Origin of the sequence: Paraburkholderia sp. GAS199, assembly GCF_050436585.1 — a bacterium.
Lineage (GTDB): Bacteria > Pseudomonadota > Gammaproteobacteria > Burkholderiales > Burkholderiaceae > Paraburkholderia.
In genome coordinates this window covers 57,672-113,612 of record NZ_JBNDMM010000011.1, presented here as the reverse complement: position 1 = coordinate 113,612, position 55,941 = coordinate 57,672, and the positions used below count along the sequence as shown (strand labels likewise).

Genomic DNA, 55,941 nt, shown 5'->3' with positions numbered 1-55,941 from the left:
GCTTGCGTGGTCCGATATCGCCTGGTTGCGCAAACACTGGCACGGTCCGGTGCTCATCAAGGGCGTGCTCAGTGTCGACGACGCGCTTCTCGCGCAACGCCACGGCGCCGACGGCATCGTGCTGAGCAACCACGGCGGCCGTCAGCTGGAAGGCGCGCATGCGCCCATCGAAGTCCTGCCGGCCGTCGTCGACGCAGTCGGCCGGTCGCTCGACGTGTATCTGGACTCCGGCGTGCGGCGCGGCGCGGATATCGTCAAGGCGGTCGCGCTCGGCGCGCGCGGCGTGCTGCTCGGCCGCGCGCCCCTGTATGGCGTGGCGGCGCGCGGTCAGGCCGGTGTCCATCACGTGTTGCGGCTGTTGCTGGATGAAATCGTCACGACCATGACGCTGCTCGGTAGCTGCGATCTCGCCACGCTGCCGCAACGGATCGCCGGCACGCGGCCCGGCACGGCGCGCAATGCCGGCACGCCGGTCGACGCAGTGCCGGCCGTCGGCTCCGAACCAACCCTTACCGCCCGTCCCGGGTTCGTCCATTCATGAATCTCATCGAAGCCCTGCGCGACATCGTCGGCCCCGCCGGACTCATCGACCTCGCCGATGCCGAGCCCTTGCTCACCGACTGGCGCGGCCGCTACCACGGCAAGGCGCGCGCGATCGTTCGCCCGGCCAGCACGGCGCAGGTGGCCGGCGTGCTCGCGCTGTGCGCCGAACACGATATCCCTGTCGTGCCGCAAGGCGGCAACACAGGACTCGTTGGCGGCGCGACGCCTTCGGAAGACGGCACGGCCGTCGTGCTGTGTCTCACGCGCATGAACGGCGTGCGCAAAGTCGATACCGGCAACGACACCGTCACCGTCGAAGCAGGCTGCACCTTGCAGCAGATTCAGGAACTGGCGGCATCGGTCGATCGTCTGTTTCCGCTCTCGCTGGCGAGCGAAGGCTCGTGCCAGATCGGCGGCAACATCTCGACGAATGCGGGCGGCACCGCCGTGCTGCGCTACGGCAACATGCGCGCGCTGGTGCTCGGAATCGAAGCGGTGTTGCCGGATGGCCGCGTGTGGAACGGTCTGCGTGGTCTGCGAAAAGACAACACCGGCTACGACCTCAAACAATTGTTCATTGGCGCGGAAGGCACGCTCGGCGTGATCACGGCCGCGGTGCTCAAGCTGTTTCCGGCGCTGCGTTCGCATGCGACGGCATGGGTCGCGCTCGATTCCGCCGACGCCGCGATTACGTTGCTGTCGCGCTGCCGCGCGGTGTGCGGCGACGCGCTGACGTCGTTCGAACTGATGTCGCGCAGTCAGCTGGACGTCGTGTACCAGGAAGTGCCCGATACGCGCGATCCGCTCGACGGCGCCACGCCGTGGGTGCTGCTGATCGAACTCGCCGATCCGTCGCATTCGGCGCCGCTGCAGACCATGCTCGAAAACGTGATCGGCGCCGCGCTCGAAGACGGTCTCGCACTCGATGCCGCCTTGCCGTCGAGCGAGTCGCAGGCCGCGGCGCTGTGGCATATCCGCCATATCGTCTCGGAAGCGAACGTGCGTTTCGGCCATAGCGTGACGCAAGATATCTCGCTGCCGATTTCGCAGATTCCGCAGTGCCTCGCGCAAACCGAAGCGAGGCTGCTCTCGGCCGGTCTGGTCGACGGTGCGCGGTTTCTCTATGTCGGGCACGTCGGTGACGGCAACATCCATTCGATCGTGCTGTTCCCGCACGACGTCTGGGCGAAGGTCGATGACCGCGAGGCGCGCATCGAAGCGATCGGCAAGATCGTCAACGACACCACGGTTGAATTCGGCGGCAGCATCACCGCGGAACACGGCATCGGTCGCGCGCATCGCGCCGAACTCGCGCACTACCGGCGCGGCGTCGAACTCGACATGATGCGCGCCGTGAAGCAGGCGCTCGACCCGAAAGGCCGGATGAATCCCGGCAAGCTGCTGTAAGCGGCGGCGCTGCGCGCTTCGTTTGCACTCTGCTGGCCTTTCATTCTGGCCAGCACTCTCTACAGGACTTTTTCGATGGCTCTCGACCATTCCGCCCTCACGGGCATGTTCCCGGCGTTTCCCACTCCCTTCGACGCAAACGGACGCGTCGATGTCGAACGGTTGCGCGTGCTCGTCGAGTCGCTGATCGCCGACGGTGCGTCCGGACTCGTGCCGGTCGGCGGCACGGGTGAATACACGGCGTTGTCGCCGGTCGAACGTACCCTCGTGGTGCGGACCACCGTCGAAGCTGCGCGTGGCCGCGTGCCGGTGGTCGCGGGTGTGGTCTCGCCCGGCTATGCCGAAGCGCTCGACACCGGCAAGGCTTTCGTGGATGCCGGCGCCGACGGCCTGCTGCTCGTCACGCCGTTCTACGTCACGCCGACCGACGCCGGCCTGCGCGCCTATTTCGAGCGTTATCGCAAGGAAGCGGGCGCACCGCTGCTGCTCTACGACATCCCCGCGCGCACGCGTTACGCGACGCCGCCCGCCGTGATTGCCGCGATGGCGAAGGACGACGGCACGATCATCGGCATGAAAGCCTGCAGCGCCGATCTCACTGCATTCGCGCGCACGGTCGAACTGACCGGTGAGCATTTTGCGGCGATGAGCGGTGACGATCTGCTTTACGTGCAACACATTCTGCTCGGCGGCACGGGCGGCATTCTGACTTCCGCGAGCCTGCTGCCGAAAGCGTGGGCGCGCATTCACGCCAGTGCGACAGCCGGCGATGCGGCGCAGGCCGTGCGCGACCATCGACTGCTCGCGCCCCTGCTCGATGCCCTGTTCAGCGAAACCAATCCGGGACCGGCGAAGAAAGCGTTCGAACTGATCGGCGCGAAACTTGGTCCGGTGCGTCTGCCGCTGCTCGAACCGATGCCGGCCACCGTCGAGCGTGTCGCGGCGGCGCTGAAGCAGTTGCCGGACGGCTGGATCTGAGCCTCGCTTTCTGCCGGATGATGCATTGCGCTGACCGCCGCGCGATGCACGCGCCGCTCACCCGCCGTTCACGCAGACTGGCTCTCGCTATCGAACGCCTGGCGGGCCATGGTGACCGCCGCGTGGTTGCTTTCGGCCCATTTGATCAGCACATGGAGCGCGTCGAACATGGAATGACCGAGTTCCGTCAGACTATATTCGACGCCCGGCGGCTTGGTCGGAAATACCCGGCGATTGACGTATCCGTCGCGTTGCAATTCCTGGAGCGTCTGCGTCAGCATGCGCTGCGAGATGTCGGGCACGAGGCGGCGAAGTTCGCCGAACCGGTACGGCTGCTCCGCCAGCGCGGTCATGAGCAAGGAACTCCACCTTCCGCTGATGACGTCGATCACGTCGCGCACCGGGCAGTTGATAAACGCGCCATATTTGCTCTTGGCCTCTTCGAGCTTGGCGCCGAACGCGCTCGCTGTGGCCTGGGTGGTTCCCATCGGGTAACTATCTCCTGAAAAACTGCCTTCTTTACGAAGGGTCGCGAAGGCCTGATGATCGAGTCACTCTCAATTTGAGAGTAACACTCGGAATGAGGCTTGTGTATGAACGACAGAATTCTCGTGACCGGCGCAGCCGGCCAACTCGGTCGACTCGTCATCAAACATCTGCTCGCGCGCGGCGTCGCGCATGAGCGCATCGTGGCCGGCAGCCGCAGTCCCGGAAAGCTGGACGACCTCGCCGCCGCGGGTGTCGAGGTGCGCAAAGTGGACTTCGACGACTCGCCCGGCCTGAGCGACGCGTTCAAGGGCATCGGCACCGTGCTGATCGTTTCGACGGACGCGCTGGACGGAGCCGACCGGCGGCTGAACCAGCATCGCAACGCCGTCGCGGCCGCTGCTGCTGCCGGCGTCGGACGGATTGCGTACACGTCGCTGCCGAATCCGGAAAGTTCGCTGCTGAGTTTCGCGCCGGACCATCTCGGCACCGAGCAGGCCATCAAGGCCACCGGCCTGCCCTATGCGATCTTCCGCAACAGCTGGTATCACGAGAACCTGCTGCGCGTGCTGCCCGACGCGCTGAAGCGCGGTCAATGGTATTCGTCGGCCAGAGGCGGGAGAACGTCTTATGTCGGACGCGAGGACATTGCCGAAGCGATCGCCGCAGCATTGTCGACGCCGGGCGACGCGAGCCAGATTTACACGCTGACGGGTTCGGAGGCGCTATCCAATGCCGCGATCGCCGAACTCGCCTATGAGGCGACCGGCAAAGCGCTGAAGGTTGTTCCCGTGACCGACGGGCAATTCGCCACGGCGCTGCATGACGCGGGCGTGCCGGGCGTGTTCGTCGATGTGCTGGTGTCGGCCGAAGCGGAGACGCGGGCCGGGAATCTGTCCATCGTGACGGATCATGTCGAATTCCTGACCGGCCACGCGCCGAAGCCGCTCGGTCAATATCTCAAGGAAATCAGTTCCGTGCTGGTGAAGTGATTCACCGCTGAACCCTGATGACGCTCGGTGAGCCTCGGTGAGGCCGATACTGTGCGCGTCTGACCCAACCCGTCGGCGCGCACTTGACTAGAACGCGCCGCCGCGCGTCTCTTCATCGGGCCGGTAATTGCGGTTAGTTTGATCCGGGTTACGGTTGACCAATGGACGCGCGTAAAGCGGATGACGCAAACTGCGGACTTCGTGTTCGAGCCTGAAGCAATCTGCGCCGCTCACGGGATCGATGAGTCTGTCGAAACGGTATTGGTGCGCTTCCTCGCTGTACGCCAGACCATGCTCGGCCAGCCGCGCGTACGGCGCGGAGAAATTGGCCACGTAAATCTGGATATGATGGCCATCGTATTCGCGAGCCGCGTCGGGTGTTTCAGCGTAGATCAGTTGCTGATGCGTGCCGACCGCGATCACCGCTTGCCGCGAACCGTCGCGCTCCCGGACCGCCACGCTCGCATCCAGCATGTGATGGTAGAACGCTGCGATGGAGTCGGCGCATCCCGTGGGGACGTCGAGTTTCACGTACGCCATGCCGAGGTCGATGCCCGACCACGGCTCGCCCGCCGTCGATGCGCCCGCTTCGAGACAGTCGTAGCGATTGCCCCACGGGCACGTGACTTCGACGAAGTCGTCGTGCTCGATCCATCCAAACAGCGTGTTATCGAGCACCGGTTTTACTGCACGCAGCCGTGCGAGCAGGGACTCGCGCTTACCGACGATCAGACCCACGCGTCCACGCAAACGCTGCGCTTTGCCGTGCGGCAAATGAATTTGCGAGCGGCCGATGTTGATCCACATGTTGTTCACGCCGGTCATGAGATAAGGATCGCGCGTGAGCCCTAGCCCGCTGACATAAAACGCCGTTGCGAGACGCTGGTCCGGTATCGTGAGGTTGACGTGTTCGAGCAGAACCAGATTGCCCGTGTCCTCACGCGTGTAATCAAAATGCGCCATCTGAGTGCCTTGCAGGAGTTCGCGGATTATTCACGGATTGAATGGCGGGAGTTCGAACGGCGCGGTCGAATCACCGGCGGCCCATCGCGCTGTCGATCTCCGGCAATTCGATACGTTTGATATCGCCGAGAATGAAAATGTACGAGGCGGCGCCCAGCAACGCCACCATGCTGATGAACACCAGACCCCAGTAAAACGAGCCGGTCAGCGCAAGGATAGCGCCAATCACGATTGGCGTGACGATCCCGGCGATGTTCGCGGTGAAGTTGAAAATGCCACCCGTGAGGCCCATCAGCCGCTTGGGCGCAATGTCGGGAATGATGGACCAGCCGAGGCCGCCCATGCCTTGCCCGAAAAATGCCACGGACAATACCGCGATCACCGCCACGTCGCTTTTCATATAGATCGCGGCGACGATGCTCGACGAGAGCAGCAGGCCGGCGATGATAGGCAGCTTGCGCGCGAGGTTGATGCGTCCCGTGCGCCGCAGCAGCAGATCGGAGAGCCAGCCGCCGAACAACACGCCCACCGAAGCACCGACGAACGGCAGAACCGCGAAGAATCCCACCTTGAGCCACGTCATGTGGCGCTCGCTCACGAGATACGTGGGGAACCACGTCAGGAAGAAGACCACGGTCGAGTTGCCGGCGAACTGGCCGATCGCCGCGCCCCAGATTTCACGACGGCGCAGCAGGCTTCGCACGTCGTGCCACGAGAACGGCCGCTGCGCATCGGCCGCCGAAGAAAGACCGCCGCCTGCGCCGATGTAATCGCGCTCCGCGTCGTTCATCCGGCGGGATTCGTGAGGCTCGTGATAGCTCAGCCACCAGACGAGCGCAAAGCCGATCCCCACCGCGCCGACGATCACGAACATCGCGCGCCAGCCGAATTCCGCGATGATCCAGAACAGCAGCGGGCTGAACACGGCAAGACCGATGTACTGTCCGACCTGATAGATACTCGTCGCTCGCGCCCGCTCACGCTGCGGAAACCAGTGACCGACGACACGGCTGTTGGCCGAAAAGCACGGCGACTCGGCGACACCCAGCCCCAGACGATAGATGAGCAGCGACACCAGCCCGCCCGACAAGCCGTTGAGGATGATGAAAGTCGACCAGCTCGCGACGGCCAGGAAGTACGTTTTTCGTGCGCCGATGCGGTCGAGCAGCAAGCCGGCGGGAATCTGCGAGAGCGTATAGGTCCACGAGAACGCGGAGAAAACGATGCCCATCACGCCAGCGGATAAACCCAGGTCTTTGCTGAGGCTCGGCGCCGCGATGCCGAGTACGGTGCGGTCCAGATAGTTGATGATGGTGCCGACGGCCAGAAGGGCGAGAATCGTGAACCGGGTGCGGGAGCGGCGAGCCGAGGCGAGCGACACGTCCTCGACCGACGCCAGCGTTGCTTCTGTCTTCATGTTTGTCTCCGAAAGGATGCGGACGTCTTGATGCGTCTTTCACGATGGCGATCAGGCAGGCGCGCGGCGTTCGCCGGTTCGCGACTGACTGGCGCTTGATCTGCCAGGCCGTTATTCAAACCGCTCTTTAAACGATCTCCCAGTTGCCGGAACGGATGCTTCGCGCAATGGCTTCGAGGGTCGCGATCGTGTCGATCGACTCCTGTTCCGTGCTACCGGTCCAAAGCTCCGGACCGAGCGCTACGGCACGCGCGAAACTCTCCGCTTCGGCGAGAAACCCGTTGCCGCCGGCGAGTTCGATCGTTTCGCGCACTGTCGAGGACGGGATCCCGCGACGCAGATGGATGTGCGGCGGCCCGGCGTCGGGCGGGCTGTTCAGGAAGGTGGTTTCGAGCACGCCTTCCGAGCCGGCGATGATGGCGTGGCGATGGTAGGCCGTGTTGAAGCTGCAGGCGATCTGCGCGAGCAATCCGCTGGGAAACTCGAGATTGGCGACGACGGTGAGGTCGACCTTCGTTTCCGACCAGCGTGCCGTGGCGTTGACACGCGCCGGTTTCTCGCCGGCCACCATGCGCACCATGCTCGTGGCGTAGCTGCCCGCGTCGAGCAAGGCGCCGCCGCCCCGTTCGGGATCGAGCCGGATATTCGCGGGATCGCTGAACTTCACGCCGAAGCACGCGTACATCGTTTGCACGCGTCCGATGGCGCCTTCGTCGAGCAGGCGGCGCAACGCGAGCGTCTGTTCCTGCGCGCGATACGGGTAGGCTTCCGCGAGAAAACGTCGGTTGCGCCGGGCGGCGTCGAACATGGCGAGCGTGTCGGCCTTCGACACCGCGATCGGCTTTTCACATAGCACGTGCTTGCCGGCGTCGAGCGCCTTGATGACCCACTCGGCGTGCAAGGTGTTGGGCAGCGGGACGTAGACCGCGTCGATCGCGGAATCGTCCAGCAGTGCTTCGTACGAACCGTGCACGCGCGGCACGCCGACTTCGTCCGCGAACTGCCGGGCTTTTTCCAGATCGCGGCTCGCGACGGCGACGACGTCGATCAACGCCGACGGTCCCACACCCGCGATAAACGAGCGGGCGATTTTCGCGGCGCCAAGTACGCCAAAGCGCAGAGGTTTCATGTGTCGATAGTCCTGTGTAGGGGCGTCGCTGATCGTTGCGACGCCTGTGTGGTCGAGCGGTGACGGATGCACGGCGCCAGTCGATCCGGCCGAAGATCGAAGCTCGATTTCTCGGCGGAGGATCGTAAGAAGCCGCGTTTTACGGGTAAAACGTTTGAAGGATCAGTTCGATGCGTTCAGCGCTGGCGAGCCGCCGGGGTGACGGTCGACGTTGCCTTCGATACGCGTGAATGACGCGCTCGTTGCGGCTTGCGGGACGGCCGCGTGGCGGAAAGCAGGTTTCATGGTGTCTCCAACATAGTCTCGTGGACTGCGGTTCTCGTGCGTCTGTTGAGAACGTCGTCTGGCCATGTGTGGATACTAGGCAGTTGCGGTCCGGGTGTCGTATGCCAAGTTTCAGGCACCCTATAACCTTTGGTTAAGCGCTCGCTGTGCGGCGGTTGACTAGACGACGCCGCGTTCGCGGAAACGCTGCACGAATTGCGCAGGCGTGCTGCCGAACGCGCGCCTGAACATCACGGTGAAGGTCCGCACGTCCGCGTAACCCAGGTCCTGTGCAACCTGAGCGACGGCATGTCCCACCGACAGCCGCGACATCGCCTCGGCCAGCCGCAACTGCTCGCGCCACTGCCCGAAGCTCATACCCGTTTCCTGGCGAAACAGCCGCGCCACCGTGCGCGAACTGGCGCCGACGCGGTCGGCCCAGCGCTCCAGCGTGTCGTTGCTGGCCGGTTGTGCAATCAGGCTTTCGCAGATGTTGCGCAGGCGCGTATTGACGGGCAACGGCAGACGCGCGGCGTGCGGCCCCTCCTCGGCGTCCTGCAGCAGACGCAGCACCAGCGGCACGATCAGCGCCGCCCGGCTTTCGCCGGCTTCGTCGGAACCGGCATCGAACAGACCGAGAATGGACGCGCGCAGCAGGTCGCCCACCGGAATCACGCGGCATTCATGGTCTTGCGGTGAGAGCGAATCCGGCTCGATGTAGAGCGTGCGCATCGACACCTGGCCGACCATATGTAATTCATGCTCGATCTGTGAACCGATCAGCAAGGCGTTGCCCGGCGTAAGCATCCACAGACCAAGCGGCGTCACTGCCCGCACGATACCGCTGGTGGCGTACACCAGCTGCGCGCGATGGTGCACGTGAGCGATTTCGTGCGTGCCATCGGGGTAGTCGATGGCCTGCGCGATCACCTTTCTGGCGGCGAAACCTTCGCCGAAAGTCTGCAGCCTGGGTTTGCTCATGACCGGATCAGATATCGGTTTAGCGGTTGAGTGCATCAAACGGACATTTATGTCCAATTTAATGTCGAAGTTGTCCTGACTGACGACGCGATCCCGGATTATAGTTGCACACGCCCGATCCGAGGGCCGCATGTTCCGAAGCATCCCCACTCGATAAAAAACCCGTTTCGATAGCCATCAAGAGCTAGCAAACGGCACTTCAACATTTAGTGCGAATCATTTGCACTACCATTCGCAGTCAATTTGGGGAATTTCACATGAGTACCGGGGTGCGCGGATCGACCGCGTTTAGCTTGCTGTTATGTCTGCTGAGCGGAAGCTCGGCCGTGTATGCCCAGACCGCGCCGGACGCCGCCGCGAGCGGTGCCGCCGCGTCGTCCACCTTGCCGGCCGTCAAGGTGTCGGGCGCGCGCGACGATTCGCGGGTCGGTTCCGCTGAAGGCATCGTGCCGGTGAGTGCAGCGACGGCGACCAAAACCGACACGCCGCTGATCGAGACGCCGCAGTCGGTGTCCGTAGTGACGCGCGACCAGATCACGATGCAAGGCGCGAACAACGTGGCCGAAGCCTTGCGCTACACCGCCAGTGTGATCTCGGAACAGCAAGGCGATTCGACTGCCGCGGCGCCCTATCTCTACAGCCGTGGCTTCCTGCTCGAACAGTATCTGGACGGCGTGCGCCTGCCGAGCACGTCCGCTTTCGGCTACGCCGTGCCGAGCTTCGACGCGTACGGACTCGAACGCATCGACGTGCTGCATGGGCCGTCATCGGTGCTGTACGGACAGGCCAACCCCGGCGGCATTGCGAACCTGGTCAGCAAACGCCCGACCGCCGAGCCGCTCCACGAGATTTTCGCAACCACCGGCAGCCATGACCGCGCTGAGTTCGGCTTCGACATGGGCGGTGCGCTGACTTCCGACGGCAAGCTGACGTATCGCCTGACCGGCCTCGCTTCCGACGCGAAGACCCAGGTGAACGGCGTCAAGCAGTCGACGCTCTACATCGCGCCGGCCGTCACGTGGAAGCCCGACGAGAACACCACCTTCACGGTGCTCGCGAAATACCAGCGCGACCCGGATGTCGGCTATTACAACTACGTGCCGGCGAGCGGCAGCGTGCTGTTCAATCCGAACGGCCAGATTTCGAGCCATACGAACGTCGGCGACCCGGATTACGATCACCACACGCGCACGCAATATTCGCTCGGCTACGAGTTCGAGCATCGTTTCAACCAGACGTGGACGGTCCGTCAGAACCTGCGCTATACCGTGGTCAGCGACGACCTCGCGAACGTGTTCCCCTACCCGAACGGCTATGTCACGGGCTCGACCAGCACGGTCAACCGCTACTCGTTCACCAACCAGGAAACGGCCAAATTCTTCACGGTCGACAACCAGGCTCAGGCGAAATTCTCGACCGGTCCGCTCGCGCATACCGTGCTGTTCGGCTTCGACTTCCAGCGCGTGCTGTACAACGAAACGGTCGGCTCGAATTTCGTTCAGCCGAGCCTGAATCTCTTTGCGCCGGTCTATCTGCCGATCGCGGGCACCACCACCACGTCCGACGACATGGACCGCATGTCGCAATTCGGCGCCTATGCGCAAGACCAGATCGCGTACGGCAAATGGCGCTTCCTGGTGGGCGTGCGCGAAGACTGGGCGCGCTCCGAGGACAACAATCCGATCCAGGGTTACGACATCCGCCAGTCGGATCGCGCGTTCACGTGGCGCACCGGTCTCGTGTATCTGTTCGATAACGGCATCGCGCCGTACGCGAGCTACGCGAAGTCGTTCAATCCGCAGATCGGCGCAACGTTCAGCGGCACGCCGCTGCGTCCCACCACGGCCGATCAGTACGAAATCGGCGTGAAGTATCAGCCGCCCGGCTTCAACAGCTTCGTCACGGCGGCGCTGTTCGACCTGACCGAGCGCAACGTGTCGAGCTCGGACCCGGAAAACTTCGGCTACAGCGTGCAGATCGGCCAGGTGCGTGCGCGTGGCGTCGAACTCGAAGGCCATGCTGCGTTAACCGACAGCCTCGACCTGATCGCGTCGTACACGTATCTGAGCAGCGTATCGACGCAGACCAACCTGACCGGCACGACCGTCGACGGCTCGACGGTATCGCTGCAAGGCCTGCAAACGTGGGGCATTCCGCGCAACGTGGCGTCGGCGTGGCTCGATTACACGCTGCACGCAGGCACGTTCCGCGGACTGAGCTTCGGCGGCGGCGTGCGTTACGTGGGCGCGAGCTACGACCAGACGAACACGATCCACGTCGGCTCGCGCACGCTGGTCGATGCGGCCGTCCGCTACGACACCGGCAAGCACTGGCTGTTCTCGCTGAACGGCAAGAACCTGTTCAACCGCACCTACGTGGCGTCCTGCCAGACCATCGGCAACTGTCACTTCGGCGACCGCGTCGAAGTGCTGGCGTCGGCCCGTTACCGCTGGTGAGGCAGACAGGAGGATGAGCGCGTTGACCGACATACCCCGCCCGCTCTGCGTCGAGCCATCGCCTGAACGGACTCGTCACGGCGCCGGACCCGCCTCGCCCGCCGCGTTGTACCGGCTCGACGGTGCGTGTTTCGAAGCCGACGGGCGGACTCTGCTGCAACCGCTCACCCTCGATCTGCAGGCGAGCCGCATGATCGCGCTGATCGGCCATAACGGCTCGGGCAAGAGCACCCTGCTCAAACTGCTGGCTAATCAGCAACGGCCGTCGCGCGGCACGGTGCGCCTGAACGGCGTCGATCTCGCCGGCTGGCCGGCGCGCGACTTCGCGCGGCAGGTCGCGTATCTGCCGCAACATCCGCCCACCAGCACCGGCATGACCGTGCGCGAACTGGTCGCGCTGGGCCGCTATCCGTGGCATGGCGCGCTCGGCCGTTTGCGTCCCGCGGATCACGCGAAGATCGACGACGCGCTGCGTCTGACCGATACCGCGCGGTTCGAATCGCAACTGGCCGATCATCTGTCGGGCGGCGAGCGGCAACGCGTGTGGCTCGCCATGCTGGTCGCGCAGGGCGCATCGTGTCTGCTGCTCGACGAGCCGACTTCCGCGCTCGACATCGCCCATCAGATCGACGTGCTGCGCCTGCTGCGCCGCCTCACCGACGACCACGCGCTGACCGTGGTCATCGTTCTGCACGATATCAACCTCGCCGCGCGTTTCTGCGACGAACTGATCGCACTCCACACCGGGCGTCTGCTGACGCGCGGCTCGCCCGCCGACGTCATGCAAAGCGACGTGCTCGAATCGATCTACGGCATTCCGATGGACATCGTCATGCATCCGCAAAGCGGTGCCCGGCTAGGCGTGGCACGCTGACATGCGCCGCCGCGATTTTCTTCGAACCGCCGCGCTGGCACCGTTGGCCGTCACGCTGGACAGCGCGTACGCGGTCACCGCGAGCCCTCGCCTAGGCCCGGGCCCGGCCGGTCAGCTGCCACGGCTCGCCGTGCTCGACTGGGGCCTCGTCGAAACCCTGCTGGCGATCGGCGTCGTGCCGGTTGGCGTCAGCGAAATCGCGGCCTATAACGACAGCGTCGTCAGTCCGCGGGTGCCCGCGCACGTCACTGATGTCGGGCTGCGTCTCGCGCCGAGCCTCGAACTTTTGCAGCAGCTCGCACCCGATCTGATCCTCATCAATTCGAGCCAGGAATCGCAGCGCGAGATGCTCGAACGGATCGCGCCGGTGCGCGCGTTCGCTGTCTACACGGAGGCGGGCGCGCCACTGCAGCACTCGCGCCAGGTCACACAGCAACTGGCCGAACTGTGCGGCCGCGCGAATGCCGGCGAGGCGCTGATCGACGCAACGGAGCGCACGCTTGCCGCGAGCCGCGCGCGGATCGCCGCATCGCGTATCTCCCCGAAGCGGCCGCTCTATCTGATCCGTTTTTTCGACGGACGGCATATCGGTGTCTACGGTGCGCGCAGTCTGTTTCAGGACGTGATGGACGCACTCGACGTCGAGAATGCGTGGCACGGTCCCACCGACTATTGGGGCATCGGCGTCGCCGGACTCGAAAAGCTCGCGGCCATACCTTCGGCGAGGCTGCTGGTTTTCGATCCGCTGCCGGTCGGTGTCGCGCGCACGCTGGCGTCGAACCGTCTATGGCATGCGCTGCCTGCGGTTGCCGAGGGACGCGTGGCCACGCTGCCGCCGTTCTGGGGCTTCGGCATGCTGCCTTCCGCCATCCGCTTCGCCAATGCGCTCGGCGACGCACTCACGCGCGACGGCGCGCCGGCCAACGCGGCGCAAGTCTCCGTATCGATGCCAACGCCCATGCCAACGCCCGTGCCAACGCCAATTCGCCGATGACCATCGCCCGCTCCTTTCCGCGGCCCGTCACGCTGCGCGCGTGGCTGCCCGCCGCGCTCGCTCTGCTCGCGCTCGTCGCGGCGGCGATGCTGAGCATCGACAGTCTGTCGGCCATCTTGCCGCGCTCGCTGTGGTGGCACGCGCTGTGGTCGCCGGACGCCAACGACATCGAACAGATCGTCGCGCACGACAGCTGGCTGCCGCGTCTCGTCTGCAGCTGGCTGTGCGGCGCGATTCTCGGACTGGCCGGTACGATCTTCCAGCAGGTGCTGCGCAATCCGCTTGCCGAACCCATGACGCTCGGCGTATCGGCCGGTGCGCAACTCGCGCTGACCGTCGCGACCTTGTGGGCGCCCGTCCTGCTCGCCGGCGGCGCGCAATGGATCGCGCTCGGCGGCGCGTTGCTGACGGCGGCGATCGTCTTCGGCCTGTCGTGGCGCAGCGGACTCGCGCCCGTCACCGTCGCGGTCGCCGGGCTGGTCGTCACGCTTTACTGCGGATCGATCGGCGTCGCGCTGCAACTGTTCTACGCGCCCTATCTGCGCGGCCTGTTCATCTGGGGCGGCGGTTCGCTGGTCCAGCAGGACTGGAGCAACGTGACAATGCTCGCCTCGCGTCTCGTGGCCGGTGCCGCGCTCGCGTTCCTGCTGCTGCGCCCGATGGCGCTGTTCGGTCTCGACGACGTCAACGCGCGCAGTCTCGGCCTGTCGCTGCGACGCATGCGGCTCGCCGCGCTCACGCTCGCGGTGGTGTTGAGCGCGGCCGTGGTCAGCGCGGTCGGCGTGATCGGCTTCGTCGGACTGGCCGCGCCCGCGCTGGCGCAGATGGCCGGCGCGCGCCGTCTGTCGCAGCGTCTGATCGCCGCGCCGATGTGCGGCGCGCTGATCCTCTGGCTCACCGATCAGGCCGTGCAGCAGCTTTCCGGCGTGATGGGCGATCTGATTCCGACCGGCGCGGCCACGGCGCTGTTCGGCGCGCCCCTGATGCTGATGCTGCTCGCCCGCATGCATCGCGCGTCGCGGCTGCCCGGCGGGAACGGCGACGCTGTGCGTCCGAATCCGCCGACGCCGTCTTCGCTGCGGCGCCGCTTCATCGGCATCGCAATCGTCACGCTTGCCGCGCTCGTGCTCGCGCTCGATTTTGGCCACGGTCCGCAGGGCTGGCATTTCAGCAGTCTCGATGAGCTGTCTCGCGTGGCCATCTGGCGGGCGCCGCGCGCACTGGCCGCGCTGGCCGCCGGCGCGATGCTCGCGGTGGCGGGCACGCTGATGCAGCGCGTGACCGGCAATCCGCTGGCGAGTCCCGAAGTGCTTGGCGTGAGCGCGGGCGCGGCGCTGGGTCTGATCGTCATCGTGATCGGCTTAGGGAACGAGGCAAACGCGGCAGGCCACATCGCGCGTCTCGCTGCCAGCGGAACGGGCGCCATGATCGCGCTGCTCGCGATCCTCTGGTTCTCGCAGCGTTCGCGCTTCGCGCCCGATCGTGTGCTGCTGGCGGGCATTGCGATCGGCGCGCTGTTTCAGGCCGTGGTCGCGGTCACCATCGCGAGCGGCGGCGAACGCGCCACGACTTTGCTGCAATGGCTCGCCGGTTCCACCTACACGATCACGCCGGCCGACGCGGCGATCGCGCTCGTCCTGTGCGTCGTGTTGTGTTCATCGACACCGCTCGTCGGCCGCTGGCTGCAGATCCTGCCGCTCGGCCAGACGCCGGCGCGTGCGCTCGGCGTGTCCACGCGCGGCGCGCGTCTCGCGGTGCTGCTGCTGATCGCGCTGCTGAGCGCGGCGGCCACGCTGGTGGTCGGCCCGTTGTCGTTCGTCGGTTTGACCGCGCCGCATTTCGCGCGGCTTCTCGGCGCGCGCCGGCCGCTGCAGCAGGTGCTGCTGGCCGCGCCGATCGGCGCGTTGATCGTGGTGGTCGCCGACTGGCTCGGCCGCGCGCTGCTGATGCCGCGCGAGTTGCCCGCCGGTCTCGTCGCCACGCTGATCGGCGCGCCCTATCTGATGTGGCTGCTCGGCCGTCGCCGCTAGCGAGAATTTTCGCGACCGCCTTGGAACCTATAACTTCAAATCCCCAGGAGAACACGATGTTTGCGGAACTGCTCAGGTTGCTCCGGCGACTATGGCCGATTACCGTCCTCGCCACCACGATGGGCGCGGCGAGCGGTCTGGCCACCGCCGCGCTGCTGGCGGTCACGAATCGCACGCTGCATGACGGCGCGGCGGCGCTGCCCACGCTCATGTGGAGTTTCGCCGGTCTGTGCGTGCTGACGCTCGCGGGCGAAGTGGTCTCGGACATCGGCAACAACCTGGTCGGCCAGCGGGTGATCGCCATGCTGCGCAAGAACCTCTCCGAAAAAATCATGGTCGCGCCGATCAGCCAGATCGAGCAGTTCCGCAGCCATCGTCTGATCACCGCGCTGAATCAGGACATCGATACGATCAGCTCGTTTTCCTTCATGTTTTCGAGTCTCGCCATCGCGGTTGCGACGATCGCCGGCTGTCTCGTCTATCTGCTGATGCTGTCGCCGCGGATGCTGGCGATTGCGCTCATCGCGATCGCACTCGGCTCGTTCGTCCAGGCGCGCGCGCGGCGTGTCGGCTTGCGCCGTTTCGGCGCGGCGCGCGAAGCGGAAGATCGCTTGCAGAAACACTATCGATCCATCACGGACGGCGCCAAGGAGCTGCGTCTGAACGGCCCGCGCCGCAGCTTCGTGTTCCAGCACGAACTCGCCGGTACGATCGACGCGATCAGCCGCTTGCGGGTGCGTGCCGCCAATGTCTTCGTGACCGCGAATGCGTTCGGGTCGCTGCTGTTTTTCGTCGTCGTCGGGCTGATGCTGAGTCTGGAGGGCGGCTCGCTGGGCGCGGATCGTGCGGTCATCACCGGCTTCGTGCTGGTGCTGCTCTACATGAAAGGCCCGATCCAGGAGATCGTCGGCGCACTGCCTTCGATTGGCCGCGCACAGGTGGCTTTTCAGCGCATCGCCGAATTGTCGGCGCGCTTTTCGAACGGCGAGCCGTCGCTCGTCGCGGATCGCGCCGCCGTGTCTTCGCGCCCGCTTGCCGAGGTGTTCGACAGCATCGCGCTGGCTGGCGCGCACTATCGTTTCGACACGCCGCGCGACGACGCGTCCGCCGAAGACAAACACAGCGGCTTCGAACTCGGACCGCTCAGCCTGACTGTCGAACGAGGCGAGACGCTGTTCATCGTCGGCGAAAACGGCTGCGGCAAGACCACCTTGATCAAGCTGCTGCTCGGTCTTTACCGGCCCGACGCAGGCCAATTGCTGCTCAACGGCGAAGCCGTGAGCGACGAACGTCTGGACGACTATCGCCAGCTGTTTTCCGCCGTGTTCTCCGATTACTACCTGTTCGACACGCTCGTGCCCGGCGAGGCGGCGCTGCTGGCCGACGCGCAAAAATACTTGGAGCGCCTCGACATCGCGCACAAGGTATCGATTCGCGACGGCGCGTTTTCGACCACCGATCTGTCGACCGGCCAGCGCAAGCGGCTGGCCCTCGTTCACGCGTATCTGGAACGGCGGCCGGTGATCGTGCTCGACGAATGGGCGGCCGACCAGGACCCGACTTTCCGGCGCATCTTCTACGACGAAATTCTTCCCGACCTGAAACGCCAGGGTAAGACGCTGATCGTGATTTCGCACGACGACCGCTATTTCAGCGCCGCCGACCGCTATATCCGTCTGGAAGAAGGTCTCATCATCGAAGAAGTGCGGCCCGTGCGCGTGGCGGTCAACAGTCGACGCTGATTGCGCGCCATGCCGGCAGCGTGGTAGTGCCGATACCGGTATGACGTGACCACTGCCTCGCGCGCCGGGATCGAAGTAGGATCGTATGCACTTGCCTTGCAACGCCTACTTCATACAAAGAAACATGGACCACGCCGCCGGAAAGGTCGCCGAGCCGACACCCCCCGATACCGAATCTTTCGCGTACTGGCGACGCAACCTGCTGGTCTGCGTCTGCGGCTCGTTCACCACCATCGTCGCGATGACGCTGTTCCTGCCGATCCTGCCGCTGTACGTCGAGCAGCTCGGCGTCAGCGACCCGGCTGCAGTGGTCCAGTGGTCCGGCATTGCATTCGGCGCGACTTTTTTCACCGCCGCGCTGACCGCGCCGCTGTGGGGCAAACTGGCCGACCGTTACGGACGCAAGCTCATGCTCGTGCGCGCGAGCCTCGGCATGGCGATCGTCATGTCGATGATGGGCTCGGCCCACAACGTCTGGGAACTCGTGGGCCTTCGATTGCTCGCGGGGCTGCTCGGCGGCTACGCGTCCGGCTCGATGGTGCTCGTCGCCACGCAGACGCCGAAGGCGCGTTGCGGCTGGGCGCTCGGCGTGCTGGCGTCCGGCATCATGGCGGGCAATGTCGCGGGACCGCTGATCGGCGGCACCCTGTCTTCGCTGATCGGCGTGCGCGCGATGTTTCATGCGGCGGCGGCCGTCATTTTTCTGTCTTTCCTTGCCACGGTTTTTCTCATCAAGCGCGATCCGCCGGCCGATAAGCGCAGCGCGTCGGCCGACGGCTGGAGCGCGATTCCCGACGCGCGGCCCGTGTTCGCGATGCTGGTGACCGGCATGCTGCTGATGCTCGCCAATATGTCGATCGAGCCGATCATCAGCGTTTATGTCTCGCAACTGGTGCCGGCGCGCGCGGTTGCTTTCATCTCCGGCATCGTGATGTCGGGCGCGGCGCTCGGCAGCATTCTGTCGGCCTCGCCGCTGGGCAAACTCGCCGACCGCATCGGACACTGGAAAATCATCATCGCGAGTCTGAGCGTGTGCGCACTGCTGCTCGTGCCGCAGGCGTTCGTCACGCAAGGCTGGCAACTGATCGTGCTTCGCTTCCTGATGGGACTCGCGCTCGGCGGCCTGTTGCCGTGCATCACCAGTGTGATTCGCCACTCGGTGCCGCCGCGCACCGCCGGGCTGGTGCTCGGCTATTCCACTTCGTCCCAGTACGCCGGTCAGGTGATCGGACCGCTGGTCGGCGGGTTCGTCGGCGGTCATATCGGCATGCGCTCCGTGTTTCTCGCGACGGCGCTGCTGATGGCGCTCGGTGCAATCGGCAATTTCGCGGTGCGCGCGCGAGCCCAGGTGCCGCGAGTGAAAGCCGCGGGGGAATCGCCGCGCTCGTGAGCGCAGCGGCGGCTCACAGTCGCCATGCGGTTGTGGGAGAATCGTCACTCGACCCGACATACAAGGCGAGGACATCGATGGATTTGCCCACTCCTAGCCTCACGTCGCCGATCATCCGGCAAGACGGTGAGATGTGGTTTTCCGCCTATGGTTTCGGCTGGGGATACTGCGCCTTTGCAGTGCCCGCGGAAATTGTCTGCACGGAACTCGGCGCGGCAAACCAGACACAGAATCAGCTGATGCTTGCTTTTGAGTTGGGCAGGCGCCGGCTTTCAATGGCCGTGCAGGACACGTCGATTCCGGAGAGCGGAGAGCGCATTGCTTTGTCGCTGGCGGAGCGTTGATGTTGCGTCGAGGTTGCGTTGAAGTCCCGGTGGCACTCCAGCGCCGGCAGTATCAGGCGATACCGCTGCGCTTTGCGTAAAGCACACAGCGCGCCTTTCACCGCAGTTATCCCGCCGTAATTTGGCGGACACCTCGCGGCAATCTGGCGATGTGATAATGATGCGTCGTTCCCGTTTCGCGCAGCTCGAGTAGCTGCAGCCGGATGCGCTGCAATCCGACACTGCGCGAACGGCAACGACTTTTTTGCTGTTGCGCGATTTTCTAGGCGGCCTGCCGTGCCATTGCATGCGCAACCGAACGGCGCCGGTCTTTCTCCGCTGCATCGAAATCGGCTGCCTGAAGCTGCACGGTCTCGCCGCTGCCCCGCACGTATTGTCGACACGCACCGCTAAAGATGTCGCTCGACCGCGCGTAGAAAAGTTCGAGTTGCCGGGCGTCCGACGCGCCACGTTCAAGACCAAATAAAGTCTCGAGCAATTTGCGCGGCACATAAAACCGCTGCTGGGCGTTATCCACGGATAGTTGAAAAACTACGCCGTCGCTCGTGTGCGGAACTGCCGCCCAAATGAGGGAACATTTACTCATAGAGCCCCCGAAAAGCATCATTTTAAAAAAGACAATCTGGTTTATTCATGTTCTCACACAGAAATTCGAGGTCAACAATTTTTTTCAATTCTGTGACAACAAACAACTTCATGCGAGACGCATGCTTATATTGCACGGCAACAAAATCGTTATAAACTGGGATGGTGGTTTTAAGCGCTCTCGCGCTCGAGCCGCCATTCGACCGGAGTAAGTCCATGATGACTTCTCAGACTGCATCCACGCAGACCCTTCCCTTGCTGCATGTTTTCGAGCAGGCAGGTGGCTGGCATTGGGGAATTACGATTCCCCGACTGTTAGGCGGCGGATTCAAGGTCATCGCGTACAGCGAGCGCACTTTCCCTCAGGAAGATGCTGCACGCCTCGACGGACATCTCGCGCTGGCACGACTCGACGTCGCCGATCCGTCCTGCTTGCCGATGTCGGTCCCGGCTTCGGCACTGCAATAAGCATCTGACGCACAAGACGCCTTGCCGCGCGCGAGCGGACTTCATCTCATCATCATTCAGACGGGCGTCGGCTTTCAGGTAGTTTTCTTCCGCCAGACCGGAGCGGGAACGGCGCATCAAGTCGATAGAAAGCGGTGGCAACGGGCGCCGTAGCGTCATGACGTAACATGCGACGCCGCATGTCATATAAAATTTTCCACATCGGCCTGCGCTCATCGCGCGATAGCAATTCAACTGATTTCGAGTCTTAACGGGATGTCTGAAAACACGGCAAACCCCGGCCGCTCGGCTGAGGCGATCGAACAGGATTTTGCGGAACTCATGGCCGCAAGACTGCCGCACGATGCGGCGCGCGACAAATTCGAGCGGCTGTGGGACGAGACGAACGCGCTGGCCGCGAAGACCGTCCACACGTTCGACGGCCAGCCGTATCTCTCGCTGCTGAAGCGCATGCATCAGACATTCGAAAGCCGCTATTCCAACGGCGCGTTCATGAATGGACATGGCAAGCGGCGTTCTTAGTCTGCCGTCAGGTTCACTACGATGACTGCCGGCCATACCCGCTGAGCGAGCCTCGCCCGCCTTAGCTCGCCATCGCCCGAACCCGCTTCGACGCCGCGCGCATCTGCCGACACTTCTGTTTTTGCAGCCACTGCAGGCTGTCCTGCAGAATGCCCGCCGGCACCGCCTCGAATGACGAGTTGCGAATCAACGTCTCGCTGGCCGCGAGGTCGTTGAATTGTCCCAGTTCATTCTGCATGGCCGCCAGCGCCTTGATGTCGCGATTGCGCCCATCTTCGACGACCGGTTGGAAGAATTCGAGCAGATACCTCAGCTTCTTGCCCGCTTTCCGTACGTCGTGGAGCGCTTCCTCGTGCGGAGTCTTGCTGCGCGTGGCGCGCCTGCTGCGCTTGTCGAGTGCGCGCTGCGCAAGACGAATGCGCTCTTCGGCAAAGGCCTCGACGGGCAGACCGTCGCCCTGTAGTTGCAGTGTGGTTTGCGCGCGCAGCAGGACGCCGCTCAGAAACGCCTCGATGTTCGTGCTGCCGAACGCCGTGTGGCTGTCGGCCACCGCCTGCTCACGCTTCTTGCCGATTGCCGCGACGAGTGGTTCGATCGATGCGCCCGACGCCTGCGCGCCTTGCAGTAACTCGCCGGCAATGTCCCAGTCGCGGATTGCGCCCGCTGCAGCGGCAAGGCGCTTGAATTCATCGACGGCTTCGGCGGTTGCCTCTTCTCCGAGGTAGGGCGCGTAGGCCCAGTAGAGCGCGCGAAGTTTGCGGAAGGCCACGCGAAGTTGATGGAAACTCTCGGCGCCAGTGCTCGCGGACAATTCGTTCGCCCTTTGCACGGCCTCGGCGATAACCGGCGCGGCCAGCGACGAAAACGTATCCGCAATCGACTTCGTGCCATCAAGCGATGAATCGGCGAGCCGCCGGTCGGCTTTCAAGCGAGCGCTTGGCCGAGGTAAAGGCCAGTCACCATCCAGATCCATTTGAGCCTCAGGTCCAACTAAAAATTGCCTCGCAAGACCTTATCACAACAAATTTTACCGACCTCCATTTAGATGACGATTTGATGAAGGATTCAGAAAATTGTGGCGCGTGCATCGCGCCTCGGGTCGGCCCCGTTGCAGGGGAACGCCGCGCAGATTAGTATGCTTAGCTACTTTGCACACCGTCCGATAAAGCGGCGCACCGAGCGCGCTGCGCAATAGCTTGAGCTTAAGTGGGAGTTCGGTTTGAAAAAGCGCGCCACCGTCATCTGCCGCAGAGGCAAGCGAATCCTGCTTGTCACGCGCACGCACGCAAAATGGGCTTTACCTGGCGGTATCCTGAAACGCGGTGAACATCTCTCCGACGCGGCGCTTCGTGAACTGAAAGAAGAAACGCAGCTTTCCGGTAAATCGGCGAAGTATCTCTTCGACCTGCGCGGCAAACAGAAACACCATCACGTTTTCTCGTGCGAAATTCCGACTCGCGCGAAGGCTCGCCCGAGCAACGAAATCGCAAAATGCCGCTGGGTTCATCTCGACGACATCCGTCGTCTCATGACGAGCGGACCGACCACCGATATCGTCAAGCTGATGAATCAGCGCCGCAGAAAGTAAGCGGTTTTCTCTCCCCAGTGTGGTGTCCGGTTTCGCCTGGACGATGGGCGAAAAGCGCTTGCGCGTGACCACCGGAATGTCACGAACACCACCGTCATTCCGGCCTCTCCTACGACGTTCATTCCGCGCCGTCGCCTCGATACAACGCAGAATGGCTGCGCGCGCGATCCGCGTGAAAAGGTCCATAACGCTGAGCCTTTTTCGACAGGACTTCCCCTGAATTGCTTCGACTTGATGACAGATTAAGGCCGTGAAACGTAACGGACCTATTCGGCGGCGCAATGACATGATGCGATCAACGGCTTCTTATACTCGCGTCACTGTTTCCCGCCTGTATCGTCATCCGCTGGAGTCAATCCATGAAGAAAGTCCCTGTCCTGCTCGCCCTCTCCGGGGTATTCGCCGCTTCGGCCGCTCATGCACAAAGTTCGGTCACGCTATACGGCCTGATCGATGCCGGCCTGATGTACACCAACAACGTCAAGACATCGGCCACTGCGCACGGCAGTCTGTTTCAGGCCACCAGCGGCACCATCAACGGTAGCCGCTTCGGCCTGCGTGGCGCCGAGGATCTCGGCGGCGGCCTGAAAGCCATCTTCGTGCTGGAAGACGGCTTCAATGTGCAAAACGGCAAGTTCGGCCAGAACGGCCGGATGTTCGGACGCCAGGCGTTCGTCGGTCTGAGCGGCAGCGACTACGGCACGGTCACGCTGGGTCGTCAGTACGATTCGCTGGTCGACTTCGTGGCGCCGCTGTCGGGCACGGCCGGCACGTTCGGCGATACGGGCTTTGCTCACCCGTTCGACAACGACAACCTGAACCACACGCTGCGGATGAGCAACTCGGTCAAGTACATGAGCAGCAACTTCTCGGGCCTGAAGTTCGGTGGCCTCTACGCGTTCTCCAACAACACCGACTTCGCGCAGAATCGCGCGTATAGCGCGGGCGCGAGCTTCGAGTACGGGCCGTTCAAGGTGGCTGCCGGCTACCTGCAGATCAACGGCAACGGCGCGGTTCCGCAGGCGAACGCCAGCGGTGCGATCGACCTCGGCGAACCACCGACGCAGACGGCCGGCTTCCGCTTCGGCGCGGATGTCCAGCGGACGATCGGCGCGGGTCTGAACTACTCCATCGGACCTGCGGTCGTCGGCTTCGTCTATACGAACAGCTTCTTCGAGGGCACGCAATCGTTCAATCTGAACAACGGCTCGCAGCGCTTCAACAACTATGAACTGAATGCCAAGTACTCGCTGACACCGGCGGTGTCGCTGGGTATCACGGACACCTACACCGACGCCCATCTGTCGGGCGCGTTCAACGCGGCCGGTACGCAATACGGCAAGGACCCGAAATACAATCAGGTGAACCTGCAGGCGGTCTACGCGTTCTCCAAACGCACCGACGTCTACGCCGAAGCCATGTATCAGCATGCCATCGGCCAGAACGTCGTGGCCTTTATCAACACGTCGGGTGGCGCGTCGTCGACGGCAAATCAGGTGGTCGCCACGGTCGGCATGCGTACGCGTTTCTAAGGCGTACGACGCACCGCGCCGATATCCGGTGAGCGGTGCACACTCCGATGAGGCGGCAGGACAACGAATCTGCCGCCTCGCTTTCACACGGCGGCGATGCTCAGAACCGCGTGCGAATCCCCGTCGTCAACTCCAGCTGATTTTTCGCGCCGTAGGTCGTTGCCACGACATAGCCGTTGTGCAGCTTCATGTAGTCGCCGGCCACGTACACTTCGGTCCGCTTGGACAGGTGATAGAACACCGACCCGTACAAGGTTTCCTTGTAGCCGCTGCCGGTGCCCGTGTCCGGATTGAAGCCGAGGTTGGCATTGGCGATGCTGCCGTTGTCGTCGAAGGCGGCGTTCGAGGTGTGCATCTGCTGATAGCCGATTTCATAATCGAGCGGCCCTTTCGGCGCCAGCTTGAACGACACGGTCCACGCATTGTCGCGACGCTCGCCGAGCGCGCCCTGGTCGCCGGTATAGTGGAAGTAACCGGCGTTCACGCGGAAAATGCTATACGTGTAGTTGCCGCCCACCGAATACGCCTTGTTGGTGAAGCCGTTGTTGTTCACGTGGTTGTAGAACGACGAGACATTGAACGGTCCACCGTTATAGCCGAGCGCAGCGGTGTACGTGGCGTTGTTGCCGAAGCTCGTCTTGTTGCCGAAGGCGTAGCCCGCCGCCGCAAAAACGCCGTTATTCCACAGCTTCTTCCACGCGACACTGTTCTGGTAGCGGGTGCCGGTTGCGCTGCCCGAATAGAAAATCAACTGCTTGAAGTTGTTCGTGTTGGTCCAGCCGCCCTCTTCCGTCGTCAATGAAGCGCTCGTGTACGGGTCGCCGTAAATCGCGGCGGCGTCGCGCCCAACCGTGTTCTGGAAGCCCGCGGTGAATTTGCCGAACGTGCCGCTCTCGATACCCACCCACGCATCGCGGTCGAAAATCTGTCCCGGATCTTCCATGGCGCCGTCGCTCACGCGGTACTCGGCTTCGAGCTTGAAGATCGCCTTCAGGCCGCCGCCCAGATCTTCCGCGCCCCGCATGCCGAAGCGGCTGCCGCTGAACCATGGCTCGCCGTTGATGCCCATCGAGATGGCGTGCTTGCCGTCGGCATTGGCGTTGCTCTGATACGAAACCGCGCTCAGGTCCAGCAACCCGTACAACTGCACGTTCGATTGCGCGTGAGCGCTGCCCATGGCCAATGCGCCGGTGCTGGCGACGACCAGCAACCTGTTCTTCTTCATCATCGTCTCCTCCGATCCTGCTGTGTTGAATTGATCTGATGTCACTTGAGTAGCAGACCCAAGCTTAGTGAGAGCAACCCTTCACGCCTCTTTCGCGAGACCGCGGAAAACCTCGGTGAAAACACTGACGAAAAACGAATAGCCGGTTGAATAAAGACTTCAGTACGCGTTAAATCAGTTCGGCAAAACCTTCGCGCGGCTCCTCTTCACGAAGGATGTAACCGAGTCCGCGCAAGGTCATGATCTTCGCGCGGGACGCGGCGAGATGTTTGCGCAGACGGTGAATGTAGATGTCGATGGCGTCACCGCTCGGTTCTTCGTCGAGCGTGAAGACCTTGTCCATCAAGGTGGCTTTCGAGACCGTCTTGCCCTGCTTCAGCATCAGCGTTTCGAGAATCGCATGCTCGCGCCGACGTAAAGGCAAGGGCTGGCTGTGCAGCGAAAATTCGCGTGAATCGAACAGGTAGCGCAGATCGCCGCAATCGAGGGTCTGGCCTCGGTCGCCCGCTGCCTGACGGCGGATCAATGCCTTGATGCGCGCCACCAGCTCGCGGGCGTCGAATGGTTTGACGACGTAGTCGTCGGCACCGGCGGTGAAGCACGCGACCTTGTCGTCGGTCGAACCGTTGGCGGTGAGCATGAGTACCGGCACACTGTCGCGCTTGCGGCGCAATCGGGCCAGCACGTCCTTGCCGCTGATACCGGGCAGACGCAGATCGAGCAGGACCGCGTCGTAGCACTGCAAACCGAGCAGCGTCTCGGCGGATTCTCCGTCCTGCGCCCAGTCGAGCGCGAAATTCTCGACCTGCATCAGATTGATGACCCAGCGCGCCAGATCGGCGTCGTCTTCTACGAGCAGTAATTTCATTGTCGTCTCCTCATACGTCCACCTTCAGGGCGGCGCGGCCCACAGGCGCATCTCGACCGTCGCGATCAGACCGACGCCGTTTTCTCCGGGTTCGAGTCCAACCGTGCCGCCTTGTCGTTGTGCAATCTCCTTCACGATCGGCAAACCGAGACCGGTGCCTTCCGCGTGATTCGAGGCCCGATAGAAGCGCTCGAATACGCGCGCCCTCGCCTGCGCGCCTATACCCGGCCCGTTGTCGACCACACGCACGATCGCGACATCGCCGCCCGCCTGCGTTTCGACGGTGACGCGGCCGCCGCGCTGCGTGTAGCGCAACGCGTTATCCACGAGGTTGGTCACCAGGGCGGCAGTGAGCGCCTCGTCTCCCGCGACGAACAGGCCTGCCTCCAGTTCCGCGCCGAGGTCGATCTCACGCGACTGCGCGAACGAGATCAGTTCTTCCAGCACGCTCGCGATCAGGGCGCTCAGGTCGATCCGTTCGCGCGCGCTGAAGGGTGTCGCGGATTCGGCCTGAGCGAGCAGCAGCAGTTTGTTGGTGAGCGTGGTCAGCTTGCGGCCGCTCTTGTGCATGCCGGACAGCGCTTCGGCCAGCGGCACATCATGGTTTTCGCATTGCCGCGCAAACTGGATCTGCGCGTCGAGCAGCGCGAGCGGCGTGCGCATCTGGTGAGCGGCGTCGGAAATGAATTGCCGCTGGGTCGCCGCCTGTTGTCCCATGCGCGCAATACATTGATTGATCGCCTCGACGATCGGTTTGAGTTCGACATGCAGACGTGCGACGCGAATCGGTTCGAGTTGCGAAGGATTCCTATCCTCAACGTCGTCCTTCACTTTCATCAGCGGACGCAACTCGAATGTCAGTCCGAGATAGACGAACACCATGGCCAGCAGAAGCGTCAGTACTTCGCCGAAGAGTTGCGGGCGCAACAGGCGCCATACCATCGCGTCGCGCGAGCCCTCGGTCTTGGCGACCGCGACGACGACCCGCTCGGTGCGTCCCGAGTCGTAGAGTTGGCGCACGTAGGCCGCGGCACGCACGCTGCGGCCGTCGTCGAGACGCGTGTAATACAGCGTGGGACCTTCGCCGGTGCGCGCGGGCAGCGGCAGTTCGGCACTCCCGGCCAGCAGCCGGTGGCCGCTCGCTTCGACGCGGTAGAACACACTGTCCTGCTCGGGCGATTCGAACAGTTCCAGCGCGGCCGGCGGAATCTGGATCGTCACGTTGCCGTTGTCCCAGTCGATGTCTTCTCCGATGATCCGGATCGACGAGAGCAAGGCGTTGTTCTGCACGAGGTCGGCCGTGGTCTGGGCGTTGCGAAAAGAAATCATGCCCGATACGGAAACGAACGCCGCCAGCGGCAGCAACAGCCACCACAGCAAGCGTCCGCGCAAACTGCCTGAAAACACGATCGTCCACCTTTACTGTCGATGCGCGGCCTCACGGCACGACAGGCTTTTTCTGTCGGGCTTGATCTCGCCGGCTGCGCACGCGCAGATTCTAGAAGCGCGAACCCTTCCGGATGCTTTCGCTCAGGTGTTTCTCGTGCCGACTGCGGGTTTGTCCCGACGCCGCGTTAGAGCAACGGTGGTGACGAAGAAGATGCCGGGGACCGGTCAGCCGCCGCGCGCGGAAACGACACGCTCACGTGTACGCCCTTGCCGCCTTCTCCCGGTTTGAGCACGATCTCGCCATGATGCGCGTCTGCGATCTCGCGCACGATCGCGAGGCCGAGACCCGTGCCTTCGGTGTCCGTGGACACCCGGAAAAACGGCTCGAACACGCGGCCGCGCGATTCGGCGGGAATGCCGGGGCCGTCGTCGAGCACGGACACGGTGACGTTGTCCGCGTCGGCGCGCACGGCAACGGTGACATGTCCCGCGCTGCCGGTATAACGGATCGCGTTTTCGGCCAGGTTGGCAATCAGCGCCTGCAGAAGACCGCGATGGCCGGCCACCGGCGCGGGTCCGTCCAGTTCGGCGCCGAGGTCGATGTCGCGCGCCTGCGCGAGCAAGGCGAGGTCTTCCACTACTTCCATGGCAAGCGGCACCAGGTCGACCGTTTCCACCGCGAGTTGCCGGTTATCCGCGGCCTCGGCCTGCGCGAGCAGAAGCAGCTTGTTGGTCAGCCCGACCATCGAGCGATTGCTGCGGTGCATGGCCGCCAGCGCTTCGTCGAGCGCGGCGGTCAGGCCGTCCTGCTGGCGGGCGAACTGCAGTTGCGTGCCGAGCAAGGTGAGCGGTGTGCGCAGTTGATGCGCGGCGTCGGCGATAAAACGGCGTTGCGCCGCGACCTGCACGCCGAGCCGGGCGATACATTGATTGATCGCCTCGACGATCGGCCGCAACTCGGTATGCAGACGCTCGACCCTGATCGGCTCCAGTTGCATCGGATCGCGGTCCGCCACGTCTTCCTTCACTTTCATCAGCGGCCGCAATTCGAACGTGAGGCCGATGCAGACCAGCGCCACGGCCAGCACGATCATTTCGATCTGCCGCACCAGTTGCGGCTGCCACAGCTGTTGCGCCATCGCGTCGCGCGAGCGGACCGTCTTGCCGACCGTCACGCGTACGCGGCGCGTGGCGCCGTTGTCGTACATGAGACGCACGATACCGGCCGCGCGCACGGGACGCCCCTGAAGCTCCGTATCGTAGTGATCCGAGGTATCAGGCGCCTTGACGGGCCGCGGCGGAAAGTCGGGCGTGCCGGCCAGCAGACGGCCATCGTCGACACTCACGCTATAGAACACCTGATCGCGGTACGGCGAAACGAACACTTCGAGCGCCGCGGGCGGCACGTCGACGCGCAGAAAGCCGTCCACCCATTCGACTTCGCCCGCGATCATGCGCGCCGAGGAAATGAGCTGGTTGTCCTGCACCAGATCGGCCGTGTGGCGCGCGTTATCGTATTCGGACTTGCCGGTCACGAAGACGTATAACGCGAGCGGCACCAGCAGCCACCACAGCAGACGCATGCGCAGACTATTGGTCATCTTCTTTCTTGCGCAGCAGGTAGCCGAGTCCGCGCAGCGTGACGATCGCCGCCGAGCTTCCGTCGAGTTTTTTGCGCAGCCGCGAGACGTAGATTTCCACCGCGTCTTCGCTCGGTTCGTCGGCGAGCGTGAAGATCGCATCGACCAGCGCCGGTTTGGTCACCGTCTTGCCGAGCCTCAGGATCAAGGCTTCGAGCACGGAACGCTCGCGCGGCGTGACGTTCAGCGGTGCGCCCTTCAGCGTGAACTGACGCGTGTCGATGTCGAACGCGAGATCGCCGCACACCACGTCTCCGGATTTCGACGGCGACTGCCGCCGGATCGCCACCTTGATGCGCGCGACCAGCTCGCGCACCTCGAAGGGCTTGACCAGATAGTCGTCCGCGCCGGCACCGAGCAGTTCCACTTTTTCGTCGATCGAACCGCTCGCGGTGAGAATGAGCACGGGCGTGGCGTCCTCGCGCTGACGCATGCGGCGCAATACGTTTTTTCCCGAGAGCTTCGGCAGATTCAGGTCGAGCAGCACGACGTCGTAGTGATTGGTGCGCAGCAGGCGGTCGGCGGCATCGCCGTCCTGCACGATGTCGAGCGAGAACGCTTCCTGCTCCAGCATCTTTGCGAGCCAGTGCGCGAGCGTGGGATTGTCTTCGATCAGCAGCAGCTTCATGGTGGACGCGGCAAAAGTCAGGATGCCGATTGTGCCGTAAAGCAGGCGCTTTGCGCGATGCCTGATCGTTTTGCCGTGCACGTCATGCGGATTCGACGCAAATGGCCTGGCGACGAGCCGCATTGCGTCGCAGGCCTGCTGCAGTGTCTAATTCATGCCGCTCGATTTCGGGTTAACACTCATGTTTTGCCGATGTCCCCGAAAGCAGCCAGAAGGTTTCGGATTTCTATAATCCCCTCACTCATTCAGAAAGAGCCGCGTCTTCGGAGCCAGCGGCGAACAAACCTAAGGAGACTGTCTCATGCGTACCTTGCGCCAGATTGCCGCCATGTCGGGTGTTGCCCTCACGCTTGCTGCCGCGTCGGTTGCCGCTCATGCCGAGAAGCTCACGATCATGGTTGGCGGTGCCACCAAGATCATCTATCTGCCGGCGAAGCTCACCGAACAGCTGGGCTATTTCAAGGACGAAGGCCTCGACGTCGAAATCCTGTCGCAGCCCGCCGGCGTGGATGCGGAAAACGAACTGCTGGCAGGCGCGGTGCAAGGCGTGGTGGGTTTCTACGACCACACCATCGACCTGCAGAGCAAGGGCAAGGAAGTTCAGGCGCTGGTGGTCTTCGGCCAGGTGCCGGGTGAAGTGGAGATGGTCTCCAGCAAAGCGGCCGACAGCTTCAAAAGCATGGCCGACTCCAAGGGTAAAACGCTCGGCGTGACGGGTCTGGGCTCCTCGACCAGCTTTCTCACGCAGTACCTCGCGCAGCGCAGCGGCGTGCCGTCCACGCAATACACGCTGCTGCCGGTCGGCGCAGACAACAGCTTTATCGCTGCCATCAAGCAGGGCCGTATCGACGCCGGCATGACCACCGAGCCCACCGTGTCGCAACTGCTGAAAACCGGCGACGCCAAGGTGTTGGTCGACATGCGCACCCTTGAGGGCACCCGCGCGGCGCTCGGCGGCACCTACCCTGCTTCGAGCTTCTACGTGCAGCGCGCGTGGGCCGAATCGCACAAGGACGACGCCGCGAAACTCTCGCACGCCTTCGCGAAGACGCTCAATTTCATCGCCACGCATAGCGCCGAAGAGATTGCCGCAAAGATGCCGAAAGACTACTACGGCAACAACAAAGACCTCTACGTCGGCGCGCTGAAGGCCTCGCTGCCGATGTTCACCAAGGACGGCAAGATGCCCGCCGACGGCCCGGATACGGTGCTGAAGGTGTTGTCCGCATTCAATCCTTCGGTGAAGGGCAAGCATATCGACCTCGCCAGAACCTACACGAACGACTTCGTGTCGGCGCCGGTCAAGACCGCGGCGAAATAAAGCGCCGATATCACGAGAAACATGACAGAACAGCGAGGCACCAGCCGATGAATCAACCTATGTCACGCGATACGCCCGCCATCGAGATGCGCAACGTGTCGTGCCGTTTCATCTCGCCGGACGGCAAAGCGACGATCGCCTTGCGCGACTTCAGCATGTCGGTGGCGCGCGGCGAGTTCGTCGCGGTGGTCGGCCCGACCGGTTGCGGCAAGTCGACCACGCTCAGCATGATTACGGGCTTGCTGAAGCCGACCACCGGCGAAGTGCGCGTGATGGGCGCGCCGGTGGACGGCATCGACCCGCGCATCGGCTTCGTGTTCCAGGCCGACGCCGTGTTTCCGTGGCGCTCTGTGCTCGATAACGTCGCGGCGGGTCCGCTGTATCGCGGCCGTTCGAAGTCCGCCGCCTACGACGAAGCCAACGAGTGGCTGCGCCGCGTCGGCCTCGACAAGTTCGGCAAGCACTATCCGCATCAGCTTTCGGGCGGCATGAGAAAACGCGTCGCGCTCGCGCAGACGTTCATCAACAAGCCGGAAATCCTCTTGATGGACGAGCCGTTCTCGGCGCTCGACATGCAGACCCGAACGCTGATGCAGGACGAACTGCTGCAGCTCTGGGGCGGTGCGGGTTCGGTGGTGTTCGTCACGCACGACCTGGAAGAAGCGATTGCCCTCGCCGACCGCGTATTCGTGCTCACAGCGCGTCCGGCCACGCTGAAGAAAGTGTACGAAATCGATCTGCCGCGTCCGCGCGTCACGTCGGAAGTGCGTTACGACCCGCGTTTCATCGAAATCTCGCGCGACATCTGGCACGACCTGCGCGAAGAAGTGCAGATCGGCTAATCAAGGAACGGCAAACATGGCTACTACCCCTCAACATCTGATGCCGACGGGCATCGACGCGGCCGCGCTCGCCCAGGTCGAGCGCATCGCGCAAAAACGCATCCGTCAACGTCATGCGCTCGTGATCTCCTTGCGTATTCTCGTGCTGATCGTGGTGCTCGGCGGCTGGGAACTGTCCGCTCGCCTGAAGTGGATCGACCCGTTCTTCTTCTCCATGCCGAGCGCGATTTTCGACCAGATCGTCGACTGGTTCGTGAACGGCACCTCGCAAGGGCCGCTGCTCACGCAGGTATGGGTCACCCTGGAAGAAACCGGCCTGGGCTTCATTATCGGCTCGGTAGCGGGTGTGTTCTGCGGCATCGTGCTGGGCCGCAACAAGCTGCTTTCGGACGTGTTCAGCCTCTACATCAAGATCGCCAATTCCATTCCGCGTGTGGTGCTCGGTTCAGTGTTCGTCATTGCGCTGGGTCTCGGTATGGCCTCGAAAGTGGCGCTCGCCGTGGTGATGGTGTTCTTCGTGGTGTTCGCCAATGCGTTCCAGGGCGTGCGTGAAGCGGACCGCTACATGATCGCCAATGCGCAGATTCTCGGCGCGTCGCGTCGTCAGGTGACCACGTCGGTGGTGATTCCTTCGGCGCTCAGCTGGATTCTCGCCAGCCTGCACGTGAGCTTCGGTTTCGCACTGGTCGGTGCGGTGGTGGGCGAATTCCTCGGCTCCAAGCAAGGTATCGGCTTGCTGATTTCCACTGCACAGGGCGCGTTCAACGCAAGCGGCGTGTTCGCTGCGATGATCGTGCTGGCCGTGGTTGCACTCGCCGCGGATTATCTGTTGACGGCGGTCGAGCAGCGCTTGCTGAAATGGCGGCCGGCGGCGATGTGATGTAGACGCTGGTTACTCGTTCGTTCAGCGACCCTGCTTGCAGGGTCGTTTGCATTTGGGGCCTTAGAAATATCGACGAACGCGGCGATCTGCACGCACACCGCAAGTACTCAAAGCCGGCTTTTACCAAACGACAACAATAGTTCGGCGAGACTGTCCACTGCGTTTTCGGTCACCGCGTTGTAGAGCGAGACTCGCAAGCCGCCGATCGAACGGTGTCCTTCGAGTCCGACCATGCCGTGCTCGCCGGCAAGCGCGACAAATGCCTGATCGAGGCGCGCATCGCCGAAGGTGAACGCAACGTTCATCTGCGAACGCCACGGTCGCGCCGCGTGAATGGCGACGGCATCGCCCATCGAATCGAGCGCGTTGTACAGACGCTGGGCCTTGCGCGCATTGATCGCCTGCATCGCGTCGAGTCCGCCCACGCTGTCGCGCAACCAGCGCGAGACGAGATTCAGCACGTAAATTGCGAACACGGGTGGCGTATTGAAGTTGGAACCGTGCGCGACATGGGTGCGGAAATCGAGAATAGCCGGCAGTCCGTCCGGAATCCGCTCCAGCAGATCGCGACGGATGATCGCGACCGTCACACCCGCGGGCCCCAGGTTCTTCTGTGCGTGCGCATACATCATGGCAAAGCGGTCCGCCTCGATCGGTCCGGAGAGAAAATCCGAGGACATGTCGGCGATAAGCGGCACCGCGGCATCACTTTTCCAGGCCGCAAATTGCAGACCCTCGACCGTTTCGTTCGATACGTAATGCAGATAGGCAGCCGATGGATCGATGTCGAGTTCGTGAAGCTCGGGAAGTTGCCGATAGCCGGTTGCCTTGCCGTCCCACGCAATGGTTCTGGACGTCACTCTGGCGGCTTCGGCGGTTGCCCGTGCGCTCCAGTATCCCGAGGTCACGTACTCGGGCGGGCTGGAATCTTCCGCCGCGAAGTTCATCGGAATCATGGCGAATTGCAGGCTGCTGCCGCCTTGCAGGAACGTCACGGCGTATTCCTGGCCGATGCCGAGCAGCGCGCGCAAGTTGTTTTCGGCTTCCGCCAATACCGCATAAAACCAGTCCGAACGGTGGCTCATGCCGAGTACGGAAATTCCCGTTTCCGGCAAAGCGTCGATCGCGTTGCGGGTTTGTTCGATGACGATCTCCGGCAACGCGCCGGGGCCGCCTGAAAAATTCAGGGCATTGGATTTCATTTCGGATCGACGGTTTTAGATAGGGACGACCGCACGTGATGCGGCCAACGCGACGAGCATCTGATGGAATGCGTCGAACACGCGCCGCATGCGCGCCTGCTTGTACGGGAAGATGACCGGGTCGTCCATGTCGTGCACGACCATGCCAGTAGCGATTTCAAATATGACCAGTTGCCCGTCCGCGCTTTCAGCACAATCGAAGCCGACGTAGTCGAGCCCTGTCAGTTCGACCACGGCTTGCATGGCTTCACGATGGCGGATCGCAAAAGCCGAGTCGAAGCCGCTCATGGCGCGCGCTTCTTCGTCACGACGCTCGGCATGGGCGATCATTTCCTGATACGGGTAATGCACCATCCAGTGCGCCGATATCCCCATGTGACACAGATACGGCGTCTTGCCGATCATGACGATGCGATATTTGCGGAACAGACCGTCGGCGCTGCGGTAATCGATAAAAGGCGCAACGTAAAACTCGGCGCACGTCGAGCGCTCCACGTAAGCGGCCAGTTCCTCGAAGCAGGTCATGCGTTCGAGATCCTGTCCGGCATGCGAACCCACCGGACGGATGATGAGCGGAAAACGCATGCCGGGCGCGGCCTGGCTTGTGTGCTGAGCGGACCCCAGTTCCAGAGCCTGCGCGCGCGACACGCGTACAGTCGGCGCCATGCGAATGCCTCGCACGCCGCCGAGCAGCGCGTAGGCGCCGTCGCGCGTGGTATGCGCAATACCCTGCGGCGCGTTGACGACGCGTTTGCGCGTGGTGTTGAGCAATGCCGCAATGCGGGCGAGTACTTCGTTGTTCGCGTCGTTGGCGCAGGCTGCCACCATCACGACATCATGCTCGGGCAACGCATATTCGCGCGGCAGTTCTGCATCGACGTACAGCACATCGATCTGCAAATCGGCTTTTTCAAGCAGACATTCGAATGGCGTATTGGCCATCAGATCGCCGGGCGACTTCAGCACCAGCAATTTCAGCGGACGTGCATTGCCGGCCGCTTCTTTTATCCGGTAATGGCGACGCATTTTCAAGGCTTGATCCTGAATGGAAAGCGCGGCTTCCTTTTCGTATTTCATTTGCAACAGCAGGGCGAGATCGAGCAGCGCGACGGGATCGTCATGACGTTGTGCGTAATCGAGGATTGTCACGCCGAGTGGCGTCAGATCTTCTCCCGCCGACGCCGCACGCAGCAATACGCTCAGGCCGAGTGGTCGATAGAGTGCGTGGGTCGGTTCAGTCATGATCGGCAGGTGCGTTTTCATTGCGATTCGATAGCGACCGGATTGCCGGCGGCTCTGCGCCGGCATAGCCCACTTCTTCTTCGAACCAGCCGTCGGGAATCGTATTGCCGGATATCGCGTGACGATTGTCGAGCGTTTCTCCGGCGCGCAGGTTATCGACAACCAGAGTCAACTCAGGTTGTTTTCCGCGCTGTGTTGCTGCGCTCATGAGGTTTCCTTCGATGTTTTGGGGAATGCCGTCGCGACGCGAAGTTCCGGCACGCGAGTCGATGCAGAAGTACTGATTCATTCGTTCAGTTAACAAAACGGTAATCTCAAGGTCAGTGCCGTGACAGCCGCAGTGACGAAAATAGGAAACGTGGAGACACGCCACACATTCCTCTCACTGGAGATTCATCATGAAACTGCTTACCGCTTTTGCCGTCACCGTACTGAGCCTTTCGTTCGGCGCCAATGCCTTTGCCCAATCCGTGCCTCACGGTCCGACGCGTGCGGAAGTTCGCGCGCAACTCGTCGAGGCAGAAGCCGATGGCCTCGTTCATACGCCCAAGCACGATTACCCGCCGTCGGCGCAATCCGTTGCACGTACCCGCGAAATCTATGCAGTCCAGCACGGCACCGACAATGCCGGTCTGACGAAGACAGCCGATCAGGCCGACGCCCATTGGGCTGCTGCGTCGAACTGAGTGTGCGGAACCGCACCGGATGCATAGACAAACAGAGGCGCGCGCATCAGGCCTTCACACTGTATGGGCTGACATGTCCTGCTCGAACAGCAATTCAGTATTGCTCATGGGCTGTCGCGCGCCGCCGACGTAACCGTCATTTTTTGCCTTGATTTCCGCGGTGTTTTAACTGCAATGCCCTACTTCACATGACATGAAAAAACACCTCCATTGCATCGGCTTCGCGGCTACGCTCGTGTTGTCCGCACCGGTATTCGCCTCGTCCGCGCAGCAGCCTCTCCGTTTGCTTTCGACCACGCCACTGCCTGCCGTGACAGGTGGCGACTTCGATCACTTCGCAGCCGACTCCGGACGTCATCGTCTCTATGTTTCCGCGGAGAACTTCGGGTCGATCGAGGTATTCGATCTTCCGTCGGGCGGTCATCTGGCAAGCGAGAAAAATGTGGCCGTTCAGCCGCATAAAATCCTGCTGGCTAATGAAGGCAAGATGCTCTATATCGCCGATGCCGGATCGGCCAGTCTGCGGATCGTGGATACCCGAAACTTTCAGGTGAAAAAACCCTCGTCATGAAGGCGCAGCCGGACAGCGGCGTCGAGGACGAGCGGACCCACATTTTTTATCTGGGTAATGGCGGAGTGAAGTCCAACGAAAACCATGCAGAAATCAGTCTGATTTCGACGGTCGACGGAACGCTGCTCGGCAACATCGACGTCCCGGCGGGACAGGTCAAGGCGATGGTCATCGACAAGGCGAAGAACCGCCTTTACGTGAATTTCCGCGACCGGAATGAGATCGGCATTATCGATCTGGGTACGCGCAAACTGATCGCCACGTGGACCGTGCCGGGGCCGAGTCGTAATTCGGCGATGGAGTTCGATCCCGCAACCAACCGGCTCTTTATTGGTTCGCGCAATCCGGGCAAGCTATTCGTGTTCGACACGAATCACGGCACGCTCGTGCAAACGCTGGATATTGTCGAAACCTCGGACGAGATTATTTTCGACGCAAGGCATCGACGCCTGTACGTCGCGGGATCGAACGGACTCGACGTCATCCGTCAGATCGACCGCGACCACTATTCGATCGAACAGCACGTCGATACGTTAGGCGGAAAAACCGCGATCTTCATTCCTTCGCTCGACAGGCTATACGTGGTCCACACGAAGTCGGCGTCGGCGAAAGAGGCTGGATTACAGGTGTTTTCCGTGCAATGACCTCAGGTTTCACTACGACTCGCGGCGCGCTGCGGCAACAGCACGATGCACAGGGCCATGAAGACGAGCAGTATCAGCGAGGCAAACAAACGGCTCACTTCCAGTCCGCCCTGTGCAACGGGTTTGTCCAGGAAGTCGCCCAACGTGGCGCCGAGCGGGCGGGTCAAAATGAAGGCGGCCCAGAAGATTGCGGTGCGCGAAACGTTCGACCAGAAGTACAGTGCGCCGACCACCAGCAGACCTGCGCCGAAAATCAGTGCGCCGTATTCGTAGCCCAATCCGAGACCGCCGCGGTCGGAGCCTGCCACCCAGTCGCCGAGTGCGGTGCCGAGTGTCTGCGAGAACAGAATGGTGCCCCAGTAAAACCACTCGGCTTTCGGCGTGGTCACGCTCGCCACCGCGATGGTTCCCTGTGAACGATACCAGGCGGCAAGGCTCAGAAGCAGCAGCACCAGAATGATCGCGACGCCGCCCGGATAGCCCACGCCGATCGACCGGTCGAAGAAGTCCGCGAGCGTGGTGCCGAGCGTCGTGGTGGCGACGATGGTCGCCCAGTAAAGTGCGGGATGAAAGCGCTCTGCCTTGATTTGCCCCGACACCAGCGCCACGAAAATCAGCGCAAAAATGGCGGAGCCGACCAGATAGCCGAGCTTCAACGACATGGTCACCCAGTCGCCGCCGGTCTCGCCCAACGTAGTCGCGGCAATCTTGATGATCCAGAAGCCCAGGGTGACTGCGGGCACCTTGCTGACGGCATGCGCCGACACGCGCGAGATGACATTTGCCATGTGTAATTCCTTCGATCGCCATGAGGTTCAATCGCGCAAGCATCTCAGATAAGAGATTAAGGCTTGCTTAAGCTGCGATTCGTGGCGTCGAAAAGGGCGGCGTGGCGGCCGCCCGTCACTTACTCACTGGTCGGCGTCGGTGCCAAGGTCTGCGTCTGAGCCCCGCCTTCCCCACGCCGGATCGGCACCAGTCCGACGCGTAAGCCGAACAGTTTGGCAATGCTGTTGAGCGATTCGACGGTCGGATTTCCCGTGCCGCGTTCGATGTCCTGAATCACGCGTCGGCTCACTCCGCGATTCGCGGCGAATTCCGCCTGCGTCAGACCGGTGATTTCGCGCATGGCTTTCATCGCGTCGGGCAGAGTCATGTCGCCGTGACGGATCTGCTCGTAAAACTGACGCCGCATGGCATTCTGCTCGGCGCGGCTGGGTCGGATCAGACGGGGCATGCTGGGTCTCTCATGGCTTGAGCGCTTTGAGCTGACGCACTTGCGTGTCGATGGACTGCGTCAGGAACTCGACGATGTCGTGATCGACGCCCTGCCCGTCCATGAGGTCGGTGAGGGACTCGATCCGGACGGCAAAGCGGCGTAGCCCCGCGGCAATCGTCGCGCGCTCGCCGTCGGGGACGGGCAAGGCCGCGAGCACGTCGGCCCAGTCCGTCAGTTCGACCCGCGTGTCGGGCCGATACCATCGCAGCGCGCGCGGAATCAGGTCGGGGTCCAGATACATCGGCGCGAAGTCGAAAAGCGGCGTGAGTTGAACTTGCCCGCCGATCACCTGCACGGCGGTATTGCGGGCGTGATTGTCGGTGTTGCGCATGGCCAGGTTGAGCACGTCGCGCTTGATGAATTCGAGCGTTTCCGCGGCCGGATTGCTGACGACCTTGCGGATCGCCGTCACGACATCGAAGAGACTCGGGCGCTGATCGAAGCCGGCCAGCCCCATGAGGGACGCCACGCTTTCCTGATGCAGGCGCGTGACCTCGCCGCCTTGCACCGTCCGGTCGAAGCGCGGAATCAGCAGGACGTCGCCGTGCAGACTCGGCGCGTCCGGATGCGTGCGGATATCGAGCGCGGCGGCGACCCGCATATAGGCCGCTTCGTTGCGCAACACCTTCAGATCGGCCTCGCTTCTGCCGCGCGGCAGTTTGGCGATCAGATGACGCGTGGCGTTGGCGTCGGGCAGCACCGCGTCACCGTGCAACAGGCCTTCGCGGTCGCGGGTCAGCAGATATTTCGGCGCCGCGCCCTGCACGCCCGTCGTGCCGGTGCCCAGCATGCCGTGCAGAAACATGCGCTCCGTGAATTCCACGCTGCGATCGACCAGATCGGCGATCGTCATGCCCGGAAGGCCCCGGGAGTCCGGGTGCCGCGCGACGTGCGCCTCGAAGTAGCCGACCGCCTCGGCGACGCGGATCCGCCCGATCGGATCGAATGCGCCCGCGCAGATGAGCGGAAAGTCCGCGTCGGGGCCATCGGCCACCTTCAGTTCGCCGAGCAGGAAATGCCGCCCGGCGCCTTGCGGAACGAGGTCGTAGAGGAACGCCGGCATGGAGGCGTTCGTGTGGATGTCCATGTCCACGGGTTCGGCCAGAGACACCGGCTCGTCCGGGTGATCGAGCGCGTACTCCACGAGGTGATTCCAGTGGCACAGGCCGCCGTCGAATTCGACCTGGGCGCAGTCGATCCAGCGGCCGTCGAGAAATATCTGCAGGGTGCAATCCATGAGGCAAGCTCCTTATGCCTCATAAATGTAGCATATTAAGCCGTGTCGCGCTTTATAGGCTTCATAAAAGATGCTTTTTGTCGATATTGAAGATGTCGGGATGAAGGCGCCATACGCGGTCATGCCGGTTCCGCGTCGCTCTCCTGCTTCGCAAACCGGCCGGGCGGCATACCGACATGCCGCGTGAACGCCACACCGAACGCACTGACCGAACCGTAGCCGACACGCTCGGCGATCTCGGGCATGGCCAGGTCCCGCTGCCGCAACAGCTGTCTTGCGACGGCCATCCGCCAGGCGAGCAGATATTCCATCGGCGCCAACCCGACGGCGCGGCTAAAGCGCTCGAAGAAAGCCGAGCGCGACATGGCGGCGTCGCGCGCCAACTGGGCCACGTTCCAGCTCGCGGCCGGATCTTCATGCATGCGCCGTAGCGCCGAAGCCAGTTTGGGATCGGCGAGACCGCGCACCAGACCCGGCGCTTGCGCGGAACTGGCGGTGGAGCGCAGCGCTTCGATCAGCAACACCTCCAGCAGTCGCGCCATGACGATTTCGCGCGCCGGACGATCCGCGCGCGATTCGTCGCCGATCAGTTGAACCAGCGTCGACAGACGGCGCTCGCCACGCGCATGCACCCATTGCGGCAACAGGGACACCAGCAGCGCGGAGTCCGACGACTGAAACACGCAATGGCCCACCAGCATGCGCGCGTCGATCGCGCCGTCGGGGTCGCCCACACGCGCGCCACCGGGCATCGGCACGATCGGCGTGGTGACGGCTTCGTCCTCGCGCGGCGGTTGACGGTCGAGGCTCGAAGTTGCGAAGCTGCGCGCCGCCGGAATGAGGACGAAGTCGCCTTCCTCGAGTTCGAGCGTTTCACTGTTACCCGCACTGTCGATCGTGAGACGGCAACGTCCTTCCAGCAGCACGAAATAGAACGGCCGGCCCGTCTCCGTGCGCCGCACGGCCCAGGGCGCCGAGGCGACGACGAGCTTGGAGAACGGCGCACCGGGCTGCAACAGCGAGACGACTTCCGCTAACGGGTCAACCATCCTGGACGATCTCAACAAGGAAATGGACTTTAGAGTATAGCGGGTCCAGACGCGGCGCTCTATCGTAGAGCCACGTTCAAACCGATGGAGTTGTCGATGTCCTCTACCCCTACCGTACTCATTACGGGCTGCTCGTCCGGCTTCGGTCTCGAAACCGCGCGGCTTTTTCTCGAACGCGGCTGGCGTGTGATCGCGACCATGCGTACGCCGGACGAAACCCTGCTGCCGGCGTCGGATCGTCTGCGCGTGTTGCCGCTCGACGTCACCCGCGCGACGAGCATTCGCCAGTGCATCGAGGCCGCCGGACCGATCGACGCGCTGGTCAACAACGCGGGTGTCGGCCTGCTTGCGCCGCTCGAAGGCGTCGACCTCGACAATGCGCGTGAAGTGTTCGAGACCAACACGCTCGGCACGATTGCGATGACCCAGGCCGTCTTGCCGCAGTTCCGGCAGCGCAGAGCGGGTGTGGTGGTCAACGTCACATCGAGCGTGACAGTCAAATCGCTGCCGTTGCTGTCGGTGTACACGGGCAGCAAAGCCGCGGTCAATGCCTTCACGGAATCGCTGGCCCTCGAACTGGCACCGTTCGACGTGCGCGTGCGGCTGGTGTTGCCGGGGCGCGCGCCCGGCACGAGCTTCGGCGCAAACGCGCGCCGTCTGATGGAAAACAGCGTGCCCGAGGCGTACGCCGCATTCACGCAACAGGTCTATGCGGCGGTGGGCGATCTCGAATCACCGGTCACCCACGCGCAGGACGTGGCCGCCGCCGTATGGACCGCTGTGACCGACGCGGCCGCGCCGATGCGCATTCCGGCCGGCGCCGATGCGGTGGCCCTGTCCGCTGGCTGAGACAGGCGCGCCGGCCGCGTCCGCACGACGTGGCCGGCTCACACCGTGCGCAGCATTCCGCCATCGACGAAGTACGTCGAGCCCACGCTATAACTCGCCCGCTCCGAGCAGAGAAACACGATGAAATCGGCGAGTTCCGCCGGCGTTGCGAAACGCCGGATCGGCGCGAACTCGTCCGCGACCTGTTGCAGATGGCCTTCCCAATCGCCGCCGCTGTCCTGCGTGAGCGCCTTCGCGGTCTTGATCCAGTCCGGCGTCAGCACGAGGCCGGGATTGATCGTGTTCACGCGGATGTTGTCCTTGACCACCTCGTTGGCGAGATTCTTCGAAAACATCATCAGCGCGGCCTTGGTGACGTTGTAGATCGGCTCGTAACCCAGCGGCTGGGTCGCGCAGATCGACGCGTTGTGCAGGATCGCGCCACCGCCGCGCTGCTTCATGAACGGCACGAGGCCGCGCGCGAGTCGCACCGCGGCCATCACGTGCAACTCCCAGTAGGCCTGCCACTTTTCGTCGGGCGCGTCCATGATGGTTTCGTTGCTGCCGGTGCCCGCGTTGTTGAACAGGATGTCGGCGCCGTTGAACTGCTGCCCGACCGCCGCGACCAGCGCATCGACACCCGCCACTGTGGCCACGTCGCACGCCACCGGCACGACGCGTACGCCGTGTCGCGCGGCCAGATCGGCGGCGACCTGTTCGAGCCGTTCGCGTTGCCGGGCCGCCAGCACGAGATGCACGCCTTCGGCCGCGAAGCCTTCCGCGACCGCCAGTCCGATGCCGACGCTCGCGCCCGTCACCACCGCAGCCTTGCCGCGCAATTTCAGATCCATGGTGCGTCTCCGTTGTGTCTGATGCGTTGATGTGTCCCGTGCTTCGGCGTCAGTTCGTTTCGCCGAAGCTTTGACGCCACTGCGCCGGTCCGACCGCGAACTGCCTGACGAAGGCGTTTCGCAAACGTTCCTCGCGACCGAAGCCCGCTCGTCGCGCGACTTCCGACAGCGACATGCTGGTGCCGCTCAACAGCGATTGCGCGCGCTCCAGCCGTAATCCTTCGAGCGCCTTGCCCGGCGTCATGCCGATCCTGTCGGTGAAATGACGGATGAAAGTGCGCGGTGACATGCCGGCTTCGTCCGCGAGATCGGTGACTTTCAGCGACCGATGCAGATTCCTGTCGAGCCAGTCGAACAGAGGCCCGAAACTGTCGGCGCTTTGCAGCGCGAGTGGCGTGCTGAATTGCGCCTGCCCGCCGGCGCGCCGCATATACACCACCAGCCTGCGCGCGATTTGCGCCGCCACGGCGCTGCCGAGATCGGCCTCGACCATGGCGAGCGCGAGATCGATGCCGGCCGTCACGCCGGCCGAGGTCCAGACGCGGCCATCCTGCACCCAGATCGGGTCGGGCTGCACGTGCACCTCGGGAAACTCGCGGGATAGCGCCGCGCAGGCGCGCCAGTGCGTCGCGGCTTTACGCCCGTTCAGCAGGCCGGTCTGCGCCAGCAGGAACGCGCCCGTGCATACCGAACAGACCCGCTCCGCGCGTCGGGCCAGATCAGCGACCTGGCGCACGATGTCAGGCGAGCGGCGCGCCGCATGCACGCCGGGTCCACCGGGAATGACGAGCGTGTCGAAACGCGCACGCGCCGGCGGCGATTGCGTGAGCACGGTGAGGCCGCTCTGCAGACGCACGGCGCCGCCTTCGCTGGACACGACGCGGCATTCGTAGCGTTCACCGATGGCGAGTTCGCCGGCGGTGTCGAACGTCTGGAGCGGACCCGACACGTCGATCGGCTGCGCACCTTCGTACACGAAGATCAGCACACGACGCGTGACGGGTCTGGATTGAGGAAGTTGGGTCATTGGCAAAAAATACGTCAATTCTGTCTTTTTTGCCAGACGGCGCGGTGCTTTAATAACGGCACTACCTGGAGGAATCCGACTCATGACGCAACCGTCCGATACGAAAATCGCTGGCCTGCTGCTGTTTCCGAACATGACGCAACTCGATCTCACCGGTCCGCTGGAAGTGCTCGCCCGGCTGCCCGGATGGCGCGTGGAAATCGTCTCGCCCACGCTCGCGCCGGTGCGCACGGATAAAGGTCTCGTGATTCAGCCCGATCACGATTTCAACACTGCTTCGCCCTACGAACTATTCGTCGTGCCCGGCGGACCCGGCACGGACGACGCGATTCTCGACGCGCAGATCGTCGACTTCGTGCGCGAACGCTCGGACGCCGCGCGCTACATGTTCGGTATCTGCACGGGCTCGCTGCTGCTCGGCGCGGCCGGTCTGCTGCGCGGTCGCCGCGCGGGTGGACACTGGCAGGCGCGCGCCCTGCTGAGCCAATTCGGTGCGATCCCAAGCGACGATCGCATGACGATCGACGGCAAGTTCTACACCTCGGGCGGCGTCACGGCGGGTATCGACATGGCACTGCGCGTGGCCGCCGAAATCGCGGGCGACGAAACCGCGCAACTGATCCAGTTGCAGATCGAATACGACCCGGCGCCGCCGTTCAATGCCGGCACACCGTTCGTGGCGCCGTCCGCCATCGTCGAGCGGGCGTTGGCCGCCTCCGCTGCGTTCCGTGAAAAACGTGCTGCCGCCGTCGAGCAGGCATCGGCACTGCTGGCGCGACGGGCCGTTTAAAGAAACTCTGCCTCACACGCGCAGCCACGCCAGATCGTGCTCCTGCTCGATATTCTGCAAACGGTCGAATAGCGCGCTCATCGCGGCTTCCGGATGATCGCGCGTGAGCAGCATGAATTTTTCACGCAAACCCGCGCGATCGAGCGGACGTTCCGGCGTGCCGGTAAATGCGGTGACCCGTTCGCTGAACACGCGGCCGTCGTTCAGCGTGACGGTCACGGTCGACGCGAGATCGTCGTTGCGCTGGCCGGGTGCCGCCGTCATCCGGACGCGTTGTGTCATCGCCATAATGGCGTTGTCGTGAATCACGTTTGCGTCGAACGAACGCGGGTCCACCGGATTGCGATACAGCGAAAGCGCCACGCAGAACGGGATGCTGAATTGCGCCAGCAAGGCATCGGCGGGATGCGCGATATTGTTGACGGTTGCCATGCGCGGACTGCCGGCCACTTCGATCGACGCCACGTCGCTCGCCGCAAAACCGTGCGCGCGGCGCAAGTCGAGCATCGCCTCGACCGGTGTGTGAGCCGTGATATGACACGCGTAGCGCTTGATCATGATGTTCATGGTCTCGTAGGTCTGGCCGAGTCCAAGCGTGAGCTGACTCAGGTCGTACTGCGGGCAGAATGCGCGCAGAAAACCGCCCTCGCCTTCGAGCACCGTGCTCGGTCCGGTGAAGCCTTCCGCCGCGAGACTCGCCGCCAGCACGCCGCCTTCCGCGCCGCGCCCCACGTTCAGACGCTTGACCATCGCGCCATTGCCGGCATGCGCGAACGCCAGCAGACCGCCCGCGCACGACCCCGCCACGCCGAGCGCATTGGTCATCTTGCCGGCGTCGAGACCCAGCAGATGACCGACCGTGATCGCCGATCCGAACGGGCCCGTCGTGCCGGGTGCGTGAAAGCCGCGCTCCTCGTTGGTGTGTTCGGTCGCGTAGCCGATGCGGATCATCGTCTCCGCGCCGGCCACGAAGGCGGTCAACAACGCGCGCCCGCCGAGTCCGCGATCTTGCGCAACCGCCAACCCCGAAGAAAATAGCGCGGCACCGGGATGCGCGCCGCTGTCGGGTTTCGTGAGGTTGTCGAGTTCGAAGGCGTGCGCCATCGCCGCTTGCGCGAGTGCCGCGCCCGGCGGATGAACCGGCTGCGTGCCCGCGCCGAGAATCTGGCTGCGTCCGCCCGAACCGTTCTGGCGGACGTACGCAATGATCATCTTGCTCCACGGCAAATCCGCGCCGTAGATGATGGTTGCGACGGCATCCGTCATGCAATCCTTGGCCCGCTGCAGGACCGGCGCGGGAATGACTTCGTAGCGTAACCCCGCGCCGTATTGCGCGAGCACGACAGTCGGAGAAGGACTGGCGGGTTCGGTGCCGCTCGATGCGGCGCTTGCAGCCGCCGGTGCGGTTTCAGCAGCCTGAGCCGCGACGCCGGGTAACAGACAGGAGCCTGCCGCCGCCAGCAGGCTGCGCTGGATGAACAGACGTCTTCCCGCTTGCGGATCGTTCGATTCGCTCACACAGGTCTCCTCGCAGCTTTTGCTGCGCTAATGATGGGCTGATGGGTAACCGAGTCGCGACTCAGTCGCCGCTCAGCGCCACGCGCAATGCTTCCAGGAAGCGCAAATAGGCCGTTGCGCCGGGGTCGGGATGACCGATGCTGCGCTCCTGCACCCACGCCGCGCGACCCTTCTGCGATTGCAATCCCGAGGTCGCCTCGATCCGCTCGCGCGCGGTGTCGATCATTTTTGCCAGCAGTGCCTGTGCATCGCCTTGCGAAGCGTCGAGCACGTCGAGACTCGGCACGAGCGCGTCGAGCACGGTCTTGTCGCCCACCTGGCTCTTGCCGCGCTCGACGATGCGCGCCGCTACTGCGCGTCCGATCGCGAGCGCCTCGTCCTTGCCGACTTCGGTCTTGCCCACCATCGTTTTGGCGGCCGCCAGCAGGCCGCCGCCGATCAGCGCTGCAAACGTGGACGGATTCGCCGTCGAAAAAGCCTTGCCGGCCGCGAGCAGCATCTCGTTGACGGCGGCCGTTTCCGGCAAGGCTGCCAGCGCGGCCACCACCGCCTTCGAACCGGCCTGTACCGTGATGCCCAGATCGCCGTCGCCCAGCGCCGCGTCGAGTTCGCGCAACTCCTCGGCGTGCGTGGGCAATGTGGATAGCGCGCGGGTCAGCACGGCGCGCAATTCGCCGCAGGAAATACTCATGCAGTTCTCCTCCCGGATAGATTGCCGGCCGCGCTCATGCCGGCGACCAGTCGTGAAAGAGCGGCGAACGCGCGGGCGCGGCCAGCAGCGCTTCGAGTTCGTCGTCCAGCAGCATCACCGTGATCGACGCCCCGGCCATTTCCAGACTCGTCACGTATTCGCCCACGTAAGAGCGCGCGATCGTCAGGCCCTGGTCCGCGATTGCCGCAGCGGTGCGCCGGTAGAGCAGATACAACTCTTCGAGCGGCGTCGCGCCCAGTCCGTTGACCAGCACCGCGACGCGCGAGCCTTTCGGCGCGGCAAGATCGCGCAGGATTTCGCCGGACAGACGGTCGGCGATCGCGTCGGCCGTTTCGAGTTTGCCGCGATGTGTGCCGGGCTCGCCGTGAATGCCAATGCCGATTTCCATTTCGCCGTCGGGCAAGGTGAAAGTCGGCTTGCCGGCCGCGGGCAGGATGGTCGGCGAAAGACCCACGCCCATCGTGCGGCATTGCGCGTTGGCTTTCGCGGTGATGCGCGCGACGTCCTCCAGCGAATCGCCGCGTTCGGCCGCCGCGCCCGCGCACTTGAACGCGAACACCATGCCCGCGACGCCGCGCCGCTCGCTCGCGCGTTCCGGCGGCGCCGACGCGACATCGTCGGTGAGCAACACGGTTTTGATCTCGATGCCTTCCGGTTCCGCGAGGTCGGCGGCGAGATCGAAGTTGAACACGTCGCCGCCATAATTGCCGTACACGTAGAGCACGCCGGCGCCGCCGTCCACGGCCCGGGTCGCTTCGAAAATCTGTTCCGACGAAGGCGACGAAAACACGTTGCCCACCGCCACGCCGCTGCACAGACCTTCGCCGACGTAGCCGAGAAAGCCCGGCATGTGCCCCGATCCGCCGCCCGTCACGATGCCCACGCGGCCCTTCTTCGGCGCATCGGCCCGCACCAGCGCGCGGCGGTCGGCGGTGGCGGCCTTGATCCAGCCCGGATGCGCGATCAACAGCGAATCGATCACTTCGTCGACGAACTGGTCCGGCTGATTGATGATCTTTTTCACACGACTCTCCTGGGTGATCCGGTTGGAAAAGAACTCAGTTCTTGCGACGCTGGCTGAGCGCGTCGAGCATCACGGCGGCGAAAATCACGCCGCCCTGAATGAACTGGGTCCAGAATGGATTGACGCCGAGCAGCGACAGACCGACATTGATCACGCCGATCAGCACCACGCCGATGAAGGTGCCGACAATCGATCCGCGACCGCCCGCGAGCGAGGTGCCGCCGATCACGATACCCGCGATCACCTGCAATTCGAGGCCGTTGGCCGCCGAAGGCAAGGCCGAGTTCAGACGTCCCGCGAGCACGATGCCGGCAATGGCCGCCGTCACGCCGGCCAGCATGTACGTGAGAAAAATCACGCGATGCACCGGAATGCCCGCGAGCCGCGCGGCTTCCTTGTTGCCGCCCACCGCGAAGACCTGATGCCCGAAGGTGGTCTTGCGCAGCAGCACATGGCCGATCAGAAACACGATCAGCATGACGATCATCGGCGCGGGCATGCCCGCCACCGACTTCGCGCCGAACGCGGTGAAAGCGCTGGGAAAATCGAATTTCGTGCGGCCGTCGGAAATGGCGAGCGTGAGGCCGCGTGCCATCGCCATCATCGCGAGCGTCACGATGAACGGCACGAGCCGCAACCATGCCACCGAAATACCGTTGAGCGCGCCGACGCCCGCGCCCACGGCAATTGCGATGGCGAGCCCTGCCACGCCGAGCCCGACGTTATCGGGTGTGGAGCCCGCCATCAGCGTCGCCGCCACCATGCCGCTCAACGCGACCAGCGAGCCGACCGAGAGGTCGATGCCCGAGGTGATAATGACGAAGGTGCCGCCCACCGCCGCGATGCCCACCACCGAGACCTGCACCATGATGTTGGTCAGCGTGCTGGTGGTGAGGAATTCCGGCGAAGCAATGGAAAGCGCCACGCAGATGATCACCAGCGCGGCGAACAGCGGGCCGATGCCGCTGCGCAACTGGCGCATCACCCGGCTCGAGCGCGCTTCAGAATCTGTCGGTTTTGCTGCCGTCGAAGTCATGCCCCTACTCCCGTCGTCGCCCATTGAATGACCGTCTCCGAATCCGCCTTGTCGCGCGGCAACTCGGTGACGATCCGGCCGCGATACATCACGAGCACGCGGTCCGACATGCCCAGCAGTTCCGGCAACTCCGAACTCACCATCACGACCGCCGCGCCCGCACGCGCCATCGACACCATATGCGCGTAGATCTCCGTTTTCGCGCCCACGTCGATGCCGCGCGTCGGTTCGTCGAGCATGATGACGGCGGGTTGCGTCGCACTGGCGCGGCCGAGAATCACCTTCTGCTGATTGCCGCCCGACAGATTGCCGGTGATTTGCAGCACCGAAGGCGCACGCACCGCGAAGCGCGTGCTTTCCTCCTGCGCGAGCTTGCGCTTGCGCGCGTTGCGCACGAAGCCGCCGGTGGCGAGTGCCTTGAGACTCGATAAAGCGATGTTTTCCTCGATGCTCGCGTCCAGCACCAGGCCTTCCAGCTTGCGGTCTTCCGCCGTGTAGACGAGGCCGTGGCGCACGCCTTCCGTGGGCGAATGGACCGACACCTTGCGGCCGCGTATATGAATTTCGCCTTCGGTCACTTTCAGTGCGCCGAAAATCGCCTTGAGCAATTCGGTGCGGCCCGCGCCCGCAATGCCAGCAATGCCGACGATTTCCCCGGCGCGCACGCTGAAACTCGCATGCCGCACAATCGGCGGACTCGCGAGATCGCGCACTTCCAGCACCACCGATCCATATTCGCGCGGCTCCCACGGATAGAACGAATCGAGGTTGCGCGCCACCATGGCCTGCACCAGTTCCTGCTCGGTCCATTGCGCCATCGGCCGCACGCCGACGGTCGCGCCGTCGCGCATCACCACGGCGGAGTCGGCCAGCTCGAATACTTCTTCCAGATGGTGCGAGATGAAAATGATGCCCATGCCCGCCGCACGCAACCGGCGCACCACGGCATACAGATTGGCGATATCGCCGGCCTGCAGGGCCGCGGTCGGTTCGTCCATCACGAGAATGCGAGCGTCGCGCGCAACGGCCTTGGCAACCTCGACGAGTTGACGTCTGTTCAACGGCAGGTCGCCGAGCCGCGTGGACGGCGACACGTTGTCGAGTCCCACCTGCGCGAGCGCTTCGCGTGCACGTTTGTCCGCATCGCGCCGCAGCACGAAGCCGTTGCGCGCCGGCATCCGGCCGAGAAACAGATTCTCGGCCACCGTCATGTCGTTGATGAGCGACAACTCCTGATAGATCACGGCGACACCGGCGTCGATCGCCGCGTTGGTGCCGCGCGCGAGCGGCTTGCCGTTGATCTCGATGGTGCCTTCGTCGGGCTCGTAGGCGCCCGACAGCGTCTTGATCAACGAGGATTTGCCCGCGCCGTTTTCGCCGACGATCGCCATGACATGCCCCGCGTGCAGCGTGAGACTCACGCCGCGCAGCGCCTTCACGCCGGGAAAGCTCTTGACGATGCCTTCCATATGCAGCAAAGGTGCATGGCCGCCGCGCCCATCAGGTGGCGCGGCGAGCGGGGACTGCGATTGCACTTGCCCGTTCATGTTCGATTCCTGATTGACACGACGCACGCATCGATTCGGGACGATGCGCGCGTCTGCCTTCATCTACCTGATCTACCTTTAACTGCGCGCCTCGCTTACTGGCTGACCTGCAACGACCAGAGTCCGTACTTCTTGGTTTCGTCGGAGTCGATGTTGGACTTGTCGATCAGCAGCGTCGGCCACGCGTAATTCGCCGGTACCGGCTTTTTCGCGTTGTTGTCGGCGATGAAGCTCAGTGCCTTGCCCGCCATCTCGATCGGGTTCTGCGAAATGGTCGCGTCCTGCTTGCCCGCGCGAATCGCGGAGAGCGCCTGCGCGGTGCCGTCCGCGCCGATCACCATGATGTGCTCCTTGTCGCCGAGCGGCTTGTAACGGCCGGCGTTGTCGATCGCTTTTTCCGCGCCGACGGTGTTGTCGTCGTTCGCGCCGAAGACCGCGTCGATCTGCGGGAATTTCTGCAGGATATTGGTCATCGCGTTCAGCGACTTCTCCTGGTCGAAGGCGCCTTCCTGACGCGCGACCACCTTGATATCCGGGTATTTCGCCATTTCGTCGCTGAAGCCTTTCTCGCGATCCGTCGCCGCTGTCGTGCCGACCAGCCCGATCAGATCGACCACGTTGCCTTTCGGCGAACCGTAGCGCTCCTTGAGTTTGTCGGCGATCCACTTCGCGCCGGTCGCGCCGAGCGCGACGTTATCCGACGCGACGAACGAGGTCACCGTGCCGCCATCCGAGCCGCGGTCGAGCGTGAACACCGGAATTCCCATCGAATTGGCTTTCTGCACGGCGGGAATGATGGCCTTCGAATCGATCGGATTCAGCACGAGCGCGGTCACGCCCTGGCTCAGCAGATTGTTGGCGTCGTTGACCTGCTGCTGGGCGTCGCCGTTCGCATTGGTCTGCACCAGGTCGAAGCCTTGCTCTTTCGCGCCCTTCTCCACGCCGAGTTTCAGGCCGACGAAGAATGCGTTGTTCAGGGTCGCCACGGAGAAGCCGATCTTGGGCTTGCCGCCCGCGGCGGCCGGCGCCGCACTCGCTCCTGCCACGGCCGCGGCGCTCGCGCCCGCATCGCTCGCTGCGGTCGTGGACGGCGCGGGTGACTCGCTCTTCGAACAGCCGCTCAACGCAGCGGCCGCGCACAGCACGATGGCGCCCGTCGACGCGCCCAAGGTGTTCCACCGCTCGAATCTTGCTGAATTCCAGGCCATGTCTGTCTCCATTGTTCAAGTTATCTAGCGCAGTGTGTTGCTGGTTGGTGTCAGGCTTTACTGTTGCTGCTCTCCCGCCGCATGCCGTAGTTGCTGAACTTCTTCACCACCTCGCCGATTTCCTCATCGGACAGCACGGGCGGTGGGCCGAGCTGACTGGCGAGCAGATACTGCTGCGCCAATACTTCGACTTCGTTGGCGAGCCATAGCGCCCGCGCCAGATCGCGGCCCAGCGCGATCACGCCATGATGCGCAAGCAGGCAGGCCGTGCGTCCTTGCAGTGCCTGCAAGGCGTGATCGGAGAGCGCCTGGCTGCCGAAGGTCGCATACGGCGCGCAGCGGATCGAATTGCCGCCTGCCGCCGCGACCATGTAGTGATGCGCGGGAATGTCCCGGCCGTGAATCGCCATCGCCGTGGCGGCGTTCGAATGCGTGTGCACGATTGCGTCGACGTCGTTGCGGGCGCACAGAATGTCGCGATGAAAACGCCACTCGCTCGACGGCCTGCGTTCGTTGAAGACGTCTGCGTCCGGTTGCACATCGAGCGGCAGGAACACGATCATGCCGGCGGTGAGCGAGGCGGCGGGCACCCCGCTCGGCGTGATCAGCAGCCCGTCGCGCCAGCGCACGCTGACGTTGCCCGAGGTGCCCTGATTGATGCGCAGCCGCTCCATCTCGAGCGCAGTCTGCACGATCTGCGCGCGCAGCGATGCCTCCGTCGTGGCTTCCTTTGTGGCTTCGCTCATGGCTTCGTTCGCAGCCTTGCCCATGCTCACGTGGTTTCTCCGAACAGCGTGGCGAATTGCGTGTCGAACGGCGCCGCGATGATGCCGCGCTCCGTGATGTAGCCCGTGACGAGATCGTGCGGCGTGACGTCGAAAGCGGGATTGCGCACCTTCACGCCTTCGGGCGCGACCGGCTGGCCGCCGACATGCGTGACTTCGTCGTCGCGGCGCTCCTCGATCACGATCGCGCTGCCGTCGGGCGTCTGCAGATCCAGTGTCGACGAAGGACAGGCAACGTAGAACGGCACCTTGAAATAGCGCGCAACGATGGCAAGGCTCAAAGTGCCGATCTTGTTGGCGAAGTCGCCGTTCGCGGCCACCCGATCCGCGCCGACGATCACCACGTCCACGCGCTTTTCCGCGATCATCGACGCTGCCATGCCGTCCGTGATCAAGGTCACGTCCACACCGGCTTGCTGCAATTCGTAGGCAGTGAGCCGTGCGCCTTGCAGCAGCGGACGCGTTTCATCCGCGTAGACGTGAAAAGCGACGCCCGCGCGCTGCGCCAGATAGATCGGTGCCGTGGCCGTACCGAGCCCGGTCGTGGCCAGCGCGCCCGCGTTGCAATGCGTGAGCACGCCGCTGCCGGGCGCAATGAGCGTCATGCCGTGTCGGCCGATCTGCTCGCACAGCGCCTGGTCTTCGCCGTGAATGCGCACGGCCTCGTCCACCAGTTCGCGATAGAGCAACGACGCGTCGCGCGCAGTGGAACGTTCCGCCACGCGCAACATGCGCTTCAGGCTCCAGCTCAGATTGACCGCGGTGGGCCGCGCGCTGTCGAGATACGCCGCGCGTTCCTCGAGCGCCTCGCGGAATGCCTCGATGGGCAGATCGCGCGCATCCTGCATGGCGACACACAATCCATAGGCGGCCGCCACGCCGATCGCCGGTGCACCGCGCACGCGCAGTTCGTGGATGGCGCGCCACACCGCATGGGCGTCGGTCAGGTTTTCAATCACCGTCGCCTGAGGCAGGCGGGTCTGATCGAGTATGCGCAAGCAATCGTCTTCCCACGCGAGCGTGGCCGGCAGGTTCAGGAAAGGCGACAGCGAAACCATGCGTGCTCCTGGTCGGGTTGAAGCGTGAGAGTCGACTGTGTCGGACGATGCGGGCGCCGTCATGACGCGCGTCCTCCGGCTTGCGCCTCGCGTGCTATTGCGAGCACCTGTGCGATGCCGTCGATCGCGTCGCGCTCCACCAGCAGGCGCTCGGCGCAACGCAGCACGCGCACTTCGACAGCGGCGCGCAAACTATGATCGGCAATGCTCGTGATATCGGCCACCTTGGCCATGCCGACAATGCGCCGGATCATCTTGCAGCCCGCGAAACCCAGCGACTGTGCGAGCAGCCGCCGCATGAAACGGGCGCGATAGGCTTCGACGCACACGCCGCCCGGATCGTCACCGATGAAATGACTCTTGCGCCGGCTTTCGTGCACGCGCCAAAGTTTCAGAAACGTCTTTTCGAAACCGCTCCAAACCGCGCTGACCTGTTCGAGCAGCCAGTCGCGATACGGCACGCCGTCCGCGTGAAGCTGCAATGCTGTGTCCTGTTCGCGGTCGTGCCAGTCGCGCGAAAAATAAGCCAGTAGCAGATTGGCCAGCACGGCGCCGATGTCGAAACCCATCGGTCCATAGAATGCGAATTCCGGATCGATTACGTAGGTTTCGTCTTCGTTCACCATGATCGAACCGGTGTGCAGATCGCCGTGCAGAAGCGTCTCCGCATCGTTCATGAACGACCATTTCATGTCGGCCACGGCAAGACGCAATGCGGGCGACTGTCGCAGCCGCTCGATTTCCGCGCGTGGAAACGCGGGGCTGTACACGTTCGACGGATGATCTTCGAATGGATACGTGAATACGAGGTCTTCGGTGATCTTGCACAACTCGGTGTTCACCGCATCGCTGACGGCATGCTTTTTCACGTCGGGCGCGAGAAACAGATCGGAACCGTAGAACAGCGTGTGGGCCAGATAGGTGGACAGATGCGCCGCGAGCTTCGGATAAACGATGCCATCCATCAGCGCCTGTCGCAGGATCCGATGCGAAGAGAGCCGCTGCATCACCATCAGGAACAGATCGCTGTCGGCGTGATACACGCGCGGAACATGCTGCGGGCACAGTGCGCCAAAACGCTGCAGCGCGGCGACTTCGCGCTCCATGCGATGCCGCGTGAGCGGCCACGATTTGCCGACGAGCCGCAGGAACGGCGGCGCCTGCTTCACCACGACACTTCTTTCGGGCGCACGCGCATTGCTCGCGAAATAGACGAAGTTCAGATTGCCGTCGCCCACTTCCGCAATGTCGAGATCGCCTGTTTCGCCGGGTTCATTCAACAACGCATACACCGCCGGAACACTGCGCAAATACGCCGACAACTCAGAAGAACTGAGTGCTTCGAATTCCATGAATGTCTCCTCCACGATCGAAACGGTTCAGCGCTTCTTGCGAACCAGATCGAACTTGAAGATGCTCGTGTTGTAGTAGTCGTTGCTATAGCAGATCGGCTCACCGGTCTGATCGAAATCCACTTCGTCGAGTAGCAGAAACAGGCCGAAGCCATCGCCCAGTTCGGGCAGATCGCGCGGCGTCAGAATGGTGGGCTGGATGGATGTGTGAGTGTGCGACAGCCTCCGTCCAGTCCGCTCGAACATGGCGAACAACGACTCGCCGAGTTCGCCGCCGCACGCGTCGAACACATGCTTCGGCACGGTGTCGATGCAATAGGCGGCAATCGCGTCGTCCGCGCAGCGCACACGTTCGATGCGCACACATTCGGCGCCTACGTCCAGCCGCAGCTTGCCGGCCAGACTCTCCGACGCCTTGATCTGTTCGACCTTCAGGCGGCAAGTGGCCGGGACGGCGCCCACGCTGCGGATCATGTCGGTGACAGACATCAGATCATCGAGGCCGCCGTGAAGCTTCAGAAAAATTTGTCTGACGAAGGTGCCGCGGCCCTGGACCCTGGAGAGCAGACCATGCGAGATCATCTGCGCGACCGCTTCCCGAAGACTCGACCGGCCGACCCCTAACTGCTCGCAAAGCTCTATTTCAGTGGGTATCTGGTCACCTGGCTTAAGCGATTTTTCCCGGATCATCGTCATCAACGATTCCTGGATTTTCTCGCTCATCGAGTGTTCGACGCTTAGGCGCATACACGGATCGCATGGACGGTACGGGAGCAATATAGATCAGATGTCTGATGTATTTTGGTGGTGTTTACCCTCGGCGCGGGATGTTGCGGTTGCACATTTTGAGGCGCCTGAATGGTGATTGGCTTTGTTGGCTGCCATCCACTATTCGTGAACATTTTATACAATTCATGTTATCGGTTCGCTCACAAAATGAATCGAATATCGAGCAAAAATATCCGTATTCACGCTAAATAAAACGCTATTTTCTCGTTTTTACAGGCAGGACAACTCGCGTGGCGACGATCTCAAAAATCCAGTTTTTAGAATTGGATTGTATAAAATATTCGCCCACGCTAAGATTGTTGTGTCGCGGCGACCTCGCCGCGCTTCGCCTCTCTCCGAACCCCTCCCGATTACCCAGGAACGCGTGATGTCGACCAAAATCTTCGAAGGCACAATCCCCGCACTGATGACCCCTTGCACTGCCGATCGCAAGCCGGATTTCGACGCGCTCGTCGCCAAGGGCCGTGAACTCGTCGACCTCGGCATGAGCGCCGTGGTGTACTGCGGATCGATGGGCGACTGGCCGCTTCTCACGGAAGCAGAACGTCAGGAAGGCGTTGCACGTCTCGTGGCGGCCGGCGTGCCGACCATCGTCGGAACCGGGGCGGTCAATTCCAGAGAAGCGGTTTCGCATGCCGCGCACGCGGCTAAAGTCGGCGCGCAAGGCTTGATGGTCATTCCTCGCGTGCTGTCGCGCGGATCGTCGCTCACTGCGCAAAAGGCCCATTTTTCCGCCATTCTCGCGGCCGCGCCCGGCCTGCCCGCTGTGATTTACAACAGCCCGTACTACGGCTTCGCCACGCGCGCGGATCTGTTCTTCGAATTGCGTCGTCAATTCCCCAACCTCATCGGCTTCAAGGAGTTCGGCGGTGCAGCCGACATGCGCTACGCAGCGGAGAACATCACGTCGCAGGACGACAGCGTGATTCTGATGGTCGGTGTCGATACGCAGGTCGTGCACGGCTTCGTGAATTGCGGCGCGTCGGGCGCCATCACGGGTATCGGCAATGCGTTGCCGCGTGAAG

General features: G+C 63.3%; 56 protein-coding genes (2 of these 56 running past the window's edge). 24 read left to right on the top strand and 32 right to left on the bottom strand.

What is annotated here, in order from left to right; translation table 11 throughout:
* The 3 genes from P3T18_RS32720 to dapA form a co-directional block, all read left to right on the top strand.
* Nucleotides 1-541: the 3' end of an alpha-hydroxy acid oxidase gene (locus P3T18_RS32720; protein WP_429304115.1), read on the top strand. 719 nt of this gene lie to the left of the window's left edge; the window shows 541 of its 1,260 coding nt (coding positions 720-1,260); the start codon falls outside the window, past its left edge; it ends in the stop codon at nt 539-541.
* Nucleotides 538-1,950 (top strand): FAD-binding oxidoreductase, encoded by a 1,413-nt coding sequence (locus P3T18_RS32715; RefSeq protein ID WP_429304114.1) that lies wholly within the window; start codon nt 538-540, stop codon nt 1,948-1,950. Before P3T18_RS32720 ends, P3T18_RS32715 begins: the two co-directional genes overlap by 4 nt.
* Before the next feature lie 75 nt (nt 1,951-2,025).
* A complete protein-coding gene (gene dapA / locus P3T18_RS32710; protein ID WP_429304113.1) occupies nt 2,026-2,928 on the top strand; it encodes a 4-hydroxy-tetrahydrodipicolinate synthase in 903 nt (300 codons plus the stop codon).
* 68 nt (nt 2,929-2,996) lie between these two features.
* On the opposite strand, the gene P3T18_RS32705 is transcribed toward dapA, so the two are convergent.
* Nucleotides 2,997-3,416 (bottom strand): winged helix-turn-helix transcriptional regulator, encoded by a 420-nt coding sequence (locus P3T18_RS32705; RefSeq protein ID WP_429304112.1) that lies wholly within the window; start codon nt 3,414-3,416, stop codon nt 2,997-2,999.
* Between the two features lie 105 nt (nt 3,417-3,521).
* Between P3T18_RS32705 and P3T18_RS32700 the strand changes: the two genes are divergently transcribed.
* Nucleotides 3,522-4,406 (top strand): NmrA family NAD(P)-binding protein, encoded by an 885-nt coding sequence (locus P3T18_RS32700; protein ID WP_429304111.1) that lies wholly within the window; start codon nt 3,522-3,524, stop codon nt 4,404-4,406.
* Between the two features lie 87 nt (nt 4,407-4,493).
* Here P3T18_RS32700 and P3T18_RS32695 read toward each other — a convergent pair whose 3' ends face one another.
* The 5 genes from P3T18_RS32695 to P3T18_RS32675 all read right to left on the bottom strand — a co-directional run bounded on the left by P3T18_RS32695 (nt 4,494) and on the right by P3T18_RS32675 (nt 9,160).
* Nucleotides 4,494-5,369 (bottom strand): VOC family protein, encoded by an 876-nt coding sequence (locus tag P3T18_RS32695; RefSeq protein WP_429304110.1) that lies wholly within the window; start codon nt 5,367-5,369, stop codon nt 4,494-4,496.
* Nucleotides 5,370-5,439: 70 nt separating this feature from the next.
* Nucleotides 5,440-6,786, bottom strand: a complete 1,347-nt coding sequence (locus tag P3T18_RS32690; RefSeq protein ID WP_429304109.1) for an MFS transporter — start codon at nt 6,784-6,786, stop codon at nt 5,440-5,442.
* 127 nt (nt 6,787-6,913) lie between these two features.
* Nucleotides 6,914-7,915, bottom strand: coding sequence for a Gfo/Idh/MocA family protein (locus P3T18_RS32685; protein ID WP_429304108.1), 1,002 nt, complete (start codon nt 7,913-7,915; stop codon nt 6,914-6,916).
* Nucleotides 7,916-8,077: 162 nt separating this feature from the next.
* The gene (locus P3T18_RS32680; RefSeq protein ID WP_429304107.1) at nt 8,078-8,200 is read right to left on the bottom strand and encodes a hypothetical protein; all 123 of its coding nucleotides are present in this window, start codon (nt 8,198-8,200) and stop codon (nt 8,078-8,080) included.
* A gap of 159 nt (nt 8,201-8,359) precedes the next feature.
* A complete protein-coding gene (locus P3T18_RS32675; protein WP_429304106.1) occupies nt 8,360-9,160 on the bottom strand; it encodes an AraC family transcriptional regulator in 801 nt (266 codons plus the stop codon).
* 257 nt (nt 9,161-9,417) lie between these two features.
* On the opposite strand from P3T18_RS32675, the gene P3T18_RS32670 reads away from it, so the two are divergent.
* The 7 genes from P3T18_RS32670 (at nt 9,418) to P3T18_RS32640 (ending at nt 18,990) form a co-directional block, all read left to right on the top strand.
* Entirely contained in the window at nt 9,418-11,616 is a 2,199-nt protein-coding gene (locus tag P3T18_RS32670) for a TonB-dependent siderophore receptor (protein WP_429304105.1), read from the top strand.
* 13 nt (nt 11,617-11,629) lie between these two features.
* The gene (locus P3T18_RS32665) at nt 11,630-12,490 is read left to right on the top strand and encodes an ATP-binding cassette domain-containing protein (protein ID WP_429304104.1); all 861 of its coding nucleotides are present in this window, start codon (nt 11,630-11,632) and stop codon (nt 12,488-12,490) included.
* 1 nt (nt 12,491) lies between these two features.
* A complete protein-coding gene (locus P3T18_RS32660; protein WP_429304103.1) occupies nt 12,492-13,484 on the top strand; it encodes an ABC transporter substrate-binding protein in 993 nt (330 codons plus the stop codon).
* Entirely contained in the window at nt 13,481-15,514 is a 2,034-nt protein-coding gene (fhuB, locus tag P3T18_RS32655) for a Fe(3+)-hydroxamate ABC transporter permease FhuB (RefSeq protein WP_429304102.1), read from the top strand. The genes P3T18_RS32660 and fhuB overlap by 4 nt, the downstream gene beginning before the upstream one ends.
* Before the next feature lie 56 nt (nt 15,515-15,570).
* Nucleotides 15,571-17,256, top strand: a complete 1,686-nt coding sequence (locus tag P3T18_RS32650) for a cyclic peptide export ABC transporter (RefSeq protein WP_429304101.1) — start codon at nt 15,571-15,573, stop codon at nt 17,254-17,256.
* A 124-nt stretch (nt 17,257-17,380) separates the two neighbouring features.
* Nucleotides 17,381-18,646, top strand: a complete 1,266-nt coding sequence (locus tag P3T18_RS32645; protein WP_429304100.1) for an MFS transporter — start codon at nt 17,381-17,383, stop codon at nt 18,644-18,646.
* A 77-nt stretch (nt 18,647-18,723) separates the two neighbouring features.
* Nucleotides 18,724-18,990 (top strand): hypothetical protein, encoded by a 267-nt coding sequence (locus tag P3T18_RS32640; RefSeq protein WP_429304099.1) that lies wholly within the window; start codon nt 18,724-18,726, stop codon nt 18,988-18,990.
* A 262-nt stretch (nt 18,991-19,252) separates the two neighbouring features.
* Here P3T18_RS32640 and P3T18_RS32635 read toward each other — a convergent pair whose 3' ends face one another.
* A complete protein-coding gene (locus P3T18_RS32635; RefSeq protein WP_429304098.1) occupies nt 19,253-19,507 on the bottom strand; it encodes a hypothetical protein in 255 nt (84 codons plus the stop codon).
* 284 nt (nt 19,508-19,791) lie between these two features.
* Here P3T18_RS32635 and P3T18_RS32630 point away from each other — a divergent pair, with 284 nt between their 5' ends.
* Together P3T18_RS32630 and P3T18_RS32625 are read left to right on the top strand one after the other, a co-directional pair.
* Nucleotides 19,792-20,043, top strand: coding sequence for a hypothetical protein (locus P3T18_RS32630; protein ID WP_429304097.1), 252 nt, complete (start codon nt 19,792-19,794; stop codon nt 20,041-20,043).
* A gap of 321 nt (nt 20,044-20,364) precedes the next feature.
* Entirely contained in the window at nt 20,365-20,565 is a 201-nt protein-coding gene (locus tag P3T18_RS32625) for a hypothetical protein (RefSeq protein WP_429304096.1), read from the top strand.
* Nucleotides 20,566-20,626: 61 nt separating this feature from the next.
* Here P3T18_RS32625 and P3T18_RS32620 read toward each other — a convergent pair whose 3' ends face one another.
* A complete protein-coding gene (locus tag P3T18_RS32620; RefSeq protein WP_429304095.1) occupies nt 20,627-21,493 on the bottom strand; it encodes a CHAD domain-containing protein in 867 nt (288 codons plus the stop codon).
* 291 nt (nt 21,494-21,784) lie between these two features.
* Here P3T18_RS32620 and P3T18_RS32615 point away from each other — a divergent pair, with 291 nt between their 5' ends.
* Both P3T18_RS32615 and P3T18_RS32610 read left to right on the top strand, forming a co-directional pair.
* Complete coding sequence (locus tag P3T18_RS32615) at nt 21,785-22,153, top strand: NUDIX hydrolase (protein WP_429304094.1); 369 nt, start codon at nt 21,785-21,787, stop codon at nt 22,151-22,153.
* A 359-nt stretch (nt 22,154-22,512) separates the two neighbouring features.
* Nucleotides 22,513-23,685: a porin gene (locus P3T18_RS32610; protein ID WP_429304093.1), complete on the top strand. Its 1,173-nt coding sequence runs from the start codon at nt 22,513-22,515 to the stop codon at nt 23,683-23,685.
* 100 nt (nt 23,686-23,785) lie between these two features.
* Here the strand turns inward: P3T18_RS32610 and P3T18_RS32605 are convergent, their stop codons facing one another.
* The 5 genes from P3T18_RS32605 to P3T18_RS32585 form a co-directional block, all read right to left on the bottom strand.
* The gene (locus P3T18_RS32605; RefSeq protein ID WP_429304251.1) at nt 23,786-24,910 is read right to left on the bottom strand and encodes a porin; all 1,125 of its coding nucleotides are present in this window, start codon (nt 24,908-24,910) and stop codon (nt 23,786-23,788) included.
* Between the two features lie 169 nt (nt 24,911-25,079).
* Nucleotides 25,080-25,778 carry a response regulator gene (locus tag P3T18_RS32600; protein ID WP_429304092.1) on the bottom strand — a complete coding sequence of 233 codons (699 nt, stop codon included), beginning with the start codon at nt 25,776-25,778 and terminating at the stop codon, nt 25,080-25,082.
* Nucleotides 25,779-25,802: 24 nt separating this feature from the next.
* The gene (locus P3T18_RS32595) at nt 25,803-27,185 is read right to left on the bottom strand and encodes a sensor histidine kinase (protein WP_429304091.1); all 1,383 of its coding nucleotides are present in this window, start codon (nt 27,183-27,185) and stop codon (nt 25,803-25,805) included.
* Nucleotides 27,186-27,352: 167 nt separating this feature from the next.
* Nucleotides 27,353-28,768: a sensor histidine kinase gene (locus tag P3T18_RS32590; RefSeq protein WP_429304090.1), complete on the bottom strand. Its 1,416-nt coding sequence runs from the start codon at nt 28,766-28,768 to the stop codon at nt 27,353-27,355.
* Nucleotides 28,758-29,435: a response regulator gene (locus P3T18_RS32585; protein WP_429304250.1), complete on the bottom strand. Its 678-nt coding sequence runs from the start codon at nt 29,433-29,435 to the stop codon at nt 28,758-28,760. Before P3T18_RS32585 ends, P3T18_RS32590 begins: the two co-directional genes overlap by 11 nt.
* A gap of 301 nt (nt 29,436-29,736) precedes the next feature.
* Between P3T18_RS32585 and P3T18_RS32580 the strand changes: the two genes are divergently transcribed.
* The 3 genes from P3T18_RS32580 to P3T18_RS32570 are packed head-to-tail and all read left to right on the top strand — an operon-like array spanning nt 29,737 to nt 32,478.
* Nucleotides 29,737-30,756 (top strand): ABC transporter substrate-binding protein, encoded by a 1,020-nt coding sequence (locus P3T18_RS32580; RefSeq protein ID WP_429304089.1) that lies wholly within the window; start codon nt 29,737-29,739, stop codon nt 30,754-30,756.
* 47 nt (nt 30,757-30,803) lie between these two features.
* The gene (locus P3T18_RS32575) at nt 30,804-31,598 is read left to right on the top strand and encodes an ABC transporter ATP-binding protein (RefSeq protein ID WP_007178237.1); all 795 of its coding nucleotides are present in this window, start codon (nt 30,804-30,806) and stop codon (nt 31,596-31,598) included.
* A gap of 16 nt (nt 31,599-31,614) precedes the next feature.
* Nucleotides 31,615-32,478, top strand: coding sequence for an ABC transporter permease (locus tag P3T18_RS32570; RefSeq protein WP_429304088.1), 864 nt, complete (start codon nt 31,615-31,617; stop codon nt 32,476-32,478).
* 110 nt (nt 32,479-32,588) lie between these two features.
* Here the strand turns inward: P3T18_RS32570 and serC are convergent, their stop codons facing one another.
* The 3 genes from serC to P3T18_RS32555 are packed head-to-tail and all read right to left on the bottom strand — an operon-like array spanning nt 32,589 to nt 35,133.
* Nucleotides 32,589-33,683 (bottom strand): 3-phosphoserine/phosphohydroxythreonine transaminase, encoded by a 1,095-nt coding sequence (gene serC / locus P3T18_RS32565; RefSeq protein WP_429304087.1) that lies wholly within the window; start codon nt 33,681-33,683, stop codon nt 32,589-32,591.
* 15 nt (nt 33,684-33,698) lie between these two features.
* The gene (locus P3T18_RS32560) at nt 33,699-34,946 is read right to left on the bottom strand and encodes an ATP-grasp domain-containing protein (protein ID WP_429304086.1); all 1,248 of its coding nucleotides are present in this window, start codon (nt 34,944-34,946) and stop codon (nt 33,699-33,701) included.
* The gene (locus tag P3T18_RS32555) at nt 34,918-35,133 is read right to left on the bottom strand and encodes a hypothetical protein (RefSeq protein WP_429304085.1); all 216 of its coding nucleotides are present in this window, start codon (nt 35,131-35,133) and stop codon (nt 34,918-34,920) included. The genes P3T18_RS32560 and P3T18_RS32555 overlap by 29 nt, the downstream gene beginning before the upstream one ends.
* Before the next feature lie 190 nt (nt 35,134-35,323).
* Here P3T18_RS32555 and P3T18_RS32550 point away from each other — a divergent pair, with 190 nt between their 5' ends.
* From P3T18_RS32550 to P3T18_RS32540, 3 genes are all read left to right on the top strand, one after another.
* Nucleotides 35,324-35,611, top strand: a complete 288-nt coding sequence (locus tag P3T18_RS32550; protein WP_429304084.1) for a DUF4148 domain-containing protein — start codon at nt 35,324-35,326, stop codon at nt 35,609-35,611.
* 283 nt (nt 35,612-35,894) lie between these two features.
* Complete coding sequence (locus P3T18_RS32545) at nt 35,895-36,182, top strand: YncE family protein (protein WP_429304083.1); 288 nt, start codon at nt 35,895-35,897, stop codon at nt 36,180-36,182.
* The gene (locus P3T18_RS32540; RefSeq protein ID WP_429304082.1) at nt 36,179-36,826 is read left to right on the top strand and encodes a YncE family protein; all 648 of its coding nucleotides are present in this window, start codon (nt 36,179-36,181) and stop codon (nt 36,824-36,826) included. The genes P3T18_RS32545 and P3T18_RS32540 overlap by 4 nt, the downstream gene beginning before the upstream one ends.
* Nucleotides 36,827-36,828: 2 nt before the next feature.
* Here P3T18_RS32540 and P3T18_RS32535 read toward each other — a convergent pair whose 3' ends face one another.
* The 4 genes from P3T18_RS32535 to P3T18_RS32520 all read right to left on the bottom strand — a co-directional run bounded on the left by P3T18_RS32535 (nt 36,829) and on the right by P3T18_RS32520 (nt 40,391).
* Nucleotides 36,829-37,614 carry a COG4705 family protein gene (locus tag P3T18_RS32535; protein WP_429304081.1) on the bottom strand — a complete coding sequence of 262 codons (786 nt, stop codon included), beginning with the start codon at nt 37,612-37,614 and terminating at the stop codon, nt 36,829-36,831.
* A 119-nt stretch (nt 37,615-37,733) separates the two neighbouring features.
* Nucleotides 37,734-38,063 carry a helix-turn-helix domain-containing protein gene (locus tag P3T18_RS32530; protein WP_429304080.1) on the bottom strand — a complete coding sequence of 110 codons (330 nt, stop codon included), beginning with the start codon at nt 38,061-38,063 and terminating at the stop codon, nt 37,734-37,736.
* Nucleotides 38,064-38,073: 10 nt separating this feature from the next.
* Nucleotides 38,074-39,342: a type II toxin-antitoxin system HipA family toxin gene (locus P3T18_RS32525; RefSeq protein ID WP_429304079.1), complete on the bottom strand. Its 1,269-nt coding sequence runs from the start codon at nt 39,340-39,342 to the stop codon at nt 38,074-38,076.
* Nucleotides 39,343-39,461: 119 nt separating this feature from the next.
* The gene (locus P3T18_RS32520; RefSeq protein ID WP_429304078.1) at nt 39,462-40,391 is read right to left on the bottom strand and encodes a cupin domain-containing protein; all 930 of its coding nucleotides are present in this window, start codon (nt 40,389-40,391) and stop codon (nt 39,462-39,464) included.
* A 96-nt stretch (nt 40,392-40,487) separates the two neighbouring features.
* On the opposite strand from P3T18_RS32520, the gene P3T18_RS32515 reads away from it, so the two are divergent.
* The gene (locus tag P3T18_RS32515; RefSeq protein ID WP_429304077.1) at nt 40,488-41,240 is read left to right on the top strand and encodes an SDR family oxidoreductase; all 753 of its coding nucleotides are present in this window, start codon (nt 40,488-40,490) and stop codon (nt 41,238-41,240) included.
* Nucleotides 41,241-41,278: 38 nt separating this feature from the next.
* Here P3T18_RS32515 and P3T18_RS32510 read toward each other — a convergent pair whose 3' ends face one another.
* Together P3T18_RS32510 and P3T18_RS32505 are read right to left on the bottom strand one after the other, a co-directional pair.
* Nucleotides 41,279-42,070 carry an SDR family NAD(P)-dependent oxidoreductase gene (locus P3T18_RS32510; RefSeq protein WP_429304076.1) on the bottom strand — a complete coding sequence of 264 codons (792 nt, stop codon included), beginning with the start codon at nt 42,068-42,070 and terminating at the stop codon, nt 41,279-41,281.
* Between the two features lie 49 nt (nt 42,071-42,119).
* The gene (locus tag P3T18_RS32505) at nt 42,120-43,097 is read right to left on the bottom strand and encodes a GlxA family transcriptional regulator (RefSeq protein ID WP_429304075.1); all 978 of its coding nucleotides are present in this window, start codon (nt 43,095-43,097) and stop codon (nt 42,120-42,122) included.
* A gap of 82 nt (nt 43,098-43,179) precedes the next feature.
* On the opposite strand from P3T18_RS32505, the gene P3T18_RS32500 reads away from it, so the two are divergent.
* A complete protein-coding gene (locus P3T18_RS32500; RefSeq protein WP_429304074.1) occupies nt 43,180-43,887 on the top strand; it encodes a DJ-1/PfpI family protein in 708 nt (235 codons plus the stop codon).
* A gap of 12 nt (nt 43,888-43,899) precedes the next feature.
* Here P3T18_RS32500 and P3T18_RS32495 read toward each other — a convergent pair whose 3' ends face one another.
* The 10 genes from P3T18_RS32495 to P3T18_RS32450 all read right to left on the bottom strand — a co-directional run bounded on the left by P3T18_RS32495 (nt 43,900) and on the right by P3T18_RS32450 (nt 54,850).
* Nucleotides 43,900-45,405, bottom strand: a complete 1,506-nt coding sequence (locus P3T18_RS32495) for an MmgE/PrpD family protein (RefSeq protein WP_429304073.1) — start codon at nt 45,403-45,405, stop codon at nt 43,900-43,902.
* A gap of 61 nt (nt 45,406-45,466) precedes the next feature.
* Nucleotides 45,467-46,096, bottom strand: a complete 630-nt coding sequence (locus P3T18_RS32490) for a DAK2 domain-containing protein (protein WP_429304072.1) — start codon at nt 46,094-46,096, stop codon at nt 45,467-45,469.
* 34 nt (nt 46,097-46,130) lie between these two features.
* Nucleotides 46,131-47,141 (bottom strand): dihydroxyacetone kinase subunit DhaK, encoded by a 1,011-nt coding sequence (locus tag P3T18_RS32485; RefSeq protein WP_429304071.1) that lies wholly within the window; start codon nt 47,139-47,141, stop codon nt 46,131-46,133.
* A 34-nt stretch (nt 47,142-47,175) separates the two neighbouring features.
* Nucleotides 47,176-48,177 (bottom strand): ABC transporter permease, encoded by a 1,002-nt coding sequence (locus P3T18_RS32480; protein ID WP_429304070.1) that lies wholly within the window; start codon nt 48,175-48,177, stop codon nt 47,176-47,178.
* Entirely contained in the window at nt 48,174-49,724 is a 1,551-nt protein-coding gene (locus P3T18_RS32475; RefSeq protein WP_429304069.1) for a sugar ABC transporter ATP-binding protein, read from the bottom strand. Before P3T18_RS32475 ends, P3T18_RS32480 begins: the two co-directional genes overlap by 4 nt.
* A gap of 95 nt (nt 49,725-49,819) precedes the next feature.
* Nucleotides 49,820-50,932 carry a sugar ABC transporter substrate-binding protein gene (locus P3T18_RS32470; RefSeq protein WP_429304068.1) on the bottom strand — a complete coding sequence of 371 codons (1,113 nt, stop codon included), beginning with the start codon at nt 50,930-50,932 and terminating at the stop codon, nt 49,820-49,822.
* 50 nt (nt 50,933-50,982) lie between these two features.
* A complete protein-coding gene (locus P3T18_RS32465) occupies nt 50,983-51,678 on the bottom strand; it encodes a class II aldolase/adducin family protein (protein WP_429304067.1) in 696 nt (231 codons plus the stop codon).
* A gap of 26 nt (nt 51,679-51,704) precedes the next feature.
* Nucleotides 51,705-52,775 (bottom strand): S-methyl-5-thioribose-1-phosphate isomerase, encoded by a 1,071-nt coding sequence (mtnA, locus tag P3T18_RS32460; protein WP_429304066.1) that lies wholly within the window; start codon nt 52,773-52,775, stop codon nt 51,705-51,707.
* Between the two features lie 59 nt (nt 52,776-52,834).
* Nucleotides 52,835-54,127: an S-methyl-5-thioribose kinase gene (gene mtnK, locus P3T18_RS32455; RefSeq protein ID WP_429304065.1), complete on the bottom strand. Its 1,293-nt coding sequence runs from the start codon at nt 54,125-54,127 to the stop codon at nt 52,835-52,837.
* Nucleotides 54,128-54,154: 27 nt separating this feature from the next.
* Entirely contained in the window at nt 54,155-54,850 is a 696-nt protein-coding gene (locus tag P3T18_RS32450) for a GntR family transcriptional regulator (protein ID WP_429304064.1), read from the bottom strand.
* Nucleotides 54,851-55,283: 433 nt separating this feature from the next.
* Here P3T18_RS32450 and P3T18_RS32445 point away from each other — a divergent pair, with 433 nt between their 5' ends.
* Nucleotides 55,284-55,941 carry the 5' portion of a dihydrodipicolinate synthase family protein gene (locus P3T18_RS32445; RefSeq protein ID WP_429304063.1) on the top strand. 287 nt of this gene lie beyond the right edge of the window, so the window shows 658 of its 945 coding nt (coding positions 1-658); the start codon lies at nt 55,284-55,286; its stop codon lies beyond the right edge, outside the window.

Excerpts from the sequence above, each read along its gene's own strand:
- dapA (WP_429304113.1), top strand. The coding sequence starts at position 2,026 with ATGGCTCTCGACCATTCCGCCCTCACGGGCATGTTCCCGGCGTTTCCC.
- P3T18_RS32630 (WP_429304097.1), top strand. The coding sequence starts at position 19,792 with ATGATGACTTCTCAGACTGCATCCACGCAGACCCTTCCCTTGCTGCAT.
- P3T18_RS32550 (WP_429304084.1), top strand. The coding sequence starts at position 35,324 with ATGAAACTGCTTACCGCTTTTGCCGTCACCGTACTGAGCCTTTCGTTC.
- P3T18_RS32470 (WP_429304068.1), bottom strand. The coding sequence starts at position 50,932 with ATGGCCTGGAATTCAGCAAGATTCGAGCGGTGGAACACCTTGGGCGCG.
- P3T18_RS32450 (WP_429304064.1), bottom strand. The coding sequence starts at position 54,850 with ATGAGCGAGAAAATCCAGGAATCGTTGATGACGATGATCCGGGAAAAA.
- P3T18_RS32530 (WP_429304080.1), bottom strand. The coding sequence starts at position 38,063 with ATGCCCCGTCTGATCCGACCCAGCCGCGCCGAGCAGAATGCCATGCGG.
- P3T18_RS32715 (WP_429304114.1), top strand. The coding sequence starts at position 538 with ATGAATCTCATCGAAGCCCTGCGCGACATCGTCGGCCCCGCCGGACTC.
- P3T18_RS32700 (WP_429304111.1), top strand. The coding sequence starts at position 3,522 with ATGAACGACAGAATTCTCGTGACCGGCGCAGCCGGCCAACTCGGTCGA.
- fhuB (WP_429304102.1), top strand. The coding sequence starts at position 13,481 with ATGACCATCGCCCGCTCCTTTCCGCGGCCCGTCACGCTGCGCGCGTGG.
- P3T18_RS32515 (WP_429304077.1), top strand. The coding sequence starts at position 40,488 with ATGTCCTCTACCCCTACCGTACTCATTACGGGCTGCTCGTCCGGCTTC.
- P3T18_RS32505 (WP_429304075.1), bottom strand. The coding sequence starts at position 43,097 with ATGACCCAACTTCCTCAATCCAGACCCGTCACGCGTCGTGTGCTGATC.
- P3T18_RS32570 (WP_429304088.1), top strand. The coding sequence starts at position 31,615 with ATGGCTACTACCCCTCAACATCTGATGCCGACGGGCATCGACGCGGCC.
- P3T18_RS32500 (WP_429304074.1), top strand. The coding sequence starts at position 43,180 with ATGACGCAACCGTCCGATACGAAAATCGCTGGCCTGCTGCTGTTTCCG.
- P3T18_RS32600 (WP_429304092.1), bottom strand. The coding sequence starts at position 25,778 with ATGAAATTACTGCTCGTAGAAGACGACGCCGATCTGGCGCGCTGGGTC.
- P3T18_RS32490 (WP_429304072.1), bottom strand. The coding sequence starts at position 46,096 with ATGAGTATTTCCTGCGGCGAATTGCGCGCCGTGCTGACCCGCGCGCTA.
- P3T18_RS32640 (WP_429304099.1), top strand. The coding sequence starts at position 18,724 with ATGGATTTGCCCACTCCTAGCCTCACGTCGCCGATCATCCGGCAAGAC.
- P3T18_RS32610 (WP_429304093.1), top strand. The coding sequence starts at position 22,513 with ATGAAGAAAGTCCCTGTCCTGCTCGCCCTCTCCGGGGTATTCGCCGCT.
- P3T18_RS32510 (WP_429304076.1), bottom strand. The coding sequence starts at position 42,070 with ATGGATCTGAAATTGCGCGGCAAGGCTGCGGTGGTGACGGGCGCGAGC.
- P3T18_RS32705 (WP_429304112.1), bottom strand. The coding sequence starts at position 3,416 with ATGGGAACCACCCAGGCCACAGCGAGCGCGTTCGGCGCCAAGCTCGAA.
- P3T18_RS32650 (WP_429304101.1), top strand. The coding sequence starts at position 15,571 with ATGTTTGCGGAACTGCTCAGGTTGCTCCGGCGACTATGGCCGATTACC.
- P3T18_RS32685 (WP_429304108.1), bottom strand. The coding sequence starts at position 7,915 with ATGAAACCTCTGCGCTTTGGCGTACTTGGCGCCGCGAAAATCGCCCGC.
- P3T18_RS32535 (WP_429304081.1), bottom strand. The coding sequence starts at position 37,614 with ATGGCAAATGTCATCTCGCGCGTGTCGGCGCATGCCGTCAGCAAGGTG.
- P3T18_RS32540 (WP_429304082.1), top strand. The coding sequence starts at position 36,179 with ATGAAGGCGCAGCCGGACAGCGGCGTCGAGGACGAGCGGACCCACATT.
- P3T18_RS32590 (WP_429304090.1), bottom strand. The coding sequence starts at position 28,768 with ATGACCAATAGTCTGCGCATGCGTCTGCTGTGGTGGCTGCTGGTGCCG.
- P3T18_RS32525 (WP_429304079.1), bottom strand. The coding sequence starts at position 39,342 with ATGGATTGCACCCTGCAGATATTTCTCGACGGCCGCTGGATCGACTGC.
- P3T18_RS32575 (WP_007178237.1), top strand. The coding sequence starts at position 30,804 with ATGAATCAACCTATGTCACGCGATACGCCCGCCATCGAGATGCGCAAC.
- serC (WP_429304087.1), bottom strand. The coding sequence starts at position 33,683 with ATGAAATCCAATGCCCTGAATTTTTCAGGCGGCCCCGGCGCGTTGCCG.
- P3T18_RS32520 (WP_429304078.1), bottom strand. The coding sequence starts at position 40,391 with ATGGTTGACCCGTTAGCGGAAGTCGTCTCGCTGTTGCAGCCCGGTGCG.
- mtnA (WP_429304066.1), bottom strand. The coding sequence starts at position 52,775 with ATGGTTTCGCTGTCGCCTTTCCTGAACCTGCCGGCCACGCTCGCGTGG.
- P3T18_RS32675 (WP_429304106.1), bottom strand. The coding sequence starts at position 9,160 with ATGAGCAAACCCAGGCTGCAGACTTTCGGCGAAGGTTTCGCCGCCAGA.
- P3T18_RS32480 (WP_429304070.1), bottom strand. The coding sequence starts at position 48,177 with ATGACTTCGACGGCAGCAAAACCGACAGATTCTGAAGCGCGCTCGAGC.
- P3T18_RS32670 (WP_429304105.1), top strand. The coding sequence starts at position 9,418 with ATGAGTACCGGGGTGCGCGGATCGACCGCGTTTAGCTTGCTGTTATGT.
- mtnK (WP_429304065.1), bottom strand. The coding sequence starts at position 54,127 with ATGGAATTCGAAGCACTCAGTTCTTCTGAGTTGTCGGCGTATTTGCGC.
- P3T18_RS32645 (WP_429304100.1), top strand. The coding sequence starts at position 17,381 with ATGGACCACGCCGCCGGAAAGGTCGCCGAGCCGACACCCCCCGATACC.
- P3T18_RS32475 (WP_429304069.1), bottom strand. The coding sequence starts at position 49,724 with ATGAACGGGCAAGTGCAATCGCAGTCCCCGCTCGCCGCGCCACCTGAT.
- P3T18_RS32580 (WP_429304089.1), top strand. The coding sequence starts at position 29,737 with ATGCGTACCTTGCGCCAGATTGCCGCCATGTCGGGTGTTGCCCTCACG.
- P3T18_RS32695 (WP_429304110.1), bottom strand. The coding sequence starts at position 5,369 with ATGGCGCATTTTGATTACACGCGTGAGGACACGGGCAATCTGGTTCTG.
- P3T18_RS32560 (WP_429304086.1), bottom strand. The coding sequence starts at position 34,946 with ATGAAAACGCACCTGCCGATCATGACTGAACCGACCCACGCACTCTAT.
- P3T18_RS32465 (WP_429304067.1), bottom strand. The coding sequence starts at position 51,678 with ATGAGCGAAGCCACAAAGGAAGCCACGACGGAGGCATCGCTGCGCGCG.
- P3T18_RS32585 (WP_429304250.1), bottom strand. The coding sequence starts at position 29,435 with ATGAAGCTGCTGCTGATCGAAGACAATCCCACGCTCGCGCACTGGCTC.
- P3T18_RS32605 (WP_429304251.1), bottom strand. The coding sequence starts at position 24,910 with ATGAAGAAGAACAGGTTGCTGGTCGTCGCCAGCACCGGCGCATTGGCC.
- P3T18_RS32680 (WP_429304107.1), bottom strand. The coding sequence starts at position 8,200 with ATGAAACCTGCTTTCCGCCACGCGGCCGTCCCGCAAGCCGCAACGAGC.
- P3T18_RS32690 (WP_429304109.1), bottom strand. The coding sequence starts at position 6,786 with ATGAAGACAGAAGCAACGCTGGCGTCGGTCGAGGACGTGTCGCTCGCC.
- P3T18_RS32555 (WP_429304085.1), bottom strand. The coding sequence starts at position 35,133 with ATGAGCGCAGCAACACAGCGCGGAAAACAACCTGAGTTGACTCTGGTT.
- P3T18_RS32665 (WP_429304104.1), top strand. The coding sequence starts at position 11,630 with ATGAGCGCGTTGACCGACATACCCCGCCCGCTCTGCGTCGAGCCATCG.
- P3T18_RS32625 (WP_429304096.1), top strand. The coding sequence starts at position 20,365 with ATGGCCGCAAGACTGCCGCACGATGCGGCGCGCGACAAATTCGAGCGG.
- P3T18_RS32660 (WP_429304103.1), top strand. The coding sequence starts at position 12,492 with ATGCGCCGCCGCGATTTTCTTCGAACCGCCGCGCTGGCACCGTTGGCC.